At 38.7% G+C, this 47,493-nt stretch carries 37 protein-coding genes (1 of these 37 cut by a window edge); 26 read left to right on the forward strand and 11 right to left on the reverse strand.

Annotated elements, in window-relative coordinates; genetic code table 11:
- Together BM130_RS10495 and BM130_RS10500 are read left to right on the forward strand one after the other, a co-directional pair.
- Positions 1-191 carry the 3' end of a UDP-2,3-diacylglucosamine diphosphatase gene (locus BM130_RS10495; RefSeq protein ID WP_010527597.1) on the forward strand. Its footprint begins 598 nt before the window's first position, so 191 of the gene's 789 nt are visible here — the last part of the coding sequence; its start codon lies off the left edge, out of view; it ends in the stop codon at positions 189-191.
- Positions 192-208: 17 nt separating this feature from the next.
- Positions 209-1,294, forward strand: a complete 1,086-nt coding sequence (locus BM130_RS10500) for a 3-oxoacyl-ACP synthase III family protein (RefSeq protein WP_010527596.1) — start codon at positions 209-211, stop codon at positions 1,292-1,294.
- A 1-nt stretch (position 1,295) separates the two neighbouring features.
- On the opposite strand, the gene BM130_RS10505 is transcribed toward BM130_RS10500, so the two are convergent.
- The 3 genes from BM130_RS10505 to BM130_RS10515 all read right to left on the reverse strand — a co-directional run bounded on the left by BM130_RS10505 (position 1,296) and on the right by BM130_RS10515 (position 4,319).
- Positions 1,296-1,976 carry a 2-C-methyl-D-erythritol 4-phosphate cytidylyltransferase gene (locus BM130_RS10505; RefSeq protein ID WP_010527595.1) on the reverse strand — a complete coding sequence of 227 codons (681 nt, stop codon included), beginning with the start codon at positions 1,974-1,976 and terminating at the stop codon, positions 1,296-1,298.
- An 11-nt stretch (positions 1,977-1,987) separates the two neighbouring features.
- Complete coding sequence (locus tag BM130_RS10510) at positions 1,988-2,662, reverse strand: inorganic pyrophosphatase (protein WP_029626593.1); 675 nt, start codon at positions 2,660-2,662, stop codon at positions 1,988-1,990.
- Positions 2,663-2,780: 118 nt separating this feature from the next.
- Complete coding sequence (locus BM130_RS10515) at positions 2,781-4,319, reverse strand: YifB family Mg chelatase-like AAA ATPase (RefSeq protein ID WP_010527593.1); 1,539 nt, start codon at positions 4,317-4,319, stop codon at positions 2,781-2,783.
- 523 nt (positions 4,320-4,842) lie between these two features.
- On the opposite strand from BM130_RS10515, the gene BM130_RS10520 reads away from it, so the two are divergent.
- The 7 genes from BM130_RS10520 (at position 4,843) to BM130_RS10550 (ending at position 11,464) form a co-directional block, all read left to right on the forward strand.
- Positions 4,843-5,172, forward strand: coding sequence for a hypothetical protein (locus tag BM130_RS10520; protein WP_010527592.1), 330 nt, complete (start codon positions 4,843-4,845; stop codon positions 5,170-5,172).
- 76 nt (positions 5,173-5,248) lie between these two features.
- Positions 5,249-7,120, forward strand: a complete 1,872-nt coding sequence (mutL, locus tag BM130_RS10525; protein ID WP_010527591.1) for a DNA mismatch repair endonuclease MutL — start codon at positions 5,249-5,251, stop codon at positions 7,118-7,120.
- A gap of 80 nt (positions 7,121-7,200) precedes the next feature.
- Positions 7,201-8,064, forward strand: coding sequence for a rhomboid family intramembrane serine protease (locus BM130_RS10530; RefSeq protein ID WP_010527590.1), 864 nt, complete (start codon positions 7,201-7,203; stop codon positions 8,062-8,064).
- A gap of 9 nt (positions 8,065-8,073) precedes the next feature.
- The gene (locus BM130_RS10535; RefSeq protein ID WP_010527589.1) at positions 8,074-8,964 is read left to right on the forward strand and encodes a rhomboid family protein; all 891 of its coding nucleotides are present in this window, start codon (positions 8,074-8,076) and stop codon (positions 8,962-8,964) included.
- An 11-nt stretch (positions 8,965-8,975) separates the two neighbouring features.
- The gene (locus BM130_RS10540; RefSeq protein WP_044138662.1) at positions 8,976-10,076 is read left to right on the forward strand and encodes an endonuclease/exonuclease/phosphatase family protein; all 1,101 of its coding nucleotides are present in this window, start codon (positions 8,976-8,978) and stop codon (positions 10,074-10,076) included.
- A 100-nt stretch (positions 10,077-10,176) separates the two neighbouring features.
- Entirely contained in the window at positions 10,177-10,971 is a 795-nt protein-coding gene (locus tag BM130_RS10545; protein WP_010527587.1) for a thymidylate synthase, read from the forward strand.
- A 1-nt stretch (position 10,972) separates the two neighbouring features.
- Positions 10,973-11,464 carry a dihydrofolate reductase gene (locus BM130_RS10550; protein WP_010527586.1) on the forward strand — a complete coding sequence of 164 codons (492 nt, stop codon included), beginning with the start codon at positions 10,973-10,975 and terminating at the stop codon, positions 11,462-11,464.
- 25 nt (positions 11,465-11,489) lie between these two features.
- Here BM130_RS10550 and BM130_RS10555 read toward each other — a convergent pair whose 3' ends face one another.
- The 4 genes from BM130_RS10555 to BM130_RS10570 all read right to left on the reverse strand — a co-directional run bounded on the left by BM130_RS10555 (position 11,490) and on the right by BM130_RS10570 (position 17,238).
- Positions 11,490-12,299, reverse strand: a complete 810-nt coding sequence (locus tag BM130_RS10555; protein WP_010527585.1) for an MBL fold metallo-hydrolase — start codon at positions 12,297-12,299, stop codon at positions 11,490-11,492.
- 107 nt (positions 12,300-12,406) lie between these two features.
- Positions 12,407-14,056 carry an AMP-binding protein gene (locus BM130_RS10560; RefSeq protein ID WP_010527584.1) on the reverse strand — a complete coding sequence of 550 codons (1,650 nt, stop codon included), beginning with the start codon at positions 14,054-14,056 and terminating at the stop codon, positions 12,407-12,409.
- Positions 14,057-14,897: 841 nt separating this feature from the next.
- Positions 14,898-15,605 (reverse strand): Crp/Fnr family transcriptional regulator, encoded by a 708-nt coding sequence (locus BM130_RS10565; RefSeq protein ID WP_010527583.1) that lies wholly within the window; start codon positions 15,603-15,605, stop codon positions 14,898-14,900.
- Between the two features lie 406 nt (positions 15,606-16,011).
- Positions 16,012-17,238 carry an exo-beta-N-acetylmuramidase NamZ family protein gene (locus tag BM130_RS10570; RefSeq protein WP_010527582.1) on the reverse strand — a complete coding sequence of 409 codons (1,227 nt, stop codon included), beginning with the start codon at positions 17,236-17,238 and terminating at the stop codon, positions 16,012-16,014.
- 649 nt (positions 17,239-17,887) lie between these two features.
- Here BM130_RS10570 and BM130_RS10575 point away from each other — a divergent pair.
- The 8 genes from BM130_RS10575 to BM130_RS10610 all read left to right on the forward strand — a co-directional run bounded on the left by BM130_RS10575 (position 17,888) and on the right by BM130_RS10610 (position 35,955).
- Positions 17,888-19,051 carry a C40 family peptidase gene (locus tag BM130_RS10575; protein ID WP_010527581.1) on the forward strand — a complete coding sequence of 388 codons (1,164 nt, stop codon included), beginning with the start codon at positions 17,888-17,890 and terminating at the stop codon, positions 19,049-19,051.
- Positions 19,052-19,059: 8 nt separating this feature from the next.
- On the forward strand, positions 19,060-20,199 hold the full coding sequence (locus tag BM130_RS10580; RefSeq protein WP_010527580.1) for a dipeptide epimerase: 1,140 nt from the start codon (positions 19,060-19,062) through the stop codon (positions 20,197-20,199).
- 48 nt (positions 20,200-20,247) lie between these two features.
- A complete protein-coding gene (locus BM130_RS10585) occupies positions 20,248-22,113 on the forward strand; it encodes an outer membrane protein assembly factor BamB family protein (RefSeq protein WP_010527579.1) in 1,866 nt (621 codons plus the stop codon).
- Positions 22,114-22,312: 199 nt separating this feature from the next.
- Complete coding sequence (locus BM130_RS10590; protein WP_029626591.1) at positions 22,313-25,552, forward strand: SusC/RagA family TonB-linked outer membrane protein; 3,240 nt, start codon at positions 22,313-22,315, stop codon at positions 25,550-25,552.
- A gap of 67 nt (positions 25,553-25,619) precedes the next feature.
- Complete coding sequence (locus BM130_RS10595) at positions 25,620-27,323, forward strand: RagB/SusD family nutrient uptake outer membrane protein (RefSeq protein ID WP_010527577.1); 1,704 nt, start codon at positions 25,620-25,622, stop codon at positions 27,321-27,323.
- A gap of 267 nt (positions 27,324-27,590) precedes the next feature.
- Positions 27,591-28,754 carry an exo-beta-N-acetylmuramidase NamZ family protein gene (locus tag BM130_RS10600; protein ID WP_010527576.1) on the forward strand — a complete coding sequence of 388 codons (1,164 nt, stop codon included), beginning with the start codon at positions 27,591-27,593 and terminating at the stop codon, positions 28,752-28,754.
- A gap of 460 nt (positions 28,755-29,214) precedes the next feature.
- Positions 29,215-32,883, forward strand: coding sequence for a SusC/RagA family TonB-linked outer membrane protein (locus tag BM130_RS15675; RefSeq protein ID WP_010527575.1), 3,669 nt, complete (start codon positions 29,215-29,217; stop codon positions 32,881-32,883).
- 234 nt (positions 32,884-33,117) lie between these two features.
- On the forward strand, positions 33,118-35,955 hold the full coding sequence (locus BM130_RS10610) for an FAD-binding and (Fe-S)-binding domain-containing protein (protein WP_010527574.1): 2,838 nt from the start codon (positions 33,118-33,120) through the stop codon (positions 35,953-35,955).
- A gap of 109 nt (positions 35,956-36,064) precedes the next feature.
- On the opposite strand, the gene BM130_RS10615 is transcribed toward BM130_RS10610, so the two are convergent.
- A complete protein-coding gene (locus BM130_RS10615) occupies positions 36,065-36,445 on the reverse strand; it encodes a response regulator (protein ID WP_010527573.1) in 381 nt (126 codons plus the stop codon).
- A 184-nt stretch (positions 36,446-36,629) separates the two neighbouring features.
- Between BM130_RS10615 and BM130_RS10620 the strand changes: the two genes are divergently transcribed.
- The 4 genes from BM130_RS10620 to BM130_RS10635 all read left to right on the forward strand — a co-directional run bounded on the left by BM130_RS10620 (position 36,630) and on the right by BM130_RS10635 (position 39,786).
- Positions 36,630-37,127, forward strand: coding sequence for a Fur family transcriptional regulator (locus BM130_RS10620; protein ID WP_237706131.1), 498 nt, complete (start codon positions 36,630-36,632; stop codon positions 37,125-37,127).
- A gap of 197 nt (positions 37,128-37,324) precedes the next feature.
- A complete protein-coding gene (locus tag BM130_RS10625) occupies positions 37,325-38,203 on the forward strand; it encodes a metal ABC transporter solute-binding protein, Zn/Mn family (protein WP_010527571.1) in 879 nt (292 codons plus the stop codon).
- A gap of 9 nt (positions 38,204-38,212) precedes the next feature.
- Positions 38,213-38,959 (forward strand): metal ABC transporter ATP-binding protein, encoded by a 747-nt coding sequence (locus tag BM130_RS10630; protein ID WP_010527570.1) that lies wholly within the window; start codon positions 38,213-38,215, stop codon positions 38,957-38,959.
- Positions 38,960-38,961: 2 nt separating this feature from the next.
- Entirely contained in the window at positions 38,962-39,786 is an 825-nt protein-coding gene (locus BM130_RS10635; protein ID WP_010527569.1) for a metal ABC transporter permease, read from the forward strand.
- Positions 39,787-39,806: 20 nt separating this feature from the next.
- On the opposite strand, the gene BM130_RS10640 is transcribed toward BM130_RS10635, so the two are convergent.
- Positions 39,807-40,949, reverse strand: coding sequence for a glycosyltransferase (locus tag BM130_RS10640; RefSeq protein ID WP_010527568.1), 1,143 nt, complete (start codon positions 40,947-40,949; stop codon positions 39,807-39,809).
- A 44-nt stretch (positions 40,950-40,993) separates the two neighbouring features.
- Entirely contained in the window at positions 40,994-42,082 is a 1,089-nt protein-coding gene (locus tag BM130_RS10645; protein ID WP_010527567.1) for an SPOR domain-containing protein, read from the reverse strand.
- A 185-nt stretch (positions 42,083-42,267) separates the two neighbouring features.
- Here BM130_RS10645 and BM130_RS10650 point away from each other — a divergent pair, with 185 nt between their 5' ends.
- Positions 42,268-43,215 (forward strand): bifunctional riboflavin kinase/FAD synthetase, encoded by a 948-nt coding sequence (locus tag BM130_RS10650; RefSeq protein WP_010527566.1) that lies wholly within the window; start codon positions 42,268-42,270, stop codon positions 43,213-43,215.
- Positions 43,216-43,378: 163 nt separating this feature from the next.
- Positions 43,379-44,779 carry an adenosylhomocysteinase gene (gene ahcY / locus BM130_RS10655; RefSeq protein ID WP_010527565.1) on the forward strand — a complete coding sequence of 467 codons (1,401 nt, stop codon included), beginning with the start codon at positions 43,379-43,381 and terminating at the stop codon, positions 44,777-44,779.
- 274 nt (positions 44,780-45,053) lie between these two features.
- On the opposite strand, the gene BM130_RS10660 is transcribed toward ahcY, so the two are convergent.
- Entirely contained in the window at positions 45,054-45,524 is a 471-nt protein-coding gene (locus BM130_RS10660; protein ID WP_010527564.1) for a Rieske (2Fe-2S) protein, read from the reverse strand.
- Between the two features lie 95 nt (positions 45,525-45,619).
- Between BM130_RS10660 and BM130_RS10665 the strand changes: the two genes are divergently transcribed.
- The 3 genes from BM130_RS10665 to BM130_RS10675 all read left to right on the forward strand — a co-directional run bounded on the left by BM130_RS10665 (position 45,620) and on the right by BM130_RS10675 (position 47,160).
- On the forward strand, positions 45,620-46,072 hold the full coding sequence (locus BM130_RS10665) for a hypothetical protein (protein WP_010527563.1): 453 nt from the start codon (positions 45,620-45,622) through the stop codon (positions 46,070-46,072).
- 149 nt (positions 46,073-46,221) lie between these two features.
- On the forward strand, positions 46,222-46,695 hold the full coding sequence (gene greA / locus BM130_RS10670) for a transcription elongation factor GreA (RefSeq protein WP_010527562.1): 474 nt from the start codon (positions 46,222-46,224) through the stop codon (positions 46,693-46,695).
- A gap of 72 nt (positions 46,696-46,767) precedes the next feature.
- Positions 46,768-47,160, forward strand: a complete 393-nt coding sequence (locus BM130_RS10675; RefSeq protein ID WP_010527561.1) for an HIT family protein — start codon at positions 46,768-46,770, stop codon at positions 47,158-47,160.
- Positions 47,161-47,493 lie beyond the last annotated feature (333 nt).

The following is a 47,493-nucleotide window of genomic DNA, read 5'->3' on the forward strand; positions in this document are numbered from 1 at the left end:
TAATAAAATTCTCTAAAGAGATACTTAAGCAGGAACATTTTGACTTTTTTGTTTTCGGACATCGTCATGTGGCCATTGATCTCCCAATAGGAAACCATAGTCGAGTTTGTTATTTAGGTGACTGGGTTCGCTTATTTACTTATGCCGTGTGGGACGGAAAAACTTTTGAGTTAAAGCATTTCAAAAATTAAAAAACAGCTTATCAATTATGGGTGGTTCAAAATTGTATGCAGTAATAAAGGGGTCAGGAAGCTATGTGCCTCCTATTTCATTACCCAATAGTGCATTTGTGGACAGGAATTTTTTGAATGCAGATGGCACCAAGATAGAAACTCCTGGAAATGAAATAGTGATAAAGTTTGAACAAATTACCGACATTTCAGAGCGTCGATTGGCTGACGAGCAGCATGTTGCCTCTGATTTGGGGACATTTGCCGCTGAAGCAGCTCTAGAAAATGCCAATTACGACCGCGAAAAATTGGATTATATTATTGTCGCCCATAACCTGGGCGATATGGAAAGCGGGACTCTCTATCCTGATATTATGCCAACTCTCGCTTCTCGAATTAAGCAAAAACTTGGCATAAAAAATCCTCGAACTATTGCCTATGATATTACTTTTGGTTGTCCGGGTTGGACTCAGGCAATGATTCAAGCTAATTACTATTTGAAATCGGGAGATGCGCGCAGTGCATTGGTAATTGGTACCGATACTCTGAGCAGAGCGATGGATCCTCATGATCGAGATTCATTAATTTTCGGTGATGGAGCAGGCGCGGTTGTACTCGAGGCTGTAGAAAGTGATGAACCTATTGGTTTGTTGAAACATGTGGCGCGAACTGATACCGAAGAACATTTAAACCTCCTGAAAATGGGGGAATCTTATAATCCTGAACTAAAAAGGGGACCTAAGTATGTAAAGATGCTGGGCCGAAAGGTATATAATTATGGTCTTACCTATGTTCCTCTTGTTGCCAAGGAGTGTCTTGAAGTAAATAACTTGCATCTGAAAGATGTGAGCAAAATATTGATTCATCAGGCCAATGCCAAAATGGATGAAGCTATCCTGAAAAGAATTTTTAGATTATATGGCGAAAAAAATGTCGACTATAGTATTATGCCGATGACAATTCGCTCGTTTGGCAACAGCAGTGTGGCAACGGTACCAACACTTTATGATTTAGTTGTAAAAGGAAAATTAGAAGGACATTCATTGAATTCGGGGGACTATGTGATGATGACTTCCGTGGGAGCTGGGATGAATATCAATGCCTTTATGTATCGAATGCCTTAATTTATGTTTTGTTAATCAGGGCTTCAGCCACTTTTAAATCAAAAGGAGTGGTGATCTTGATATTTTCAAGATTACCCTCCACCAAAAAGATTGGGAAACCTGCTGCTTCAACTACTGATGCATCGTCGGTAAATGCATCGTTATAATTTAATTCATAAGCTTTGCAAATAATAGAACTTTTGAATACCTGAGGAGTCTGAACTAATCTGTAGTCAGAACGTTTTAGTCCAACGCTGGCTATGCCATTTTTTTCTATTTTTCTTAATGATTCTGATACGTTAATCACAGGAATTGCAGCTCCTTTTTCATCTGCAGCAGAAAAGCAGCGTTCTATAGTTTCTTGAGAAACAAAAGGGCGTACTCCGTCGTGAATTGCAATCAACTGTGAATCTCCAATATGTTGCAAACCATTTTTTACACTATGAAAACGGGTTTCACCACCAGCAACAAGGATATGTTTTTGAGTGAAATCATAGTTACGACATAAGGATTCCCAATAAGAAAACTGATTTTGAGGCAGCACTAATATTACCTTGAGGCTGTTATTCCAACTGAGAAACTTTTCTATGGTATGCATTAAAATAGGTCGTTGACCTATGGGTATAAATTGCTTAGGAATATCGGCGCCCATTCGAAGGCCTTGTCCGCCCGCTACAATAATAACACATTCTCCCCCCGGCATTTTATGAAGTTTTAATATTTGGACAAGGCATTTCTCAAATCTTCAAATCGAGCTTCATAATCTTTTATCGATAAACGAATCACTTCACGGGCTTCTTCTGCGTTATACACATGCGTTATCTCTGATTCCCTATTCATGCCCGGCATGTCTTTATATGTAAGGAAATAATGTTTTAATCGGCGAGTAACTAGTTCCGGTAAATCCGAAATATCTGTAAAATTGCCATATACCACATCCCCTTTCAAGACTGAAATTATTTTATCGTCCGCGGCTGTGCCATCAATCATTCGCAATCCTCCAATTGGAATTGCTTCAGCAATGATATCCCCATGGGTGATATCTTTTTCGGTAAGAACACAAATGTCCAGGGGATCACCGTCGCCTTTGATTTCTTTTTTTCCGGTTTTTTCAGCACAAAAACCACCAACTAAATCACCGCAATAAGTTTGAGGAATGAAACCATAAAGGGCCGGAACAACGTTTGAATATTTTTGAGGACGGTCAATCCTTAAATATCCACTTACTTTGTCAATTTCGTATTTAATAGTATCTGTAGGCACCACTTCTATAAAGCAGTTGACTATATCGGGTGCTTTATCTCCAATATCCACACCATGCCATGGATGTGATTTATATCTTAATCCCATAAGTCTTCCTATTGGATCCATTAAGCTGTTTGCAGACATAATGCGATCTTTTGTTTTTTTGGTCATAGTTTATAGCTAAGAACAGTTTATATGTTTAAAAAATTTTATTTGTGTGAAATTTAATTTTTAAAAAGATGCAAAGTTAATAAAAAGAGTTTTACCCACCCCACGAAGCCCTGTCGAGGTTCCTATATTGTACAGCCTCTGCTACGTGATGGGCTTCAATGTTTTGAGCTCCTTCCAGGTCGGCAATGGTACGTGACACCTTCAGTATACGATCATAAGCTCTAGCTGAGAGGTCAAGTTTTTCCATGGCATTTTTTAATATAGCCTGTCCGTTTTTGTCGGGAGTGGCATATTTGGCTAAGAGACGACTATTCATTTGTGCATTGCAATAAACATTTTTTATTTTTTTGAACCGTTCGGTTTGAATAGCCCTGGCTTTGATGACCCGTTCTCTGATGGCATGGCTGGTTTCAGTTGGCTGCTGGTTAGTCAGCTTGTCAAAGGGTACGGGAACTACTTCGATGTGAATGTCAATTCTGTCGAGCAGAGGTCCGGAGATACGACTCAGATATTTCTGGACCACACCGGGACTACAGACACATTTTTTTTCGGGATGGTTATAATAACCACAAGGGCAGGGATTCATGCTGGCTACCAGCATAAAACTGGCGGGATAATTAACGCTGAAACGTGCGCGGGAAATAGAGATGGTGCGATCTTCCAAAGGTTGACGCATTACTTCGAGGACGCTACGCTTGAATTCTGGTAATTCATCCAGAAAAAGTACCCCGTTATGAGCCAGCGAAATTTCACCGGGCTGTGGATACGAGCCTCCACCCACTAAAGCTACGTCCGATACAGAATGATGTGGAGAACGGAAAGGCCTGCGAGTAAGGAGTGAAATATGTCCACCCAATTTTCCGGCTACAGAGTGTATTTTGGTTGTTTCGAGGGCTTCGTCAAGCGAAAGCGGTGGCAAGATGGTTGGTAATCGTTTGGCTAACATTGATTTTCCGGCTCCTGGAGGACCAACCATCAATACATTATGTCCTCCTGCGGCTGCCACTTCCAGGGCTCTTTTAACGGTATCCTGCCCTTTTACATCGGCAAAGTCGATATCACTACGAGCTTGCTCTCTGAGAAATTCTGCATTAGTATCTACCACTTCTGCATGAAGAGGATTATTACCTGTAAGAAAATCCACCACTTCATTGAATGAATCTACACCATAAACTTCGAGTCCTTTAACCACCGCGGCTTCACGTGCATTGGCACGTGGTACTATGAAGCCTTTAAAACCGTCGGCCTTGGCTTTAATGGCTATAGGTAAGGCGCCTTTAATGGGATGTACCGAGCCATCGAGCGATAGTTCTCCCATCATCATATATTCACCTATACGAGAAGATTTGATCTGTTCATCGGCTGCCAGAATGCCCACGGCAATTGGTAAATCATAGGCAGATCCTTCTTTCCGGGTGTCGGCAGGCGCCATGTTGACCACTATCCGCTTCCCCGGCCATTTGAAGCCCGTCTCTTTAAATACCGATTCAATACGCTGTTGACTTTCTTTTACTGCATTATCGGGCAATCCGACCAAAAAAAACTTGATGCCTCGGGTAACATTTACTTCGATGGTTATGGTTATGGCATCGATACCTGTTACAGCAGCTCCGAAAGTTTTTATTAGCATGGTTAAGTTTTTGAACAGAAAGTTAAATAAAAAAATCTGACTAATAAAGTTTGTCTTTTTGATTTTCGTATATGTGCTTATTTGGTTTGAAACCAAAATATGAAAATAATTTAAACAAGTACAATGGGTTAGAGGTTTAATAGGTGTAAAGTATAGTTTTTTAGGGATAAAACGAGCATGACCAAACGGATTTGCTACAACAAGAACAGGTATAAAATATATTTAGGCAGAAGTACTCAGACCGAAGGTAGAAGAAGTTTCTAGTGGTTAGTCAACAGTCATTAGTGATTAGTGTTGATTGCCTAATGCTAATGTCTGTTTTTAAGAGCCGGTATTTCAGGGGAATAACTAATTTTTATACGAAAAAAGAGAAGTGGGTTTTTACTTTATGATTATTGGTCCGTTAAAAAGGGAAATAGGATTATTGACTTTTGTACTTATGATGGCCATTAGAGGAATAAATCACTAAAGAATTATTGTTATTTATTATTTTTGTATCTTTTATGGAACTAAAGACCATTTTATGAGATTGATATTTTTCAAAATACCAAGTCATCGGAGGTTTGATTATGATCCGATTTATTACGATCCGGCAAAGGAGAAGAGGGAAGAGCGGGAGCGTCGGATTCGGAAAGAGTTGGGTCTATCTAAGGAAGAAGGGCAAGAAAACAGAGCCTATGCTGAAAGAATCAGAGGCGGCATGCGCCGTCGGATAAAGTCTCATTTTGAAGTTACCAGAAGTGAGCGGAAAAAATCCAATTTACGCTTGATTATTATCCTTATACTATTAATAGCTTTGTTTTATTATTTGATGGATTCGGCTTATCAATGGTATGAGCAATTTTTCATGTAAACTTTTTCTTTGCCGTTGATTTTAGGAGATTCTCGCAAGGTTTGAGTGAAAAAACAAAATCAGAGAAGAAAATTCCATGTCAGATATTATCCAATTACTTCCCGATTCGGTTGCTAATCAGATAGCTGCAGGTGAAGTTATTCAACGACCAGCTTCTGTAGTAAAAGAGTTGGTAGAGAATGCCGTAGATGCCGGCAGCACTGAAATTCAAGTTATTATTAAGGATGCAGGACGTACGTTAATTCAGATTATTGATAACGGTTGCGGGATGTCTGAAACCGATGCCCGTTTGGCCTTTGAGCGGCATGCCACGTCAAAAATAAAGGAGGCTGAAGATCTGTTTTCCATTCGTACAATGGGTTTTCGAGGTGAAGCACTGGCTTCTATTGCCGCGGTGGCTCAGGTAGAGCTAAAAACACGACTTCATGGCGAAGAGTTGGGTACCAAAATAGAAATTGCCGGGTCGAAGGTTGAATCACAAGAGCAGGTGACTTGTGCCCCTGGCAGTAATTTTATGGTTAAAAACTTGTTTTTCAATGTGCCGGCCCGACGACGGTTTTTGAAAACCAATGCGACTGAATTGCGACATATTGTCAATGAGTTTCAGAGAATTGCCCTGGCTCACCCTTCTATCGCTTTTTCTTTGGTTCATAATGAACAGACAATCTTTAACCTTCCTCCTTCCAATTTACGTCAGCGCATCCTGGGGGTTATTGGAACACATGCCAATTCCATGCTTTTGCCGGTTGAGACCGATACTTCCATTGTTAAAATTAAAGGTTATGTAGGGAAACCCCGTTCCGCCAGAAAAACTATGGGTGACCAATATTTTTTTGTAAATAACAGGTATATGCGCAGCCCCTATTTTCATAAAGCGGTGATGGTTGCCTATGAAAATTTGGTGCCTGCAGAACATTGTCCACCATATTTTTTGTATTTTGAGGTTGATCCTCAAATTATTGATGTGAATATTCACCCTACAAAAACCGAAATAAAATTTGAGGATGAGCGGGCAGTTTGGAAAATTGTTGTTGCAGCCGTGCGGGAAGCTCTCGGAAAATTTAATATGGTTCCTTCAATAGATTTTTATGACGCTGCTGAGGTTCAAATACCTTCTGTTCAGAAAGAAGGTCCGGTAACTGAACCTACGGTTCATATTAATCCTGAATATAACCCTTTTAACACCAAGGTGAGGGGTAATCCGGACAATCATGCCCCCCAAATTCCATCTGACTGGCAGTCGCTTTATGAAGGTTTTGAATCTGGTGCTGGTAACAAAGATGATTCAACTTCCGATACGTTGATTCTGCCATCTAAAGAAAATGGTGATGAGGACCGTGAGTATGATGACTCTGAAGAGGTTAGCCTGGGTGAAAATATGGACGCCGGAGCCCTCTATTTTCAGGTAAAGAATAAATATATAATTACTTCTGTGAAGTCAGGAATAATGATAATTGACCAGAGAAGGGCTCATGAACGTATATTGTATGAGGGGTTTATAAAAAATATTCGGTCTGAGGCATCTGTTTCTCAACATTCACTTTTCCCGGAAGAACTAACTTTTAGTGAAGAAGATGCTATATTGCTCAGAGAAATATTGGATGAATTGCGGATTTTTGGTTTTGAACTAAAAGAAACGAAAGAGCGAACCTTTGCTATCTTAGGCCAGCCCTCATTGTTAAGAAATATTGATGCGTCAAAAGTTATTGATGCATTGCTTGCTGCTTTTAAAAGCGGTGAAGTGGACCCGCAGCAGGAAGTTAAGGAAAATATAGCGCTTGTTATGGCCAAAAATGCTTGTATGCCGCCGGGCGAGGTATTAACACAGGTCGAAATGGCGGAATTAATCAATAATTTGTTTCTTTGTAATTCGCCCAATTATACTCCCGATGGGAAACCGGTTTTTACTATTGTCGATAATGAAGAGCTGGAAAAACGGTTTTGTTGAGGTAATAGATGCTTGAAATGTGGCATTCAAATTGTTTAAATGCTACCATTTAATATTGTTAATGTATACGGAAAAAGAAAATGAATTTAGGAACCTCTTCTTTTGGCGGCATGACTCCCGCTGTTAAGAATCTGATAATTATCAATGTGATATTTTATCTGGCCAGCTTGGTATTTTTTAGTACGTTTGGCCTTGCTATTGAAGATTACCTGGGGCTTCATCTTCCCACCGCGGATGCTTTCAATCCGTTTCAGTTGGTGACCTACATGTTTCTGCATGCTTATTATTCGCCAAACGAAGGCATCATTTTCTTTCATCTTTTTTTTAATATGTTTGCCTTATTTATGTTTGGCCGAATGCTTGAAATGGTGTGGGGTACCAAACGGTTCCTGATATACTATTTTGTGACAGGTATTGGTGCTGCCGTGGTGCATGTTTTTACGCAATATTTGGAAGTGGTGCCCATGACCAACGCCATTACTCATTATCTTAATAATGCTTCGCCTGATGCATTAAAGGCTTTTTTGGACGAGCACCTTCAGCCCATGACTTATGAAATGAAATATAATTTCAATCAGTTTGTGGAAAGCTATAATCAATTAATTGGGACGGATCCCGATCGTGCAATTGCTCTTTCAAAAGATTATTTGGTTCAATATCGACATGACTATCTTAACAGTTTTGTGACCGTGGGTGCATCGGGTGCTGTTTTTGGCATACTGCTGGCTTTTGGCATGATGTTCCCAAATACTCAACTGATGCTTTTGTTCCCACCTATTCCCATACGAGCCAAGTATTTTGTGATAATTTACGGGTTAATAGAGTTATTTATGGGTATTCGTAATTTTTCTATGGACAATGTGGCCCATTGGGCTCATCTGGGTGGCATGTTATTTGGGTTTATTCTTATCAAATACTGGAAAAATCGAGGAATTTATTATTAATATTTGGATATGAGCATCTGGAATGAGATAAAGGCTTCTTATAGGGAGGGAAACATCCTGACCAAACTCATCTATGTAAATGTTGGCCTGTTTGTGGTCATAAAGTTGTTACAACTTATGCTTCTGCTTTTTGGCGCTGGTTCAACTTTTGCCAATGTTGTTGTGAGTTGGCTTTCCGTTCCTTCAAATCCTCTTTCCCTCTTGTTACGTCCATGGACTCTTCTGACTTATATGTTTTTACATTACGATTTTTTTCATTTGCTGTTCAACGTGCTTTATCTCTATTGGTTTGGTCGGTTGTTTGTTGATTTGATTGATGGAGGGAAATTATTAACGATTTATATTTTAGGCGGCATTGGTGGTGCTTTGGTTTTCCTTCTGGCATTTAATTTTTTGCCTGCGTTTTATCCCGGCGGTGGGGGTTCCATTCTGTTGGGAGCTTCGGCATCGGTGATGGCTATTTTATTTGCTGTAGCCAGAGTCAATCCTAATTTTGTTGTTTATGTGTTTTTGATTGGACCGGTAAAACTGAAATATTTGGCATTGGTAGCCTTTCTGATTGATTTGGTAAGTATCCCAGGGATGGCCAATGCCGGCGGTCATCTTGCTCATATTGGCGGGGCTCTTGTAGGACTATATTACGGTTGGAAATTATCTGAAGGAAAAATTAAAGGGAATTACTTTGACAGACTGGCCTCTCAGGTGGGCGGCCTATTCAGAAAGCGTTCACATATGCAAGTAACTTACCGGCGGCCACTTTCCGATATGGAATATAATGCTCAAAAAATTAGGCGACAAAAGGAATTGGATCGTATCTTGGAAAAAATTAAAAATAGCGGTTACGACAGTTTATCGAAAGAGGAGAAAGAAACTTTATTTAAAGCCAGTAAAGAGAATTAAATCGAAGTCCTTTGAAACGATTATTTAAATCCATATCATTTTTTATAACGCTCGTCTCTGCGATTTTGCTTTTGGTTTCGGTGGTACCGGTGTATCTCAGTCCGGGTAAAATATATATATTGGCACTGCTGGGGTTTTTGTTTCCGGCCTTGTGGCTTTTTAACCTTTTGATATTAGGTGTTCATGTTGTCCGAAAAAGTTTTTATTTTTTTATTCCCTTGTTGGTCTTGGTATTAACATGGAATCATTGGGAAAATGTATTTCAGGTAAAAGGAAAGTCTCTTTCGCAAGAGAATCAAAATACCATTAAGGTAATGACCTTTAATGTGCGGATGTTTGATTTTTATCGGTTTTCTCAATTACCTGATATGCCTTTTTTATTTTATGATTTTATCGGGAAAGCCAATCCCGATATTTTATGTGTACAGGAATTTTTTACATCGAAAAGGAAAGATGGGTATGATCCAAATTTTGTGAGGGTTCGTTTAGGACAATTTGACTATGCCCATGTGGAGTATAGAGACTATTCCGGGCAAAACATCGGATACGGTATTGCTACATTTTCTAAGTATCCTATTATTAATAAGGGAAAGCTTAATTTTAGTGAGAGTAAAAACATGGCTATTTTTTCCGATATTAATATTGACGGGAAGGTGGTCAGAGTTTTTAATAATCATCTGGAATCCATAGGTTTTCAAAGTCAAGATTTTAATGTAATTGACAGCTTGACGATTGAGCTAGGTCCCCGGCAAAAAGATGGATTAAAAGAAATTGTGCGTAAAATGGTAAGAGCGTTTAAGCAGCGTTCATCCCAGGCCGAACGAATTTCCAATCATGTAACTAATTCCCCGTACCCGGTGATTGTTTGCGGCGACTTTAACGATACCCCTATTTCTTACGTATACCGAAAAATGAGAGGAAATTTAAAGGATGCTTTTCGGGAATCGGGCACCGGATTTGGAGGAACTTATAATGGACGGCTTCCTTCATTAAGAATTGACTATATATTTCACGATCAGGAATTTGAATCATATGGATTTGAAAAATATAGAATTGATTTTTCGGACCATTTTCCTATTTCAACGTTATTGATTTTAGACCCAAAGAAATAGAAGCCCTGCTTATTAATTTTTTTAATGTGCCGGAAAAGTCTTTCCTATTTCATTGTTAAATAGATAATTGAATTATTCTCAACAATAACAATAAATTAAAATGCAACAATATAAAGAGCTTTTAAAAAGGGTGTTAGATGAAGGTGTCCGAAAGACCGATCGTACCGGAACCGGCACCATTAGTGTTTTTGGCCATCAGATGCGCTTTGACTTGCAACAGGGTTTTCCTTTGCTTACTACCAAAAAATTACATCTTAAATCCATCATTTATGAACTTTTGTGGTTTATAAAGGGCGGCACCAATGTTAAATATTTACAGGACAATGGTGTTCGCATCTGGAACGCTTGGGCAGATGAAAAGGGTAATCTGGGACCCATTTATGGCTATCAATGGCGATCGTGGCCCGATTATCATGGCGGGTATATAGATCAGTTGCAGCAAGTTATTGATTCAATACGGACCAATCCTGATTCCAGACGTCATATTGTTAGTGCATGGAATGTTGGGCAGCTGGATGAAATGCGCCTCCCACCTTGTCATATTCTTTTCCAGTTTTATGTGGCCAATGGAAAGTTAAGTTGTCAGCTTTATCAACGCAGTGCAGATATTTTCCTGGGGGTTCCGTTTAACATTGCTTCTTATGCCCTTTTAACCATGATGGTTGCTCAGGTTACTGAACTTCAGCCCGGAGAATTTATTCATACCTTAGGGGATGCTCATATATATCTAAATCATATTGAGCAGGTTAAGCTTCAGCTGACCCGCTCACCAAGACCTTTGCCTACGATGACCCTTAATTCAAACGTGAAAAATATCGATGAGTTCGATTTTGATGATTTCACGCTCAGTAATTATAACCCACATCCGCATATAAAAGGAGAAATTTCTGTTTAGTATGGTTTTGTCTTTAATTGTAGTTGTTGATGAAAATAATGGTATTGGAATTAATGGAACCCAACCGGCATATATTCGTGACGACCTGAAACGGTTTAAAGAATTAACGGTTGGTAATACCATTGTTATGGGGCGGAAGACCTTTCAAGCTCTTCCAAAGGGTGCTTTACCCAATCGAAGAAATGTGGTGTTAACTCGTCAGCAACATTTTATTGCAGATAAGTGTGAAATAATTCATTCTCCTGACGAGCTTTACAATTTATGTGCTCCTGAGGAAAAAGTTTTTGTAATTGGTGGAGGGGATATTTATCGTCTTTTTCTTAGTAAAGCCAATTATATTTATTTGACATTGATTCATTACCGTTTTGAAGAAATTGATACCTGGTTTCCGAAAATTAGTGAAGAGCTATGGCGAATTGAAATTAGAGAAGGACCGTTTACCGATGTAAAATCAGGTTTTTCTTATAGTTATATCAATTACATTCGTCGATAGGACGGTACGGTTTTTCTCCCATGCATTAAAAGTGGGTGCCTACGTGAGCATATTTGACTTTATCTTTATACTGTTGAGAGAACTGCATAAAGGCCTGGAGCCCGGTACAATGGCATAATCCATAATTGTCTATATCGAACGTTTCTAAGGTCTTAAGTGTTTGAACTATTCTTTCGTGGGAGGCATTTTTAAGGTGTGTACCTCCCAATACCGATTTTATTTTCTTTCCCCCGGAAACGTCTATGGCCGTTCGGCAAATATTTGCAATGCCTCGGTGAGCACAACCGGTAAAAACCGTTAAACTTTCACCTTCTTCATAAACCATAAAAAGTTCATCGTCAAAAGGATCTTTAAATTGTTGTCCGCCTTTCTCGACAATCATGTTGGATGAACCTTTTTCAAAAGGATAATATGAATTGATTTGGGTAACAATGGTTAGGCCGGGAGCAATTTCTTTGGTTTCATTTATAGTTTTAAAGCGAGATGCGTATTTTTTGATAACCTTTTTGTCCAGGCCGATATAACGAGGTTTTCCGGTCGTAAGAGACATCTTCTCTTCGAAAGCTTGAGGCTTAAGATAAACAGGAGCATTTTTGTTGATTTCGAAAAAAGCTTCAAGTCCTCCGGTATGGTCGTAGTGGCCATGACTGATAACTACCATATCGATGGCAGAAAGGTCGATATTCATGGCTTTTGCATTTTCTACCAACAGTCCGCTCTGTCCTGTATCAAATAGAATATTTTTATTATTGACCTTTATAAGTATCGAAAGACCATGTTCCCCCTTTGTCCCTTGCTTGTAAGCCAAATTTTCAACTAAAACGGTAATTTCCATAACGTAATAAATTGTGTGAAAAGGTTGGTCTCTCTCAGGAAAATTCAGGAAGTGGGAGAAACAGCGCTATTTTCAAGTTATTGTTAAAATTATGGGCGCAGTTACCTTTATGAGGTATACTTATATCGTTTAATACTTTTTTTAGGTGTTTTTTCGAATTCTTCCGGGAAAAGTACAATTTTGGAAATGTTCATAAAGGCCGGAAGTTCCTGGTTAACTTCTTTTTTTATGTTTTGAAGAATCTTCTCAAGGTCTTTATCGCTAAGTTTTTCAGCGTCCACAGCTTCATAATCAGGGTAAACTAATGCTTCTAGCTTACCATTGACTTCTCTGACCAGACATTCATGAACATACTCCTTGTTATTTATAACTGCTTCAATTTCTTCCGGATAAATGTTCTGACCCGAAGGTCCGAGAATCATATTTTTACTTCTTCCTTTGATATAGATGAAGTTGTCTTTATCCAACAAGCCTAAATCACCTGTGTGAAGCCATCCATCTTCATCCAAAATTTCGTTGGTGGCTTGCTTATTTTTATAGTAACCAATCATAACGTTATCACCTTTTACCAGTATTTCACCAACAGTGTTGTACGGGTCGCTGGAGTCGATACGAACTTCCATTCGATGTACAATGCGGCCGGCCGAATGTTGTTTGGTCTCATCCCAGGGTGCATAGCTAATAAGAGGTCCGCATTCGGTCATCCCATAACCTACAGTTATGGGAAATCCTATTTTACGCAAAAAGAGTTCAACATCTTTGTTTAATGGCGCCCCGCCAATAACTATTTCTCGAAATTCCCCACCAAAAACTTCTGATAATTTATTTTTTATTTTGCCATAAATAAATTTGTTGACCAGAGGAACTTTGAGTAAGGCTTTTATGGACGATTTTTCAAGTTTGGGAAGAATTTGTTTTTTAAATATTATCTCCAGGATTAGAGGTACAGAAAGGATTAAATGTGGTCTTACCTTTCTAAAGGCTTCAGTAATAATTTGAGGTGAAGGGGTCCGGGATAAGAAAGTGATATGACAACCCTCGGTGAAGGGCCATAAAAATTCGAATAGGCAACCATATGTATGGGCAAGGGGTAGAAAGGAAACAATTCGTTCGCCGGGGACAATGTCGAAGGTGTCACGGGCATATTGAACGTTTGACCAGATACTTCTGTGAGGGAGTAAAACGCCTTTAGAAAATCCGGAGGTGCCCGATGTATATGACAGTACCATAATATCGTCGGGTTTGGGATTGCAAAATTTAAGTTTTCCCGTAACAGGATGGCTGTTATTAGCTTTTACCTCATCGCGTGCCTTGTTAATGGCTTTTTTTACCTTACCATTATTGTCGACCAGTACCGACATATCATTAATTGAAATGATACCTTTGAGTTTAGGCATGCTGGTCTCATCAATTTTGTCAAATATTTGGTCGGTTGAAAATAATAGAAGCGATTCGGAGTGGTTAACGATGTGGCTAATATCCGAAGGATTAAAATCGGGAAGTATAGGCACCACAATTGCCCCATAAGTAACCGTGCCTAAGTAAACCAGTGCCCAGTTATTTGAGTTTCTGCCGATAAGGGCGATCTTATCCCCGGGTTTTATGCCAAGTAAATTGAAAACCCGATGGCATCGGTAAATTGATTGCCCTACTTCCCCATAAGTGAGGGTGTTTCCTTTAAAATCACTTAAAGCAGGGAGATCACTATAATTCTCTATGGCAGATTTGACCAATCCTATGTATCCGTTCTTTTCCATAATTTTCTGTGTTTAAATCGTTGAATTTTGATTCAACGAAAATAGTTCATTAAGCCTGTTTTGGTTGGCTTATCTGTGATTTGTAAATTAGGATAGGGCAATGTTTGAAGAAAGGTTGGATAAAGATAAGCAATTGCCACTAACAGGCTGAGGTATTTATTGAAAAATGATTCCGGTGGGAATTTGTTGGCTTACACCTTCATTTCTATAAAATTATAACCTGGTCTTATGAAACCTCCCATGGTTTATGTCATACATCGGTTTTGGGATGATAATTTTACATTTTCACGCTCGTTTCAACTACTTGATATTTTGTTTGAGTCCACCATTCTTAATTAAAACACTTAATCATATTACACTAAAGGCTGATCAACTTAAAAATGACCATTATAGCAATTTGTCGGAAGGGCAAAAGTCAAACTTTTTTTTTAATTGACCAAACATTTCAATACTTAGGTGAATTTAAGTTGTGTTACTGGCTTTTCAATTTAGGTTTTGTGTATTTCTAATGGGGGACCTTTGTTTATTGACTGCAATAAAATATCTTAAAGTTAAGCAAAAAGAAAATGTGGTGAATTGGATATTTAATTGTCATAAGGCAATTGAGGTCTGAGATTAATTTGTTAATTCGTATAAATTTAAATTCACATTTTACCCAAGTTGAACAGGAATACTATTTCTCTAGTTCTAAATTTTTGGTTTTAATGATTGGGGTGATTTTCTGTTTCTCCCTGTTATTGGCAATACAATAGCCTAATGAACAAATCCCTTTCTACCTTTTACCTGTTTCTTCTGCCTTAGTATATGTTTTTGTTGTAGCAAGTTGTTTTTTATTATTTGTTTAGACGTAAACATTTCCAATCTTGATGAGCTTTGGAATATTTAAAAGTCTAATTTTTCTACCATTTAATTCGATGAGGTTGTCTGCTTTAAATTCCGATAAAAGTCTAATTACAGATTCAGTAGCCGTACCTACCATGTTGGCCAGCTCCTCTCTCGTAAGGGTTATTTGTAAGGTATTATTTTCATCCAGGTCGAAGGTATCCATTAGCAGTAACAGCACTTCTGCCAGACGTTCTCGAACTGTTTTTTGGGCGATGTCGGTCAGATATTTATTGGATTCTCCAAGTTCCCGGCAAGTAAGACGCATGAGAGCCATGGCAAATTCCGGGTTTTTTTTGATGAAGTCGGTCATTAAATCTCCGGGGAAATAACAAAGTATTGCATCCTGTATGACTTCAGCGGTAGTGCAGGCTAATTCCTGACTGACAATTGAGCGAAACCCGATTAAATCTCCTTCTTTGGCAAAACGAATAATTTGTTCTTTGCCGTCGAAGCCGGTTTTATATATTTTTAAAATTCCACTTACTACAATATAGGCACCGTTAATGCGACTGCCTTCATTGTATATTACAGAGCTTCGTTTGAAACTTTTGCAAACCAAATTTTGGTTGAGCTTTTCCAATTCTTCTGAGGTTAAGCCATTGAAGATTTCAAACGATTTTAAATCAATGGTTTCAGGGCTGAATATTTCTTGGGATTTCTTCATAGTACATAAATAAAAGATAGAACATTATAAAATGACCTCTTTATTAATTTTAACTATTATACAAATATAAAAAGAAAGATAATATATGTGTAAATTATGCAATAATGTGTATATATGAAAATATTACCAAATGAGATAAACTTCCCCTGCTTGAATTTTTGATATCCTGCTTAAAATTAAGTGGCCCTGCTTAAATTCTTGTTGTCCTGCTTGAATTTTAGCCATCCCTGCTTGAATTCTTATAGTCCTGCTTAAATTAAACTCATCCTGCTTAAATCCTTACGTCCTGCTGCGGGTTTGAGAGGGTTCGGGGTAGTTGGTCGATGGCCATCATAAAAAAATTTTATTTTCTCTGCTACTTTTCGTACTTGTTTAAATTTAATATGCGTATGCTCATATGCAGATTCTAATATAAGAAACTTTTCCCGGCTTTTTTAAGAAAATTATTAATGTCACCATACCAAATGTCAATTATATCTTCTACTCTGAAGTTTTTGCTAAAGGCTTTTCTTACTTTGTCGGTCCCACACACTTTGTCAAACATGTTTAGTCTTGAGGGATCACACATTTCAAATACATTTTTATCCGGATGTAGCTTATGGACCTCTTGGAGAACATAAAACTGAATGAGGGACAGAGGTGCTTTTTGGACATTGGTTAAATGCACCTGCACGCCTTGAATTTCTTTCCCTTTATAAGTGCTGTAATAGGGCTTATAGTGTATAGGGCGAAAGATTATTCCCGGTAATTTAAGTTCGTTCAGGTTTCTGGCAAGTTGTCCGGCATCGATCCAGTCTGTCGCAAATGTTTGGAATGGGAGGGTGTAGCCAACGCCTATATTGAATACATAAAGTTCACCCAGGATTCCCGAAACCGGATAAAAGTAAGCAGAATGAGCATGAGGAATATGTGGTGATGAAGGAACCCATTGTAACCCTGTTTCCTCGAAAAGCATATCCCGATGCCAACCTTCCATCTTTACAACTGTTAATTGGCACTTCAAATTGTTCGGAAGTAAGTGGTTATTGTTTATAAAAGTAGCCAACTCACCTACTGTAAAACCGTGTACATAAGGAATGGGAAACTGACTGACAAAAGATGTAAAAGCTTCTTCTGTTAACGGTCCTTCGAATTTATTTCCACCCAGAGGGTTGGGACGATCCAGAACAATAAATTCTATGTTGTTTTCAGCAGCAGCCTCCATGGCCAGGCCTAAAGTGCTTATATATGTATAGGAACGTGAACCTATATCCTGAATGTCATAAACCAATGCATCGATACCTGATAGCATCTGGGGTGTTGGTTTCCGGGTTTTGCCATACAAACTAAAAACAGGCAGCCCTGTGGCTGGGTCTGTTAGATTCTCTACTTTTTCACCCGCGGCGACGTTGCCCCTAACCCCGTGTTCCGGGCCGAATAATGCCACTAAGTCAACCTCTGGGGCTTCATTTAGTACATCTATTGTTGATTTGAGACCTGCATCTACGCCCGTCGGATTTGTAATTAAGCCTACTTTTTTCCCTTTTAGTAGAAGAAAATTTTGATTTTTTAAGACTTCTATCCCTGTTTTTACTTGAGCATTTGTGGTTGCAAAAAATAGATGGATGGTTAATAGAAAAGCTAAAAATTTCATGGTTGGTGTGTTTTTTTAGGGGTTTAATTGAAAAAAAAGTGTAATTCGCTAGAGGGGGTATAAAAAATATGCCCCCAATTGATAATTTTCTTGTTTTTGGAAAATAATATTTGTAAGTTTGTAACATGTAATACAAAATACAAATATATAAAGTAATTTAAATTGATTTGATTTTTTATATAGAGAGAAATGAAGTTCAATTTATATATTTTTTGTTATTGGAAAACAATAAGGAACGAAGAAAGTCTTATGAAAAATGGGTATTAAGTCCTTATGGATTTGTAAACGTCTTTATTGCAAATGAATGGGTTGTTTAGGTTGGGATGATCATATTAAAGTGTGATTTGGAGTTAAGAAGTAGGAATATCTTTTTGTTTAATTATGCCTTAAAATACGCATGACATTTTCTTTTAAGTCTGTGGATTTAAAATTTCAATCAGCTTAATTATTTTTTTGACCTAATTGTTGGTTTTGCTTTCTGTAAGAGGTTGTAAAAACTCTTTATTACAGGCTTTTAGTCCGTGTGAATTATGTAATACATATCATATAATATAAAATAATTAAAAAATGTTTGTAGTTTGAAAATTTAACATTATTTTTGAAGCCAGTAATATGTAATACAAAAACCAATTATTGAACCAGAAAAAATATGAATAGATTAATTGGGAGTATTATAATAATATCGCTTTTCTTTTACGGATGTGTTGCAGATCAAAAGATTGATGAAATAATTAATCGGTTTCGAACAGAGTATGTTGGAGATTTAAGGGAGCATGTATTTGATATTTCATATGAGAGGTTGGGAGGTTTTTCTGTCATTTTGAGAGGCGAAACTGATAATTCGGAAGTTAAAATACAACTGTTAGATACTTTACGCTCCCATGGTTTTCAGATTCAAGACAGCATAATTGTATTACCTCATAATGTTTCTCAACCGTGGGCATTAATTGATTTAAGTGTGGCCACCATGCGGTCAAAAGCTTCGCATACTGCACCTGTGGTGAGCCAGGGGTTGATGGGAATGCCGGTAAAAATATTAAAAGAAGATGGTGGATGGGCTTTTATTCAGACTCCTGATCGTTATTTGGGATGGTGTGAGAAAGCTGCCCTTTGTTTTGTTGATTCTATTCGGTTGATGGAATGGAAAAAATCACCAAGAGTGATGATTACCAGTCGATCCACTACAATTAAAGATGTTGAAACCGGAAAGATATGTGGAGATGTTGTAGCCGGATGTCTGTTGGAAGAGGTGGAAAGAGATGGGAATAAAATAGTTGTTAAAACACCTTCCGGAATTATTGGGTATGTATTGAAGGATGAGGTATCCTCATTTAACCAGAAAGACTTTCCTCCTGAGGTGAATCCTCAAAAACTTAAGAATACAGCATTGAATTTTATTCGTACCCCTTATTTGTGGGGGGGTACTTCGGTACACGCCCTCGATTGTAGTGGCTTCATAAAAACAGTTTACCGTCTCCAAGGAATTGAGCTGGCTAGAGATGCTTCTTTACAAGCCAGATATGGACAGCTTATTCCGGTTAATCAAGGGTGGACTTTATTTCAAACAGGTGATTTACTCTTTTTTGCCCCTCGAAAAGGAAGCAAAAAGATAACACATGTGGGCATGTATCTGGGAGATTCGGAATTTATTCATGAAGCAGGAAAAGTAAAGGTAAATAGTCTTGACAGTACCCGTTCCAACTTTAGTTCATTTCGGAAGCTTACTCTGGTGAAAGCCAGACGGGTTTTACAGAATTTTGATTCAGAAGGTATTGTTCCTTTGCTGGAGCACCCATGGTACATTGAAAAATAGTTACGGTGATGAAAGGAAACAGACGCGAATTTTTGAAAGCTTCGGGTTGTATTGCCGGTTCTGCTTTGTTATCGGCAGGGTTTGCAGGTTGTTTGCCTGAAAATAAGAGTAAACAGAATAAAAAAGGAAAAAGAATGGTATTAAGGTTTTATCCATATGACCTTCAGCTAAAGCACGCATTTACCCTGGCAACGAGTAGTAGAACGACAACACCTGTGATGCTTACTCAAGTGGAATATGATGGAGTTGTTGGTTATGGCGAAGCTTCTATGCCTCCATACCTTGGTGAAAGCCATAAGTCAGTCAGTAACTTCTTGGAAAAGGTAGACTTGACTCAATTTAAAGAGCCGTTTTTATTAGAAGATATTCTTCAATATGTTGATGAGATTGCACCCGGCAATTACGCAGCAAAAGCTTCTGTGGATATCGCCTTGCACGACTTGGTCGGAAAACTGATGCAGCAGCCCTGGTATCGCATATGGGGCTTTAATCCAATGCATACCCCTTCCACTTCCTTTACCATTGGGATTGATAAACCACAAATCGTTAGAGAGAAAACTCGTGAAGCGGCACCATACAATATTCTTAAAGTTAAGTTGGGACGTGGAAACGACAAGGAAATGATTAATAATGTTCGTGCCATTACTGACAAACCGATTTGTGTTGATGTTAATCAGGGATGGAAAGATCGTCATCATGCTCTGGAGATGGTTCACTGGCTCAATGAGCAAGGAGTTGTTTTTGTGGAACAGCCTATGCCTAAAACAGCTGTTGATGATATTGCCTGGCTCACCCAAAACAGTCCGCTTCCAATAATAGCCGATGAAGCCATTCAAACCGTTAAAGACATTCCCAATATTCTGGGAGTGTATAGTGGTATAAATATAAAACTAATGAAATGCGGAGGAATGCGTGCCGCACATCAGATGGCGCTTACTGCTAAAGGATTGGGAATGAAAGTTATGCTCGGTTGCATGACCGAAACATCTTGTGCCGTAACAGCTGCAGCTCATCTGTCACCCTTGGCCGACTGGGCCGACCTGGATGGTAATCTTTTGATTAACAATGATGTGTTTGATGGATTGAAAATAGTTAATGGTAAAGTAAAATTACCTGATGGAGCCGGCATTGGAGTGGTTAAATTATGAGTTCGAAGGTTTTTACAAATTTTTATTCATGATTTAAAATCCTTGGCGATGAATAAATTAATGATTTGTTTTTGTATCTGTTTAATTTTAGTGGGTTGTAAATCTAAATCAGATACTTTCACTATTGCTCATTTGACAGATCTTCATGTTTCTCCGGGTTCAAAAGCCGAAGGTCAGCTAAATAAAGTAGTCGACGATATTAATAATCTAAAACCTGATGTTGTCTTTGTTACTGGCGATTTAACTAATACCGGATCAAATGCTGAATTGCAAACTGCTAAAAATGCATTGGATCGCTTGGTAGTACCCTATTATGTTATACCGGGAAATCACGAGACTAACTGGTCCGAATCGGCAGGACAAATGTTCAATCTGCTTTGGGGTAATGATAGGTTTCTTTTTTCTACGGATGATTTCCTGTTTGTAGGTTTTAACACAGGTCCGTACATGAAAATGGGAGATGGCCATGTGAAACAGGAAGACCTTCAATGGTTGAAAAAGGTACTTCGAAAATCAGATAATCACGGAAAAAAATTAATTGCTTTGGCCCATTATCCCTTGGCTGAAGGATTAGATAATTGGCCTGAGGTTGTACAAATTTTAAAGAAATATAATTGCAGACTAGTATTCTGTGGGCATGGACATCGACTTAAATTATTCAATTTTGATGGTATTCCAGGAATAATGGGACGCGCTCTTAATTCCCCACAATTTGACAATCCGGGGTTTACGTTGGTAGAACTCAAAAATGATAGTGCCATTGTTTTTAATAAAGAACCAGGTAAGGATGCTGGCAATCCGTTTTTTTCTTTCAGTTTAATTTCACCTGATACTTTGTTGTCATTGCCTAAATCTTCTTTACCTGATTACTCAGTTAATTCACAATATTCTGATGTGCAAGTAACTTTTGAATGGAAAGATACCGCCTCTATTTTTACCGGTCCATGTCTGATCGGGGATTCTTTATTGGTATATGGAAATTCACTTGGGTATATGAAATGTATAAACATACCCAAGATGAAAGTTATGTGGCAGCATCGTTACCATGGATCACTTTTCTCAACACCGGTTTTTGGTAATGGTATCCTTGCTTTTGGAAATATTGAAGGTGATATTATTGGCCTGGATGCAACTAATGGGAAAGAAATATGGAAGGTTAATGTAGGGTCACCGGTCATCGCTGAAGGAATTATTGAAAATGATGCATTATATATTGGTGGTGGAGATAGTACTTTTTTGAAAATTGATCTGGTTTCTGGAGACGTTTTATGGAAATTCAATGATATTTCTGGATTGGTTCAGGGGATTCCGGCAATAGGGAAAGAGGAAATTATATTTGGGGCTTGGGATCGTCATCTTTACTGTCTTGATAAAGAAACTGGATTATTAAAATGGAAATGGAATAATGGGTCACCGGTTAAACTTTTTTCCCCAGGGAACATTAGACCGGTTATTGCCGATGAAAAGGTTTTTATTGTTGCACCTGATCGTTATATGACAGCTCTTGACCTAAAAACCGGCAAAGAGGTTTGGAGAACCAATGAGCATAAAGTAAGGGAATCAATGGGGGTAAGCCCTGATGGCAAACAGGTCTACGCCAAACTGATGAATGATTCCATTATTGCAATGTCATCGCATACTTCATTCCCAAAAACGGTTTGGACCATTGATGCCGGTATCGGCTATGATCATAATCCGTGTCCAATTGCTGCTGGTGGAGGATGGGTAGCCGCTGCCACTAAAAATGGCTTGGTTACAGTTGTTTCTTCTCGGGGTGACCAATTATTGTGGCAATATAAAGCTGGAAATTCTTCAATTAACAAATTAGTCGCGGATGAAAAGGACGGTCTATGGCTAACATTGATGGAGGGTGTTGTCATTAATATTCGATATCCGATGGAGCGGACTTATTGATTTTGATTATGTGCACAACTTGTTCACCAGAAAAATTCGGAAGCCTTAATGTAAAAACTAAAACGATATAGATCAAGATGATTTTTAAAATTAAGAATTTGAATTTTTGATGATTTTGTAAGACTTACAATAAATCAAACTTTAATTGAATGGAATATAGAGCGTTAATTTAATTTTTAAATCAGTAAAATTAATTACTATGATGAATGGAAAAATCTCGTTTATTTTAGCTCTGTTCTGCTTTCTTTCTGTTTTTGCATCGGGGCAGAATGTGACGGGTAAGGTTCTGGACAAAGAGACAGAAGAACCAATACCCGGAGTTAATATTATTTTAGTTGGGACCGAGAGTGGTACCATTACTGATCCCGACGGTAATTTTGAGTTGAACGTTTCGACACAGCCGGCACAACTTCGCTTTTCTTTTATTGGATATGAAAATCAGGTTGTTGATGTTGAACCAGGTCAATTTCTGACCATTTATCTTCAACCTTCGGACCTTCTTCTTGGAGACGTAGTGGTGGTTGGTTATGGTAAAATGCGAAAAGAAAATCTTACCGGATCGGTTTCAAGTATTGACGTAGAAGAAACTCTTGAAGCTCGTCCAATCACTGATGTTGCCAGAGGTCTTCAAGGGGTTACACCTGGTCTGACGATTACAAGTTCTACAGGTGATTTGGGGCAAAACCCTGAAATTAGCCTACGGGGTATTAATGGGTCGCTGAACACCGAAGCTCAACCTTTGATTCTTGTGGATAATGTTGAAGTGCCCAATTTAATGATGATCAATCCCGATGATATTAAATCTATTTCTGTACTTAAAGATGCAGCTTCAGCTTCTATTTATGGTTCTCGAGGTGCTTGGGGGGTCATTCTCATTGAAACAAAAACCGGAGATAAAAGTGATAAAACCAATGTTACCTATTCCAATAACTTTTCCTGGAATACCCCTACCAAGATTCCGGAAATCGCCGGTACTGTTGAAGGCGCAGAAATGGCTTTCGCCGCTTATAAACGTATTAATCCCAATACCGATGTTATTGGTGCTTTGGGAATGTACGTCGACGAAACTGCTATTCAAAAGATGAAAGAATGGCGGGAACTTTACGGTGGACAAGATTTGGGTAGTGAAATGGTACTTGGAAGAGATTTTGAGTATCGTGATGGACGTTGGTTTTATTACCGGCCTTGGGATGTTCGTGAACTTTATCTTCGTGATTGGTCGCCCCAACAAAATCATAATTTGACTATAAGCGGCGGAAGCGAAAAAACCACTTATAACCTTTCTTTTGGATATCTTAATCAACGGGGTGCACTAAAAGTTAAACCGGATGAATATAATCGGTATAATGCCACCATTAATGTGCAAACACAGGTTACCGATTGGGCAAAATTTAGAGTTAAAGGAATGATGTCTAAATCTAATACTCAGACTCCTTTTTCCTATAGCGGGACTAAGGCTGATCCCTGGTATTATCTGCTTCGTTGGCCCAAATATTATCCTTATGGAACTTATGAAGGAAAACCATTCCGGAGTTCTATTACCGATGTTTCTCAAGCTAACATGATTGAAGACAAGGAAACATTTCAAAGGGTTTCTATAGGTACTACTTTGAATTTAGCAAAAGATCTTACATTGGATGCTGATTATACTTATACCGAGAATAATAATCATATTTATGAGCCTGGTGGATGGGCTGAAGGTTATAATTTTTGGGGGAATACCGGTATAAATAATTATATGGTTTATACTAGCTCGTCTTATAACGGTGTTGAATATATTTCTGCCTGGGATGAGACCAGTACTTTTAAAGCTTACACTACTTATGATCATGCTTTTGGAGATCATGCCCTGAAATTGATGGCTGGTACTGATGTAGAATCTTTTGAGTACTGGCGTCATAATTCGGAAAGAAGAGAACTTATTGACAAAGACAAAGCAGAACTCGGTCTTGCAACAGGCGACCAGTATGTGGATGGGGCTCGAAGTCATTGGTCTACTTTAGGTTTCTTTGGCCGGATTAACTATTCATACAAAAATCGTTATTTGTTTGAATTAAATGGCCGATATGATGGTTCTTCCAATTTCCCGTCTAACGACCAATGGGGCTTTTTCCCTTCTTTCTCGGTTGGATATCGTATTACTGAAGAGCCTTTTATGGATTTTGTAAAACCCTATGTTTCATCCTTTAAACTTAGAGGTTCATGGGGATCCATTGGAAATCATGATGTAGGATCCAATACTTATGTTGCAACTATGGCCTCCGGTAATTCCAATTGGTTAATTAACGGAGTTAATCAACTTACTATTTGGAGTCCACGTGTTGTGCCGGAATCTTTGACATGGGAAACTGTAACTACATTAGACATTGGTTTCGATGCTCGATTCCTGGATAACGCTTTGGGCTTAACATTTGACTGGTATCGCCGGACTACCAGTGATATGGTTACTAGTGGCGAAACCTTACCTAATACTTTTGGAGCCAGCGCGCCTCAACAAAATTTTGGGGAGGTACAGACCACTGGATGGGAAATTTCTGTTGACTGGAACCACCAATTTGCCAATGGTCTTAATATTAATGCTACTGCCTCCTTGTTTGACTTTAAGGAAGAGTTGACAAAGTTTGCTGGAAATAGTAAAAATATTTACGGTTATTACGAAGGGAAAGAAATTGGCGAAATATGGGGGTATGAAACCGATCGATTCTTTACCGAAGACGATTTCGTGAAAGATAGCAATGGAGATTTTGTTCTTGAAGAGGGGAAATATGTGCTTAAGGACGGTATTCCTTCACAATCGATTTTCGAAAGTGGATGGTTCTTTTATGGCCCGGGAGATATAAAATATAAAGATCTTAATGGTGATGGAAAAATCGATTATGGTTCAAATAGCATTGACGACCATGGAGATTTAAAAGTTATTGGAAATTCATTGCCACGGTATCAGTACAGCTTTAGGATTGGTGCTGACTGGAAAGGTGTTGATTTCAGTATTTTCTTCCAGGGTGTTGGCAAAAGAGATTATTGGGCTACAGGACCCGTCTTTATCCCCGGATATCGACCCGGTGAAGGATGGTATGAGCACCAGGAAGATTATTGGACACCAGAAAATCCCGATGCTTTTTATCCCCGTCCTACCAGCCATGATTGGACCAATAACGCCAGAAACTTCTTGCGTCAAACTAAATATTTGTTAGATATGTCTTACTTAAGGTGTAAAAACCTTACTGTAGGGTATACGCTTCCTCAATCCTTAGTTTCTCGTGTAGGCATCGATCGTTTGAGACTCTATTTCAGTGGTGAAAATTTATTTGAGTTTGATAACATGAATATTCCTATTGACCCTGAAACCGGAAACCGCGATGGTGCTTATGACTTCGCCTTTGGACGTTCTTATCCTTTCAGAAGAACTGTTTCTTTTGGGCTTCAATTGACTTTATAATTATGCAAAGGGAATCTTTAAGATGTCTAGTCTTCGGAGGTTTAATTACTTAAAAAATATTGGTGATATGAAATATTATAAAATATTATTTATATGTGTAACTCTATTGAATCTTTGGAGTTGCGATGATGATTTTCTGGATAAGCAGCCCATCGATGATATGACCGATGGGAACTATTGGACCAGTGAGGCCAATGTGAGAACTTTCTCGCTAGGTTTTTATGAACATTTCTTTACCGGATATGGTAGCGGATGGACTTGGGGGAGCTACTTTTCAGGTCAAAGTCTTAATGATGATTTTGCTCCTTCTAATCCTCCTCAATGGACCAAGAATGTTCCTACTTCTGGAGGCGGCTGGAGTTTTACTTATGTCCGTAAAGCAAACTTGTTTTTAGACAGAATTCAACAAGTTCCATTGGATGAAGAAGCCATGAACCATTGGATGGGGGTTGCACGTTTTTTTAGAGGTCTTGAATATGCACGTTTGGTTCAAAAATTTGGTGATGTGCCTTGGTTTGATCGTGTTCCTGAGCCGGAAGATAAAGATTATCTCTATAAACCCAGAGATTCCAGAACTTATGTCATGGAAAAGGTTTTGGAAGATTTTCAGTTTGCTGCTGAGAATGTAAGAGATGAAGACGGAGAACCTGGTTTGGTAGTAAACCGGGCAGTGGTTTTGGCTTTTATGTCACGAGTAATGCTTTGGGAAGGAACGTTTCAGAAATATCATGAAGTCCCGGATGCCAATGTTCAGAAATTACTGGAAGCGGCTAAATGGGCTGCTAATGAAGTTATGACGAAATTCAACTACCAGGTTGCTCCTGATTATCATGCAATGTTTAGTAGTTTGGATTTGGCAGGTAACCCTGAAATGATCTTATATAGAAGCTACGTTGAGGGTGTTTTAACCCATAGTCTTCTTTCATATGTAAATCAAGAAGCCCAAACGGGTGCTTCAAAAGATTTAATTGAATCTTATCTATGTTCCGATGGGTTGCCTGTTTCTTTATCCTCAGTTTATCAAGGTGACAAAGGCATTCATAATGTTATGGCCAATCGTGATCCCAGAATGTATGATACCTTTGTCGAAGATACCCTTAGAATTAATGGAGTTGTTTCCAATTATTCTACTACAGGATATGCTTGTGATAAATTTTTAAATTATGATATTAAGGATGATCCAATTGCTACCAATGCGTATAATCCTACTGATGCTCCGGTAATTAGATATGGTGAAGTTTTGCTTAACTATGCAGAGGCCTGCGCCGAACTTGGTACGCTTACTCAGGAAGATCTTGATCGGTCGATCAATCTGCTGAGAGGACGTTACGAAAATGGTTTACCGGATTTACAAATTATTGGTGGACAACCGGCTGTTAACGATGTTGTATATGATGATCCCGAAAGAGATCCCGAAGTGCCTGCAATGCTTTGGGAAATAAGAAGAGAGAGAAGAATAGAGCTGGTATTTGAAGGGCAACGACTTAGCGATCTAAAGAGATGGAAAAAGCTCGAATATACAGACACCAAGGAAAATACTGATATTAATCGTGGAGCTTACATTCGCGTAGAGGACTTCCCCGGTATGAAAAATGTTACTTTGGAAGGAGATGATGAAGGATATATAATTCCTGCGGTGGCAGAAGAAACTCAAAGACCCTTCACCGATCCTCGGGTTTACTTAGATCCTTTGCCTCTTGATCAAATTACTCTTTACGAGGATAATGGATATACTTTGGAGCAGAACCCAGGATGGGATGAAGTTGAATAGTTTCCTTTTTGTCTGAAATTTTTGTTAAAAGGCCACTTTAGGGTGGCCTTTTTTGGAATATTTAGGTATACTTGTTATAACTTATTTGCCAAAATGAGATGACAATTCGTCAGAAGAAAATGGAATGAGCATGATTAATTAAGATAATCACAAAGTAGTATGAATAAAAGTTGGGCATGCGAGTTCCATCAGGCCAATAATTTAAGAAAACGGTATACGGATAAAAGATAATTTGGTCGTTAGACATTTAATTAAATCATTCTTATAATGAGTCCTGTTAAATATTTTATATTGATTCTTTTCTTTTGCGGATTTTCAACACATTCCCAAAACGTACTTCCTGCAGCTTATCTTACAGAGCAATATTTTCCTTTATTAAAGAACCACCGTATCGCCATCTTTTCCAACCACACCGGCATGGTAGGCGACGAGCATCTTGTAGATCTTTTGCTGCGTAACGGTTTTGAAGTGATGGGGATCTTTGCGCCCGAGCATGGTTTCCGCGGAACTGCTGACGCCGGAGAACATGTTTCCAACTCGGTGGATAAAAAAACCGGACTTCCAATTTTTTCATTATATCAGGGAGGTAAGGAGACTATTAGCCGGGAAATTTTGGATGGTTTTGATGTTCTGGTGGTAGATATTCAGGATGTTGGTACCCGGTTTTATACCTATTATATTACGATGGTCAAGCTTATGGATATCTGTGCCCTTAACAACAAGTTGATGATTATCCTTGATAGACCTAACCCCAACGGCCATTATGTGGATGGCCCCATCCTTGATATGAAACATAAGTCGGGTGTCGGTTGGCTGCCTATCCCTGTGGTGCATGGAATGACCCTTGGAGAGCTTGCACTGATGGTGAATGGTGAAGGCTGGCTGCCGGAAGGACGATCATGCCCTTTGAAAGTTATCACTTGTGAGAATTATACCCATCATACTCTTTATCGGGTGCCCATACCGCCTTCGCCTAATCTGCCTAATATGAAATCAATCTATCTCTATCCCTCACTATGTTATTTTGAAGCTACCCCCGTTAGCTTAGGTCGGGGTACTTCCTTCCCGTTTCAGGTCTATGGTCATCCCGATATGAAAGGATATGACTTTAGTTTTATCCCCAGAAGTATGCCGGGTGCCAAAAATCCCCCTCAATTAAATAAAAAGTGTTTCGGTGTTGATCTTTCAGGCTTGTCCGATGAGGAAATACTTAAAAAGGGGATCGACCTGTCCTATCTTATAGATGCCTATCATAACTTGAACATTGGAGATGAATTTTTTACACCTTTTTTTGAAAAGCTGATAGGAGTGGATTACGTCAGGGAAATGATTATTCAAGGCAAATCGGCAGAAGAGATAAAAGCCATGTGGGCTGACGATGTTGATAAGTTTAAGGTGTTGAGAAAGAAATATTTACTTTACGAGAGATGAGGCGGACATGACCAATGGGAATTTTAAACAATAAAAACATGTATAAATTTAAGTCATGCGAGTTCCATCCAACTAATAACTTAAGGAAAATTTATACGGATGAATAACACCATTTGATTCTAATCAATAGCGCCATGTGATTCTAATTGGTAACACTATGTGATTCTAATCAATAAGACCATGTAATTACAATGAAAGACACCATCATATTTATAGTTGGGACTAAGAAGTGACCATGGTTGAGGGAATTTGGTTACATGTATGATATAATAACAGAATTAGAGCCACCGATAGGTGGCTTTTTATTTTAAAAGACAGAATATTATAGCTTGAATTTAAAAGAGGTGTGTTAATAAAAGTTAAAGGTTGAAAAAGTAAATTAAATACCCTAATTTACTTGAGATTAAAAATTAGGGATTGAAAAACAGCGCCAATTTTATTAACAATTAAATTCAAGTTTATGAAAAATCGAGGATTTTTTAAAAAGTGGTTGGGGATATCAGTTCTACTGTTTTGTGTAGGGATGGTTACGGCACAACAAATTGATGTTTCAGGTGTGGTAACCGATGCCATTTCAGGTGAACCTATTCCCGGTGTTTCTGTCGTACAAAAAAATACCATGATTGGTACCATAACTGATGTTGATGGTGTATATCGCATAGAGGTAGAAAGGGGCAGTACCATTGTCTTTTCATCTGTAGGTTACTTATCGAAAGAAGTTATTGTTGAATCGGCGGGAACTTATAATTTTGTTCTTGAATCCGCTATGTATGATGTGGATGAGGTCGTTGTAACAGCCCTTGGCATCTCGCGACAGAAAAAGTCATTAGGTTATACTGTTAGCGAAGTAGAGAGCGAGGAGGTATCAAGGGTTAAGGAAACCAATGTGATGAATTCTTTGGCGGGCCGTGTAGCCGGGGTAACCATAACCCAGGGTGCTTTTGGTCCAGGCGGTGGTTCCAGGGTGGTTATTCGAGGCAATAATTCCTTATCGCAGGATAACCAGCCATTGTATGTTGTTGATGGTGTCCCTTTTGACAACTCAGGCTATGGAACCGCCAATGAAAATGATGTTGGAAGTTATTCAAAAACCGATTATGGAACAGGTGTTTCTGACATAAATCCGGATGATATTGAATCCATATCCGTATTGAAAGGCCCAAATGCTGCCGCCCTTTATGGTAGTCGTGCCGCCAATGGTGTGATACTTATTACTACCAAGAGGGGAGGGGAATCCGATGGTTTGGGTGTGACGGTTTCTTCCAGCCTGACATTCGATAGGCCTATGGTTTTACCCAGTTACCAAAATCAATACGGACAGGGTACTCAGGGGTACGTACCTGAAAATATTGATGACCTTAAAGAAGCTGGTGGAAGCTGGGGCGCAAAACTCGATGGATCCGACAAATTATACTGGACAGGTGAAACGCGGCCGTATACGGCGCAACCTGATAACGTTAAAGACTTTTTTGAAACAGGGCAAACCCTTATTACTAACGTGGCAATTGATGGTGGCAATAAAGATCAAAATGTTCGTTTCTCATATACCAATACACATTCCGGCTCTATTCTTCCCAATTCAAGTATTGACAGGCATAATTTCACGCTTCGTGGTTATACCAAGCTTGCCGGAAAACTTACTTTGGATGCTAAGGCTACCTACTTTTTCCAACATGGTAAAAATCGTCCCAAGCTGGGAACTGAAGGTGTCATGGCGTATGTCTATGGAATACCGAGAAATGCCGATATTAACGACTACAAAGATTATCAGAATCCTGAGACGTTGGAGGCGGTATCCCATACCTCTTTGGGGGCTAATCCTTATTGGATGATGTATAATGATCGGCGGGAAGACTGGCGACACCGATTCCAGGGCTTCTTTAAAATTGAGTATCAGTTTAACGACTGGCTTAGCGCCCATGTTCGCGTAGGAACAGATTTAATTAAGCAAAATATCGAGAATGTTGAAGCCTATGGTCATTGGTTTTTTGGAACTGGTCGTTTTTCCTATAATCAATACCAGGATTCTGAAACGAATGCAGATTTTTTGTTTTTGTTCAATAAAGATTTGTCGAGCTCTTTAAATCTGAGCACTACTTTTGGTGGTAATCATATATATTCCGATGGTCGAAGTATGAGAATTAATGGTGATAGCTTTAGAATACCTGAAGGGCCTCCTGTGAGTATCGCCAGTAATGTTTATTATGGATATTCACCATTGAGCAAAAAGAAGATAAACTCATTGTACGGCACAGCCAGTCTGGGATATAATAACTGGTTTTACCTGGATGCTTCATTACGAAATGACTGGTCATCTACATTGCCCAAAGGTAATCGGTCTTATTCATATCCTTCTTTGAGTGGGTCGGTACTGCTAAATGAAATGCTAGATTTATCCGGCGGTATAATGTCTTTTTCCAAGATTCGTATGAGCTGGGCTCAGGTGGGGAATGATACCAGTCCTTATATGCTGGAAGATATATTGATGTTTGTCAATTGTACCGACGATTTCAGCGATATTAACCAGAATCCTTCGGCCATCAATGCCGGAGATATTTCTGCAAGATATTTTATAACAAAGAGCCAGGTTAAATTGATGGCTCCCGATCGTTATCCCTATTGGCGTGCTCATCTTATTCATTCCGACAGGTATGCCGGCCATTTTTGTTTTGGGCATTCTTCTTCATGGTGGTCAGATGAATTGGGCTATTCCTATAATGGAGGATATACCGATGCAGCCTGGGACTGGCTGGAAGGTTATACCGGAAATATTGTTACCTATCTTCAGCTTACCGGACCCGGTGGTGATAAGGAAAACTCTTTGGCCTATGCCACCGCTTTGATTTTAAAAAGCATCTATTACCAGTATTTTACCGATGTATTTGGCGATGTGCCATATTCCGAGGCCGGTAATCTTGATGTGTTACTGCCTAAATTTGATTCCCAGCGCGATATTTATGCCGGGATTATTGAAGATCTTGACCAGGCTATGGAATTGATAGGTAATGCCGAAAGAACCGGTGATGGCGAAGAAGATCTGGGAGCGAATGATCTTTTTTATGGAGGCGACCTGCAGCAGTGGAAAAAATTGGCCAATACGCTAAAACTCAGGGCAGGTTTAAGAGCCTTGGGGGCGGAAGATGCACAATTTGCCCAAACTGCTGTTACCGCGGCTTTGTCAGCGCCGTTACTTTCTTCAGAAGAAGACAACGCTTTATTGCCAAAAGATAACGTTATCAGCCAATGGAATAGTGCCTGCTATGGAGATATCTGGTATAATTTTATTGGGGGAGGAAACTGGACAGTAAGTCAACCTTTAATTAATTATTTGAAAGACAATGGCGATCCCCGACTGTCGAAATATGCACAGCCGGCCGTAGGTGGTGAAAATATTGAAATCCCCTGGCCGGAGAGTGATGACGAAGCTATGTATCAAAAACGAAAAAACTTTATTCTGGATGCCCTCGACCGGGCCGGGGCTGTTTATGAGGAAGTGGTTGATGAAAATGGAGTATCCTTTATTAATATGGCTGAAAATACTTACTATGTGGGACAGCCAGTCAGGTTAAGATCTGAAATGTCCAATTATGCAAGGTTTAGCCTGTTTAGTACACCTGCACAATATATTATTCAAGCCAAGGGTGAAGATGAGCCCATTGCCCCGGAAATCGTAATGACCACTGCCGAGTCTTATTTCTTGCAAGCCGAAGCCATTGTGAGAGGAATTGGTTCAGGCGATGCCAATGAACTTTACCGGCAAGGTCTTCGTCATGCCATGTTATTGTGGGACGTGGATCCTTCAGAAATTGCTGATTTCCTGGCAAATTCACCTATTGCCAATTTAGACGGCTCTGATGATTTGGAAAAAATTGCCATTCAACGATGGCTTGCTTATTACACAGAAGGTTTTCAAGCCTGGGCTGTTGTGCGAGACCTTGGATTTCCTTCAGACCTCGCCGATGGCGTCGACGATCCTGAAATTTTTGGCTACGGAAATATTGCCGGTAAGTATCCTGAAAGAATGAGATATGGTTCGAATGCTTATTCCAGAAATAATGAAAACCTTCAGGAAGCTATCGACCGTCAGGGTCCCGACCAGCAGGATACCGAACTGTGGTGGGCTAAATAGCGATAATAGGCCTTCCTGATGCTTACAACATGGTCTTGGAATGGTAATACATGTTTTTAAAGAGCTACCTTTTACGGGTGGCTCTTTTAATTTGGGGATGTAGGCTCTTTTAAATTTGTTCGGACAAGTTAAGCGTAAAATTTTAGAAAGTATATTTGTATAATATGTCAGAAGTATTATAACTTTGAACCTGTTAATGGGTTTTTAAATTAATATAAAAGCCAGGCTTTTACTATGGATACAGAAAATGCTATTACAAAAGAATTTAAGAAAGACATAAATAAGTTAATACCGAAATCCCGTATATATACCGATCCATTATATACACTCACCAAAGGAACAGATGCCGGATTTTACCGATTGATACCGCAGATGGTATTGAAGGTGGAAACAGAAGAAGAAATGGCCGGGGTGCTTGAAATATGTTCACGCCACCGTGTCCCCCTTACTTTTAAATCGGGCGGGACAAGTCTTAGCGGACAAACTATTTCCGATTCGGTATTGATTGAGACGGGCGAAGGTTTTTCTGACTACAGGATATCGGAAGATGGAAAGCTGGCTACATTTCAAAGTGGGATAACCGGTGCTATGGCCAATGCCCGGTTGTCGGTCTACGGACGAAAGTTAGGGCCTAGTCCTGCATCTATTAACTCGGCACGTATTGGAGGTATTGTTTCCAATAATGCCAGCGGATCGAGCTACGGTATCCGTTATAATAGCTATAATACGATTGAGGGTATGCGTATTGTAATGTACGATGGAACTGTTTTGGATACCCGTGATTCGGAATCGCGCAGGGAATTTAAAGCGACACATTCCCAAATGCTGGCACGATTAACAGAACTGTCACGATTGGCTAAATCTTCACAAAAAATAAAATCGAAAATTCAACATAAATATGAATTAAAGAATACCTGCGGTTATGGTGTTAATGCCCTCATCGATTTTGAGGACCCCATAGATATTTTACAGCACTTGATGGTTGGATCGGAGGGAACATTGGGATTTATCTCGGAGGTTACCTTTCGAACTGTGAAAGATTTCCCTTTGAAAGCGACGGCATTGGTCTTTTTTAGAAATATTAAATCTGCATGTGATGCAATAATGCCTCTTCGACAATGTGAGGTAAGTGCCGCCGAGTTGATGGACCGTAACGCTTTGAGGTCTGTGGAAAATAAACCGGGGATGCCTTCGGTATTGAAAACATTGGATGAGGAAGTGGTGGCTTTGCTGATTGAAACCTCTGCAAAAGACAACAATACCCTTAATGTTCAGATTAAAGCCATTGAAGAAGCTCTTAGTTCTTTTGAAACGGTTTATCCCGTCTCGTTTACTACCGATACTCTGGAATACAACCGAATATGGCGGGTCAGAAAAGGATTGTTTACCTCTGCTGCGGCTTCCCGGCCCAAAGGAACTGCTTGTATTATTGAAGATATTGCCTTTCGTGCCGAAGTGTTGGGTGACGCTTTGGTTGATCTGAAAGTGTTGTTGGAAAATTATGATTACGATGGTTATGTGATTTGGGGACATTTGCTGGATGGGAATATTCATTTTGTTATAATGCCCGATTTTAATGACCCTAAGGGTTTGGAAAAGTACCGTCGTTTTATGGATGACCTGGTTCATTTGGTGGTTGACCGGTATGACGGCAGCCTTAAGGCTGAACACGGTACCGGACGAAACATGGCACCTTTTGTGCGGAAAGAGTGGGGCGATGAGATTTATGAAATAATGAAACAGATTAAGACCCTGTTTGATCCTTTAAATATTTTGAATCCTGGTGTCATATTGAACGATGACCCAAAAATTCATTTGAAAAATCTTAAACCTTTACCCGTTGCCAATGACTTGATTGATAAATGTATTGAATGTGGTTTTTGCGAAGTGAACTGTCCATCACGCGGGTTAACGCTTACTCCCCGTCAGCGCATTGTGACTTATCGTGAGATGCATCGCCTGGCGCTGGAAAACAAAGATCACCTTCGTTTAAAAGAACTTCAAAAAAGATATCAATATAATGGTGAAGCCACTTGTGCTACCGATGGTCTTTGCGAACTGGCCTGCCCCGTCGATATTAACACCGGCAAGCTAATTAAAGAGCTTAGATTTGAAACAAATTCTTCTGCGGGAAATAAGATAGCATCATCGATTGCAACCCACATGGATAAGGTAACAAGGGGACTACGTTATTTTTTGGATGTTGTCGGTTTTATTCACAAAGTGATAGGAACTCCAATGATGAAAAGAGTTTCCGGATTATTGTATAAAGTCTCCGGCCGACGAATTCCTCTGTGGAATCCATATATGCCTCACGGTGGCCCTGCCCGACGAGTTTATCAACCTGGCGATGCTTTCGCTAAAGATACGGTTGTATATTTCCCCACCTGTATCAACCGTACCATGGGGAAATCGGTCGATTATAAAAGAGAGATGTCTGTGGTCCAGAAAACCAAACAATTACTTGAAAAGGCAGGGTTTAGGGTTATATTCCCTGAGGGATTAATGAATCTTTGCTGCGGAATGGCTTTCGACAGTAAAGGTTTTAAGACGCAAGGATTAGCTAAGGCCAAAGAGCTTAACGAGGCATTATTGAGGGCTTCTAACGATGGTAAATATCCCATTTATTGCGATATGAGCCCTTGCTTGCTGCGAATGAAGGAGACGCTCTCTTCTAAACTTGATTTGTACGAGCCGGTGGAGTTTATCTTAAAATATTTTCCTGACAGGTTACAGTTTGAACCCCTGCAGAAAAAAGTGGCTATCCATACCACCTGCAGTAGTACGAAAATGGGATTGGAAACAAAATTATTACATCTGGCAAAAATGTGTGCTTCTGAAGTGATTGTACCCGATGAGGTGGGGTGTTGCGGATGGGCAGGAGATCGTGGTTTTACCCACCCTGAATTAAATGCATCAGCACTGAAACCCCTCAAAAAACAACTTCCTAATGATGTTCAGGAGGGATATAGTACTAGTAGAACCTGTGAAATTGGTCTTTCATTGCACAGTGGTATTTCCTACAAATCTATTGTCTATTTAGTGGATGATGCAACAAAACCCATTAATTAAGCCAAAAGAATAGCAAGGATTGAAAGGTTTTAAATGGGTTGATAAGCAATGTTAATTCTGTGGTTGTATAAAAATGGGGGGATGATTCAAGGGAAAGGATGGGTGGTGGTTAAATTTCGATTTCTTCTGAATAGGAAATAAGGTGGGCAACTTTTCGTTTAAGGATATCAATATTAACCGGTTTGGATATAAAATCTGTTGTGCCAACTTTTTTGGCTTTGCGGATAAATTCTTTGTCTGAAAGGCCTGACATTAGAAGTATTGGACAACGAGATCTGAGTTGACGACGGATAAACCGCACAACATCCAGGCCCGAAAAACCCGGCATTATCATATCCGTTATAACTAAATCATAGTGATCCTTTTTTAGCTCTTCTATGGCTTCAGTTCCGTTACTGACAATTTTAATTTGGTGCTTTTGGTTATCAAGTATCTTTCCGATAATTCGGGCTATTAATTTATCATCTTCACAAAGTAATATTTGCGCCATAAAGATTTTGCTTGTTTATTCGTGTTTAATACGCATAAGAAATTAGAATGTTTCTAATAATTAGTTTCCGATTTCTTGATGAGACGGGATCTCTGTTGTATCCCGAGGGTAATATAGCTTTTGAGGTTGGCCAAATTTGTGAAATTCAAATTGATATGGGTGTGTGCTGTATTGAATTTCGGGAATGATTATAAAATTTATCTATAAAAAATGCAACACAGTTGCAAAGATTCGGGGAAAATTATACTTTTGTAATATGATTTCAAAGGATAATAATATTTCAGCCTTTCTAAGAGCGTATGGCCTATCGGGAACAGCTTTCCGAAAGCAAGTATTAAAACTTTTTGATGGGGAAGGTACAGCTTTGACACAAAAAGAATTGGAAGAAAGACTTCCTCAAGAAACCGATAGAGTAACCCTATACCGGACTTTGAAATTGTTTACAGAAAAGGGGATTTTACATAAAATAGTAATCGATGATACCACACAAAAATTTAAGCTTGCGGGGAAATTTAAAAGAAGTGATCATGCCCATTTTTATTGTATGAATTGTCACAAGATATTTTGCATGCCTCAGCTTGAAATTGACAAAAGTCAACTGCCAAGTGGCTTTGAATTTTATTCGGCCAGATTGGTGATTGAAGGGGTTTGTAGTAAATGTGGACGAAATAAAGCGCCTTAAGATTTAACATTTTACCTTATCAATGAATTTGTGTGGAAAAAGCATTTGCATGCAAAAGTCGAATTGCATTATGATTTCTCCCAGTTTGTTTTAGGTAGGTTTAAATGATTTAAGTGAGATAAGCCTGACAGAAAGATATTCCTATCTTAAGCCATTCGAGTTCCATCCAACCAATAACTTAAATAAACTTTATACGGATGAAAAGAAATTCTTTAATTATTTTATTTCCCTTTTTTATTGCATTGACATATATTTCTTTTTATGGATGTCAGAGCAAGAAAAAACAACAAAACAGCATTACGGTGTCCATTGAGCCGTTGAAGTATTTTGTTGATCAGCTTACATCCGGAAACGTACCTGTAAATGTTATGGTCCCTATGGGCGCGAGTCCGGCTACATATGCTCCAACCACGAAGCAATTGGTGAAATTATCTTCATCCAAAATTTATGTGGGAATAGGGTATTTGGGTTTTGAACAAGCCTGGATGAATAAAATGAAAGACCTTAATCCTGATATGAGTGTTTTGTTGCTTGCTAAAGAGATTGAACTTATTTCAGATGAGCATCATCATGATGGACATGACCATAAAGGTGTTGACCCGCATATATGGATGTCTCCCAAAACGGTGAAATCCTTTTTGCCTGCTTTAAGGGATTTTTTAATGAAATCTTTTCCCGAATACAGAGAAAACATAAAAGTCAACTATTCCTCTCTTATTAAGCAAGTATCAAATCTTGACGAAGATTTTGAAACAATGGCTCAAAATCTTACATACAGAAAATTTATTATTTATCATCCGGCTTTGTCCTACCTGGCCCGAGATTATGGTTTGGAACAGTTGTCTATTGAGATTGACGGGAAAGAACCATCACCTCGCCAACTTCAGGAATTAATTGAAGCGGCAAACCGTCATAATATTCGTTTGATATTTATTCAGCAAGAGTTTGATCAGCGGAATGCTTATACCGTTAAAGAAGCAACGGATGCTGAGTTGGTTACCATTAATCCGTTGGATTATGCCTGGGCCGATAATTTATCTCATCTTAAATTCCTATTGGAAAAACACCTTAAATAATATCGTCTGATGGACTCAAAACAACCGCTTGCTTCCATTAAAAATGTTTCCGTTGGATACGGCGGGACACCTGTATTGACGGATGTCAACCTGGATATTTATCCCCTTGATTTCATAGGTGTAATTGGACCCAATGGAGGAGGTAAAACCACATTGTCTAAAGTGTTGCTTGGTATTCTAAAGCCGTACAGAGGCAGGGTATTGTTTCCTTCCGGCCGTATTAATATTGGGTATTTACCTCAAATTTCCAGAATCGATCGCTCGTTTCCTATCACCGTTAAAGAGGTCATTTTATCCGGAGTATCTTCCCGTCGCAACTGGTGGAAATCTCTTTTTACCAAAACAGAGGGAATAGCTGAGAAATTATTGGATGAATTGGGGCTTGAAGGATATGAAGACCGGGCAATTGGTCAACTTTCGGGTGGGCAGTTACAGCGAGTTTTGCTGGCCAGAGCTATTGTAAATAATCCTCAGTTACTCATTTTGGATGAGCCAAACACTTTTGTTGATAGAAATTTTGAGGCTGAACTTTATAAAATATTAGAAAGATTAAATAAACGCATGTCAATAGTCCTTATTTCACATGATATAGGAACTATATCTTCTATTGTTAAAACTATTGCATGTGTAAATGGGACTTTACATTATCATCCTTCGAATGAACTAACAGAAGAAGTCCTTCACATTTATAATTGTCCTATTGATTTAATTACCCACGGTGAGCTTCCGCACCGGGTTCTCAAACAACATTCTTAACCATGGAAAATTTATTAGAACTTTTTGCCCATCGATTTTTCCAAAATGCCGTTTGGACCATATTGCTCACCAGCTTGTTATCTGCCATGATAGGTACCTATATTGTGAGCAGAAAAATTGTATTTATAAGTGGGGGAATCACCCATGCCTCATTTGGCGGTATTGGTTTAGCTTATTTTTTGGGCATTAATCCATTTTTGGGGGCAGTAGTTTTTGCTATTACCACGGCTTTGGGTATTGAATGGATCTCTTCAAAAGGTAAAATTAGAGAAGATAGTGCTATTGCCATATTATGGTCTTTAGGAATGGCATTGGGAATTATTTTCGTATTTCTAACCCCCGGATATACCCCCAATCTAATGAGTTTTCTTTTTGGCAGTATATTATCAGTGGACCGTTTCGATTTGTGGATACTTATTGCAGTGGTTTTGTTGACAGCCCTTTTGTTTATTTTATTGTACCGTCCGATTGTTTATACGGCATTTGATCCGGAGTTCTCCAAAACACGAGGTCTGCCCGTCTCTTTAATACGAAATATTATGGCTATTCTGATGGCATTGGCAATAGTGCTAAGCATACGTGTTATGGGCATTATCCTGGTTTTAAGTCTGTTTACCATTCCACAAAATACGGCGCTGTTGTTTACTAATGATTTTAAGCGAATTGTTGCGGGTTCTATTTTATGGAGTATTACCGGCTCGTTAACAGGACTTCTGGTGGCTTACTTTTTGAATATTCCGGGAGGTGCAGCCATTATTTTTGTATTAACCATTCAGTTTTTCTTAGTTAAAGTATTCCTTTTGTTAAGGAGTTCAAAAAATCGATGATTACATAGAGTAAGGACTTTTTATTTTCCTTGTCTTCTTTTCCATTGTTCTTTTTTTATTAAGGCACTCAATGCTGTAAAAACCAAGTAATAAGGATATATGAATGAAAAAGGAATATACCAGCAGGAGAGTGTCCTGATTGAGAAAAATTTTTTGCCATTGGTTAATAAAAGAGCATCTAATGATATTTTAAAAACCCAAAAGCCAATTACGTACATTAATTTAGTATTTTGCAAAATGGTTGTTATGGGTAATAAGGCCATCGAAAAATTGGATAGAAACACAATAGCTACCGTTATTAATGTGAAAAAATCTTTATATCCTTTGCTTTTCCCACCCCATCTGATTCTTTGTTCCAGAAATTTCTGTGTTGTTGGTGCCGGCTGAGCTTCCACAATAACTTTCTGTGATTTTAAATAAGAAATTTTTTGGTTGTGCTTTTTGAATGCATGCAAAAGAAAAACATCATCTCCTGATAAATAATCTTGGCCTGCCATTGAGGGAGATGTTTTCAGATAAGCTTCTTTAGTAAATGCAAGGTTAGCACCACTGCAAATTATTGGTTTTCCAATTCCAGTGGCACCTGCAGTAACTATTTGCATGGCAAGGTAATCCATTTGCTGAAATATATCCAGGATACTACTGCCGTCTTTCAGCTTAACCGGCATTACAATCATGTCGGGGTTGTTGAGCTGGTAAAAATCGCATATGGTTTGGAGCCAACTTTCTCCTATAATGCAATCAGCATCGGTGGTTACAATCAATTCTCCTTTTGCATGTTTTATGCCATGCCTGATAGCTGCTTTTTTCCCCACGCCATCGGAGCGTGACATTTTGAGCCAGGTATATTGCTCTTTTAATTTTTTTATCAAATTAGGTCCATGGTCTTTGGAACCGTCATCGACCATAATTGCCTCAAACTGACCGGAAAAACGTTGGTTCGCTAATCCCCTTATTAAGGATTTAAGATTATGTGCTTCATCACGATAGGGGACTATAATTGAAATATAAACAACTTTATTATCCGGTGGTTGTGTTTTTAGGGGCTTTAATTGCCACCAACCCCATAAAAAGTATATTATAAGCCAGCCATATATAATTAAAATAAATAATGTAGCATACTGAAGGTAGTCCATAATAGTAAAAAAATACGGGTAGCTCATTCGTAATAAACCACCCGTTATACAAGAAATAATAAATCTATACTTTACTGTCTTAAAGTAAGTATCCAGTTTTCCAACCTTTCTTTCTCAACAAACATTTCCTGCGCTTTCCGAGCATCTATCAATGACTGATACGAAGCAGCACTTACCATAAATAAACCGTTTCGTTCAAATTTATAGGCATTAATATATCCTTTTTGTTTAAGCTTTTTAACCAGTTGTTCTGCATTGTTAGCATTTTTAAAGCTACCTACAATAATGTGGTGTCGGGGCCCCGTATAATCTACCTTTTCCTCTTCTTTTTCTTCGATCTGCGTCCGGGTTACCCCTTCTTCTGCAGTTAAACTGATGCTGTCGGGAGTTGCACTTGTTTCATTGTCTGCCTTTAAAGTGTCAACAACATTAGAAGTCACCGGTACTTCTATTTCTTTAGTTTCATTTCTGTGTCTAAAATATTTAAAGTAAATAAACAGAAAAGCGGCTATAATAAATAAAATGACTAGAATAATCCACCAATTACGGCCATTATTTTTAGACTCCGGTTCATCGTTTATTACGGCAGAATCTTTTCTCGGAGGTGGAGGTATTATATTGGAAGAACGAACGCTTTGAGAAGAAGTTGTGGCAGCTTTAGAATCTTCCAAACTAAGTAAGTTGTCTCCTTTTTTCGAAGAATCTGTTGATTCCGTTTTATGCGATGGCTCATCTTTACTTAGATCTTCAATTTTAGAGTGTGGTTCATTCTCGATATCGAGCAATTCAGAAACTTCAGAGGGATTGCTGGTTTCATTTTCAGTATCCAGAATTAGATTGGTAATGCCGGGATCTTGAGTAAATCTTAAAATCCCATTTTGGTCTTTGATGAAACGCCCTATGTTTTCAAGATGATATTCACCTTTTTCATCTAATTCCTTCTTGATTTTATTTACAAATTCTGAAACACGTTGTGTGGCTTCTTCCGGTTCAATCCCTTCTCGTTCGCTTAAATGGTTGGTTACTAAGCCATCATTAAAGGTTAGGAAGTTATTGAACAATACGGTAGTCCCCGCATCACGTGATATGATAAATGCCCCGAATTCAGGTATAATCACGCGATTATTATTTTTTATTAACTCTAGCAGATACTGTTCCATATTGGTTATGTGCTTTTAAAACTATCATTTTCAGGATATAAATATAAATAGTTTTATAGAAAAACAAAATTTCTTATAATTTTCTCTTTTTCTTAATTATTGTAACCGTAACTAGAAGATTCCTTGTTGAGATGAATTAAACATTTATACCTTTGCAAAAATTAGAAAAATCCGTTTTCTGGACAATGGTAAAACTAATATCTAATCTAAAAGGGTTTTATGCCAATAATCCTGTTGTGGCGATGGGGATGTTTGATGGTGTGCATCAAGGACATAAAGCCCTGTTAACACGTTTGATTGAGAAGGCTCGCGAGTTTAATGGTGATTCTGTTGTTTTAACTTTTTGGCCTCATCCCAGACTGGTTTTAGAACAAGACCCCAAAGAATTAAAGTTGTTAAGCACTATTGAGGAAAAAACATTATTACTTAGTGAGACAGGTATTGATAAGATTGTTGTATTGCCATTTACCAAAGAGCTTTCGTTGCTGCCGGCAGAGGCTTTCATTCGTCAATATCTGCTGGATAAAATTGGGATGAGACATCTCATTGTAGGCTATAATCATCGTTTTGGACATGGTGGCATTGATAAATCTCAACTACGTACTTTGTCTGAAGAACTTCACTTTAGTTTTGACTTTTTTGGCCCTGCGGTAATTGATGGCGTTAAACCCAGTTCTACTATTATACGGAAGATGATTGGCGATGGTGATGTTTGGGAGGCCTCTAAATTGTTGGGACGCTTTTATGGGCTTAAAGGTCGTATCGGTCGTGGACGAAAATTGGGGCGGGAGTTAGGTTTCCCTACGGCAAATATCGAAATTGGAGACACTATTAAACTAATTCCTCATGATGGTGTTTATGCCTGTAGAGTGCATCTTCTTGGGAAAAATTATGGGGGAATGATTAACATCGGAGGACGCCCTACTATTGATGGCCTTTCCGGAGAAAAATCTTTAGAAGTACATATTTTTGATTTTGCCCGTGAAGTATATGCCGAAGAAATAACTGTTGAGTTTATAAAAAGAACTCGGCCCGAAATAAAATTTCCAAACATTAATGCCCTTAAAGAGAGATTAAAAAAGGATGAAGTGGAAGTGAAAGAAATCCTTAAGAAAGCAGGTGTGATCCATTGAGTGATTTTGGGGAATTACCTATAAAACTATTCCGGAAAAAGGATTGTTTTAATATGCTGATTTTTCGTTATTCCCCTGATAGAAATTATTTTGGGTATTTCTCTTAACAATTTCGTAGATTTGCAGTTACGTAGTATTGATAATCAATTAGGATAAATTAAATATGGATTATAAAGTTAAAGACATATCTCTGGCTGATTTTGGACGCAAAGAGATTGAAATTGCAGAAAAGGAGATGCCGGGACTTATGGCACTGCGGGAAAAATATGGTTCTGAAGCACCTCTAAAAGGAGCCAAAATTATGGGGTCGTTGCATATGACTGTTCAAACGGCCGTTTTAATTGAAACTTTAACAGCTTTGGGGGCGGAAGTTCGATGGGCCAGTTGTAATATATATTCTACCCAGGATCATGCTGCTGCTGCCATAGCTAAAGCCGGGGTGCCTGTTTTTGCCTGGAAGGGTGAGACCTTGGAAGATTATTGGTGGTGCACCGAACGGGCTCTTGATTTTGGTGATGGCCAGGGCCCTCATTTGATCGTGGATGATGGTGGTGATGCTACTTTAATGATACATAAAGGTGTGGAGGTTGAGAAAAATCCTTCCTTACTTGAGCAGGATTATAGTCACGAAGGAGAAGATTTTCGTGAGTTGATGATTCGATTAAAAAAGATTTACGAGAAAGACCCGCAACGTTGGCATAACGTTGTTAAGCGTGTGAAAGGAGTCAGTGAAGAGACTACTACCGGTGTTCATCGGCTTTATCAGATGATGGATCGCAAAGAGTTGCTTTTCCCTGCAATAAATGTAAACGATTCTGTGACCAAATCTAAGTTTGACAACCTGTATGGGTGTCGGGAGAGTCTGGCTGACGGGATAAAAAGGGCAACCGATGTGATGGTTGCAGGTAAAACCGTGGTAGTATGTGGTTATGGTGATGTGGGAAAAGGATGTGCACAAAGTATGAGAGGTTTTGGTGCACGCGTTCTGGTTACTGAAATTGACCCCATTTGTGCTTTGCAGGCCGCAATGGAAGGGTATGAAGTTACTACACTGGATGATGCTGTTTCTGAAGCCGATATTTTTGTTACCGCTACCGGAAATCGGGATGTCATTACGGTAGAACATATGGCCGCGATGAAAGATATGGCCATTGTATGTAATATTGGTCACTTTGACAATGAAATTCAGGTAGATAAATTAACATTGCTGCCCGGAATTAAAGAAACCAACATAAAGCCACAGGTTGATAAGTTTACTTTTAGCGATGGGCATAGCATTATTTTGTTGTCCAGAGGACGACTTGTCAATTTAGGGAATGCAACCGGTCATCCCAGTTTTGTTATGAGCAACTCTTTTACAAATCAAACCTTGGCGCAAATGGAGTTGTGGAAAAATGATTATGACGTAGGGGTTTATACTCTTCCTAAGAGGCTTGATGAAGAAGTGGCGCGACTTCATCTGGAAAAATTGGGCGTGAAATTAACTAAGTTAACCCCCGAACAGGCAGATTATATTGGCGTTAGTGTGGATGGTCCTTTTAAACCTGACCATTATAGATACTAGGTTTTTATTTTAGCAAAGATGAAACGAGCATGGCGGCTTTTGTCACAAAAGAACATGTATAAAAGACAAAGGCAGAAGTGCACAGGCAGAAGGCAGAAGAAGTTTTTAGTCATTAGTCAACTGTCATTAGTGACTAGTGTTGATTAACTAATGACTTACGACTAATCACTAATTACTAACTTTAAGTTTCATCAAGCCAATGAATTAGATAAATTATATACTAATGAAAGAGCTGTTGGTAGAAATTACTGGCAGCTCTTTGATTTTCCACGGGTTAATAAGATGAATTTATAATCAAAGTGTTCTGAACCACCTTTGTATTATATTTTTTCAGACCATGAGGGGCAGGTCCGCTTATTAAATCGCCATCCGGTGAAGCCACTAAAAATGTGGAACCACAGCATTTACAGGTTACAATAGTTTCTTCATCCGAATCAATTTCTACGCTGCAAGTTTCCTTCTTTTCGTATGGACACATTATATCAAAGGCATAGTATTGATTTCCCTGTTTATATACAACCACGCCGTTGATACCAAGGTAATTTCCGTAACTATCCCTTCGCACTATAAAAATACTCTTTTGTGAATAATTTGGATCGGTTAGGTCAATATATCCGATAAATTGTCTTTCCGGAAAGTCGTTGCTGTCGCCGCAACCCGAAAGTAGAAAGATAATGTTTGTAATAATTGATAAAAGTAATGATCTTTGTATATATGAATTTTTTGGTAAGTATTGACTGTTCATGAGGATGGTTTTTTAATCGAATTTTACCTCTTTTTTTGCTTATATCAATTGTAGGAGCTAAATTAGGACTTTAAAATTAAACGATAGGTCGGATAATGGACGATGTTTTTGGAGAAATATTGTACATCATTATAATGCTGGCCATTTTTATCTTCTCGGCTCTCAGGAAAAAGAAAGTCGCAGGAGGTAACATGCCTGAAGAGAAGGAATTTAATCCTATGGAGGAAATTTTTACTCCTTTTGAGGATTTGATTGAAGAACCAGAGGAGGATCCCAAACCACCAAAAGAAGAAGCTACCTTATCAAGTGCACCCAATACTATTGAAAATTATCCCTTTGTAAAGGAAGATTACGTATTTACTTCTAATACCTCGCCGGAAGATATTCGGCGACAAAGAAAAAATAAAAAATCGAAGCGGCAAACTGTTTTGAGGTCGGAAGAGGAAAATCTTAAATTTGATGAGCTTTCTGACGAACATCCCTTAAAAAATTTTGATCTAAGGAAAGCCGTCATTTATTCCGAAATTCTCAAAAGACCCGAGTATTAGGAATTTCAGTTTGCCGGGACTCATCTTTTTTTATCCAAAGAACATTTGCTAAATTTGCAGCAAAGGGTCCCGGACATTTATTTGTCTTGGGATTCTTTTCTTTTATATACTCTAAACTAAAAATCAAAAATAAATAGGAGGAATTAAAAATGTCTAGTGTAAATTACATTTCCCAGAGCGGGCTAAATAAATTGAGAGAAGAGCTTGCTCATTTAGAATCGGTTGAGCGCCCAAAAATTTCAAAACAAATTGCAGAAGCCCGTGATAAAGGTGACCTTTCCGAAAACGCCGAATATGATGCAGCTAAAGAAGCTCAGGGGTTGCTCGAAATGCGTATTGCCAAACTTAAAGAGACAATTGCAAACAGCCGTGTGATTGATGAATCGAAAATTGATACCACTAAGGTACAAATGATGAATAAGGTAAAAATCAAAAACCTGAAAAATAATGCTGTTATGACCTATACTTTGGTTTCTGATTCGGAAGCTGACCTTAAAGCCGGAAAAATTGCTGTCTCTACGCCTATCGCTCAGGGTTTGATGGGTAAAAAAGTTGGTGATAAGGTAGAGATTAAAGTGCCTTCCGGTGTTGTACCTTTTGAAATTATTGATATTTCGTTGTAATTTTAGAGGTCATTAAAGTCATAAGGATTTTTAATTGTATTGCGTTATAGAATATTTTTAGAGGTTTAAGCTATGGCTACCATTTTTTCTAAAATAGTTAAAGGGGAAATTCCCTGTTATAAAGTTGCAGAAAACGATAATTTCTTTGCGTTTTTGGATATTAATCCATTACGTGAAGGTCACACCCTGGTAATTCCTAAACAGGAAATTGATTATTTGTTTGATATAGATGATGATAACCTTGCGGAAATGATTAAGTTTTCCAAGAGAGTGGCTAAAGCCATTGAAAAGGTTATCTCATGTAAACGTGTTGGCGTTGTAGTGCTGGGTCTGGAAGTTCCTCATGCACATATTCATTTGATTCCTATTAATGATGAAGCTGATGTAAGCTTTTCTAAGCCCAGGGTGAAACTTTCCGACGAAGAAATGGAAGCCATCGCTGAGAAAATAAGAAATGCTTTTTAAATTATCAGAGTTATTTTTCTGATCAAAGCAGCAGTCCCTCAAATATATTTTTGGGGGACTGCTGCTTTGGTATAAATTAAAATGGGAAACGAGCGCATGGCAAGAAGCTTTTCCACAATAAGAACATGTATAAAAGACAAAGGCAGAAGCGCACAGGCAGAAGGGAGAAGAAGTCAATAGTCGTTAGTGATTAGTCAATAGTCAATAGTCAACAGTCATTAGTGATTAGTATTGATTAACTAATGACTCGTATGTTTGCCACATAAAAGAAGGGCTCAATTATCACTATATTTGTAGCATAGTGAATTAAATTGAGGAAAGGCAGGATAATGA

Origin of the sequence: Thermophagus xiamenensis (genome assembly GCF_900112795.1) — a bacterium.
GTDB lineage: Bacteria > Bacteroidota > Bacteroidia > Bacteroidales > Marinilabiliaceae > Thermophagus > Thermophagus xiamenensis.

Excerpts from the sequence above, each read along its gene's own strand:
- BM130_RS10500 (WP_010527596.1), top strand. The coding sequence starts at position 209 with ATGGGTGGTTCAAAATTGTATGCAGTAATAAAGGGGTCAGGAAGCTAT.
- BM130_RS10625 (WP_010527571.1), top strand. The coding sequence starts at position 37,325 with ATGAAAAGAAATTCTTTAATTATTTTATTTCCCTTTTTTATTGCATTG.
- BM130_RS10660 (WP_010527564.1), bottom strand. The coding sequence starts at position 45,524 with ATGAACAGTCAATACTTACCAAAAAATTCATATATACAAAGATCATTA.
- BM130_RS10570 (WP_010527582.1), bottom strand. The coding sequence starts at position 17,238 with ATGAAATTTTTAGCTTTTCTATTAACCATCCATCTATTTTTTGCAACC.
- BM130_RS10555 (WP_010527585.1), bottom strand. The coding sequence starts at position 12,299 with ATGGAAATTACCGTTTTAGTTGAAAATTTGGCTTACAAGCAAGGGACA.
- BM130_RS10675 (WP_010527561.1), top strand. The coding sequence starts at position 46,768 with ATGGCTACCATTTTTTCTAAAATAGTTAAAGGGGAAATTCCCTGTTAT.
- BM130_RS10515 (WP_010527593.1), bottom strand. The coding sequence starts at position 4,319 with ATGCTAATAAAAACTTTCGGAGCTGCTGTAACAGGTATCGATGCCATA.
- BM130_RS15675 (WP_010527575.1), top strand. The coding sequence starts at position 29,215 with ATGAAAAATCGAGGATTTTTTAAAAAGTGGTTGGGGATATCAGTTCTA.
- BM130_RS10505 (WP_010527595.1), bottom strand. The coding sequence starts at position 1,976 with ATGCCGGGGGGAGAATGTGTTATTATTGTAGCGGGCGGACAAGGCCTT.
- BM130_RS10595 (WP_010527577.1), top strand. The coding sequence starts at position 25,620 with ATGAAATATTATAAAATATTATTTATATGTGTAACTCTATTGAATCTT.
- BM130_RS10550 (WP_010527586.1), top strand. The coding sequence starts at position 10,973 with ATGGTTTTGTCTTTAATTGTAGTTGTTGATGAAAATAATGGTATTGGA.
- BM130_RS10535 (WP_010527589.1), top strand. The coding sequence starts at position 8,074 with ATGAGCATCTGGAATGAGATAAAGGCTTCTTATAGGGAGGGAAACATC.
- BM130_RS10635 (WP_010527569.1), top strand. The coding sequence starts at position 38,962 with ATGGAAAATTTATTAGAACTTTTTGCCCATCGATTTTTCCAAAATGCC.
- BM130_RS10590 (WP_029626591.1), top strand. The coding sequence starts at position 22,313 with ATGATGAATGGAAAAATCTCGTTTATTTTAGCTCTGTTCTGCTTTCTT.
- BM130_RS10530 (WP_010527590.1), top strand. The coding sequence starts at position 7,201 with ATGAATTTAGGAACCTCTTCTTTTGGCGGCATGACTCCCGCTGTTAAG.
- BM130_RS10545 (WP_010527587.1), top strand. The coding sequence starts at position 10,177 with ATGCAACAATATAAAGAGCTTTTAAAAAGGGTGTTAGATGAAGGTGTC.
- BM130_RS10645 (WP_010527567.1), bottom strand. The coding sequence starts at position 42,082 with ATGGAACAGTATCTGCTAGAGTTAATAAAAAATAATAATCGCGTGATT.
- BM130_RS10560 (WP_010527584.1), bottom strand. The coding sequence starts at position 14,056 with ATGGAAAAGAACGGATACATAGGATTGGTCAAATCTGCCATAGAGAAT.
- BM130_RS10610 (WP_010527574.1), top strand. The coding sequence starts at position 33,118 with ATGGATACAGAAAATGCTATTACAAAAGAATTTAAGAAAGACATAAAT.
- BM130_RS10585 (WP_010527579.1), top strand. The coding sequence starts at position 20,248 with ATGAATAAATTAATGATTTGTTTTTGTATCTGTTTAATTTTAGTGGGT.
- BM130_RS10665 (WP_010527563.1), top strand. The coding sequence starts at position 45,620 with ATGGACGATGTTTTTGGAGAAATATTGTACATCATTATAATGCTGGCC.
- BM130_RS10600 (WP_010527576.1), top strand. The coding sequence starts at position 27,591 with ATGAGTCCTGTTAAATATTTTATATTGATTCTTTTCTTTTGCGGATTT.
- BM130_RS10630 (WP_010527570.1), top strand. The coding sequence starts at position 38,213 with ATGGACTCAAAACAACCGCTTGCTTCCATTAAAAATGTTTCCGTTGGA.
- ahcY (WP_010527565.1), top strand. The coding sequence starts at position 43,379 with ATGGATTATAAAGTTAAAGACATATCTCTGGCTGATTTTGGACGCAAA.
- BM130_RS10615 (WP_010527573.1), bottom strand. The coding sequence starts at position 36,445 with ATGGCGCAAATATTACTTTGTGAAGATGATAAATTAATAGCCCGAATT.
- BM130_RS10565 (WP_010527583.1), bottom strand. The coding sequence starts at position 15,605 with ATGAAGAAATCCCAAGAAATATTCAGCCCTGAAACCATTGATTTAAAA.
- BM130_RS10620 (WP_237706131.1), top strand. The coding sequence starts at position 36,630 with ATGATTATAAAATTTATCTATAAAAAATGCAACACAGTTGCAAAGATT.
- BM130_RS10520 (WP_010527592.1), top strand. The coding sequence starts at position 4,843 with ATGAGATTGATATTTTTCAAAATACCAAGTCATCGGAGGTTTGATTAT.
- BM130_RS10640 (WP_010527568.1), bottom strand. The coding sequence starts at position 40,949 with ATGAGCTACCCGTATTTTTTTACTATTATGGACTACCTTCAGTATGCT.
- BM130_RS10580 (WP_010527580.1), top strand. The coding sequence starts at position 19,060 with ATGAAAGGAAACAGACGCGAATTTTTGAAAGCTTCGGGTTGTATTGCC.
- greA (WP_010527562.1), top strand. The coding sequence starts at position 46,222 with ATGTCTAGTGTAAATTACATTTCCCAGAGCGGGCTAAATAAATTGAGA.
- mutL (WP_010527591.1), top strand. The coding sequence starts at position 5,249 with ATGTCAGATATTATCCAATTACTTCCCGATTCGGTTGCTAATCAGATA.
- BM130_RS10510 (WP_029626593.1), bottom strand. The coding sequence starts at position 2,662 with ATGTCTGCAAACAGCTTAATGGATCCAATAGGAAGACTTATGGGATTA.
- BM130_RS10650 (WP_010527566.1), top strand. The coding sequence starts at position 42,268 with ATGGTAAAACTAATATCTAATCTAAAAGGGTTTTATGCCAATAATCCT.
- BM130_RS10575 (WP_010527581.1), top strand. The coding sequence starts at position 17,888 with ATGAATAGATTAATTGGGAGTATTATAATAATATCGCTTTTCTTTTAC.